The sequence below is a fragment of the Pseudoalteromonas sp. Of7M-16 genome (genome assembly GCF_022347805.1).
Lineage (GTDB): Bacteria > Pseudomonadota > Gammaproteobacteria > Enterobacterales > Alteromonadaceae > Pseudoalteromonas > Pseudoalteromonas luteoviolacea_F.
In genome coordinates, this window is record NZ_JAKRFY010000005.1 from 57672 (window position 1) to 115342 (window position 57671).

A 57671-nucleotide genomic window follows, 5' to 3' on the forward strand; every position below is an offset into this window, starting at 1 on the left:
GTTGCTCGATTGGCTCCTAACAAGCTTTAGCCCTTCAAAGTACTCTGCAACGACGCCATGAATCGATAGCTTGTCATCCGGTATGATGTTCTCTTGTAACATCACCATGGCTTTTTCTGAAATATCAATAGGGTAGAAATTTACTTTACAACCGCTTTGTAAAAAACCATCTATAATCAACTTACTTTTGTGACCATCCCCCACGCCAAGCTCAATAATATCAATTTCTTGTTCATCAACTAATTGTGCGAGCTGCCCGCTTATTCGGGTTAAAATTTCAACCTCTTTGGCAGTCAGGTAATAGTCTTCATGTTGAGTAATTTTCTGAAAAATTTCGCTCCCAATGTCGTCATAAAAGTACTTTGCTGACAAATGTTTTGGTGAAGCACTCAAACCTGTCAATACCTCGATTGCCAACTGGTCATCTTGCGTATTTTCACCGTGCGAGTCTTGCGTGAGTAATCTGAAGTGTGTCATTAAATATCCTTCGCTAATCTAATGCCTGAAAACATCCAGCGTTGATGGGGGGCAAAAAAGTTTCGGTAGCTATGGCGGTAATGATCACTGGGTGTAGCCACGCACCCACCTCTCAAAACAAACTGATTGCACATAAACTTACCATTGTATTCATTAAGCATGCCCTGATAGGGTTTGTAACCTGGGTAGCCCGAGTAGTGGCTTTTGCTCCAACACCAAACTTGCCCAAAAGGCATGTCACTCGATGTAGGATGAAAAATGTCTGCACTTTTTGCGCTTTGCTTTTTAATATTAGATATCCTCTCAAGATCAGAGCTAACTGACAGGTAGATCTCTAGTTCCTGCTCCGTTGGCAGCCTCTTGCCTTTCCAGTTGGCAAACGCGTCCGCTTCAAAATAACTAATATGTGTGACAGGAAGATTGAGCGCTAATGGCATTAATCCGTGCAGTGTGAACTCATACCATTCATTATCTATTTTTTGCCAATAAAGAGGGTGGGCAATTTTATTGTCATTTGACCAATCCCACCCCAAACTCAGCCAAAGCTCAGCCCTGTCATAGCCGCCATCTTGAATAAAATCCAAGTATTCCCCATTTGTGACTAACTGTTCGCTCATGGCAAATGCATAGTTGTAGCTCTTATGCTTCGGTTTTTCATTGTCGTATGCAAAACAGCTCTCGGTTGCACCGATTTCGTACACCCCTTCGTCAAATGAGTGCCAACGTGCTGTTTCACTGAGGGTATTGTCTAGAGAAGACTCACAAAATGTGGGAGATAGAGGGTTGCAACCCAAAATATATTTAATGTCCATGAGCAATAATTCCTGATGCTGTTGCTCATGATGCAGTCCTATTTCTAGTAAAGATAAGATGGCTTCGCTTACTTCAACAGTCGATAAAAAGTTCACCAGCTGTTTATCTACATAATTTCGATAACTCATGATCTCACTGACGGTTGGCCTCGAAAGTTCACCCCGCTGACTTTGCAACCAATGTGCGCCAGCTGACTTGTAATAAGAGTTGAACAGCGTGCGATACCCTTGATGATATCTAGAGTAATCAACCCTGTGTTTTACTAGGATAACCTCTTCAAAAAACCATGTCGTGTGCCCCAAATGCCATTTAGGTGGACTTACATCCGCAATGGGTTGAACTGTATAATCCTCAACCTCAAGTCTTTCACATAGCGCAGTTGAACGCGCTCGGATCCTGAGGTATTCCGCGATTAAATGTGTAATTTTGTTGTTCCTGCTCAGTTGCTGCTTACTCATAAGCTACCTAATTGAAAAGTCTGTTATGTGTCAATCGCCTATGAATTATTCTCTCGAACATACAGGCCTTGCTTCAATTCCTGTGTAAATTATCGTCATCCCTCCGCTTGTGACTGTGTAAACACCCTACAGTGCAGTAAGTTAAGATTGTATAGCGATCGACGGGTGTCAAGTCCATATCAGAAGAGACCACAAAATCACCAAATAAAGTCATTTCATTTTGTAACAACCATATGCATATCGCTTTAAAGGTATTATTCCTTTCTACCCATAAAGCGTGTATGCCTGATGCGACTTAAATTATGTCCAACTGTATTTTTAGATTTATTGCTGAACTTTAAATATACCCAGTCATTAAAATTGGTAGCTTGTAGAGATGCGTATTGCGCGCGGCTCACACTGTCATCGGAGAGATGGCAGGACTGAGCAAAAAGGAAATGGCGCTTAACTTAAAAGGTAAATCGGAAGAGTCAAAAACACAGTGTATATTAGAGTTTGTTAATCATATCCTCGAATCCCGCGGGCAAGTATATGATCTCGAGTTTATCAAGTTAAAAGAACTGAAACTAACAGATGCTGAGATAAGCGAAATTGTGGCGCACACCGCAATGAACATCTTTACAACTTACTACCATATGATTGCCAAAACGGAAATCGATTACCCACTTGTCAAGGCCCAAAATAAACAACTTGATAATTACTAACTACTGCCTGTCAAAGTTTACTTTTGATACTAATTCTAACCTACAGCCTGTGTACTGCTTAAAATTAAATGGGGTTAGGCTATTGGCCTAAAACTAATATGCAAAACAATCTCACAATACATTGCAAAACACAAAATCCAAATTCGCTATTTGGTTCAAATAGTCTTAAGTATTTGCTTCCACTACTGCTTTTAAACGCCTCTTTGGCATGGAGCCAAGTTGAAACATTAAACAAGCCGCCTCACTGGGATAGGCTAAAAGCCGCTCAGTGGCTCGACTACCCAGTTCAACAAACGCCTACTGACCACAACGGTGCAGTGCAATGTAATGCCTGTCACACAACACACACTTACACACTCGTTCGTCCTAAGCTTATGCAAGGAACAGGACTGAATGAGCACATATTTGATAACATACGTCGCCGCCTTGTTGCCGGCCCAGGCGTTGCGCCATGGTTTGTAAATCCTCCCGGCAGATTAACTCAGTCTCGTGGTAGTGAAGCGATTAATACCACTTACTTGCTCGCGATGAAAGAAGCCAGAGAAGGCGCTTTGCAACCTTCCCCTTTGTTAATTACCGCCTTCGAACGGCTTTGGCTTCATCAGCGCGCCGATGGCGGTTGGGATTGGTTTAACTTTACATACGAACCCCTAGCTTCAATAGAAGCACAGCATTTTGCAGCTTGTCAGGTTGCGGTTGCTATCGGCACCGCTCCTGGTTACTTTAATGAGAATGCACCACAAGCGCTTATAAATCGAGTAGATAAACTACGAAACTGGCTTAAAGCTAGTCGCAATCCAAATAATCTATTTGGAGAAGCTTGGTTGCTTTTTGCATCAACGAAATTGGAAGGGTTATTAACACCTCAAGAGCAAAATCAAATAATTGGTAAGTTGTTACAAAAACAAAATCGAGATGAAGTGAATAAAGGAAGTTGGACCCTATATGAGCTCAACGATTGGCGCTATAGTGAAAAAACAGCGCCAACCAAACCGAGAAAGCTGCACCCTGACGCGCGCAAGCCGGAAGCATATTCGACTGGTTTGATTGCCTATATTTTGATGCAAGCCGGTGTTAAAAGTGACGATCCAAATATCATATCCGCCCTTAATTGGCTGCGTAACAATCAACAACCTGACGGCTCTTGGAGAACATACTCTATCAGTGTGAACCGAAGCAAAGACGATCCTGCCTATCTATTTTTATCTGATGAAGCAACCGCTTGGGCGTCACTCGCATTGCTCGAGGGGGAAAGGAGTTGAGATGATAGCTAACATGGTTTAGGCCCATAGATATTCATAGGCCTTGAAGGCGACTGACTGAAGTCGGTCGCCCTGCTAATCTTGCAGAGACACACGCCAGATTTAAATAAACTTTTTAATGATAAAGTCGACTTTAACGCGCTTAGCCTGCCCTAATATTTTTTGCACCGGTGCAGGGTAATCTTGCAAGGTTTCAATGTCATCAGGCCCACTTAACTTTCTGCAATGCGATAAAATCGCGTTTTTCTCATCGTCGATAAATGGCTTTAATACTTGATTTCTATCTTCAATTAAAATGCCATTTTCAATGTCTAGCCCCCATGCTCTTGGGTTTAAATTATGCCCAGTCATCAAATGAACTTGATTGTCTTGGTTGATACCTTTCAAATGAAATGAGTTGTCCCCATCTTTCCAAAGATAAACATTGAGCAACCCCTGCTCTATATACCTTTTTTGTGACTTTAAAAACTTGTGTAAGATTCGCTCATATAAATAAGGCAAAGCCCCAATGCGGCTGAATGGCTTATCTGGCGCAATATAAAAGTCATTTGCCGTCTTATCGCCAACGACAATGGTTATAGACTTACCTTGCTTGAGTAAACGGCGCAACGAACGAAGTAATGGAGCCGGAAAGTTGAAATAAGGCGTGTATAGGATCAACTCTTGTTCTGTTGTATCAAACAAGGTTTTAATCAATCTATTCAGCTTATTTGTTCTGCGTCCAAACCCTAGGAATGCACGAACATTTAAGTCTGTTGATTCGGTTGCCTTGGACATATCGTAATTGGCACGCTTCAGTGAACGCATTAACTTTTTCTGCGCCAATTTAATATCACTAAAAGGTGTTAAAGGCCGAGTGTCGATACGAGGGACCGCTTCTGAGCTTATTAGATGCTTTTCAATAAAGTCGGTAAAACTGTTAGCCAGCATCACATTTTCGATAAGGAAATAGCGATCAAGTCTATATCTGTCTTCTTGATGTAGATATACATCGTTAATACTCGCACCGCTGTACAGTACGGTATCGTCAATCACAAACCCTTTAAGGTGCAACACACCAAAAAGCTCTTTCGCTTTTACAGGCACACCGTAAACTTCTACATTAGAGTTAAACTTTTCCAAGTAATCACAGTACAAACGTGCATTTCCCTCGGACTTAGCTTCACCAATAAGACCTCTTTGTGCTCTGTGAAAGTCTACCAGTATTTTAATTTCTAACTCTGGATTCTGCAGTGACGCATTATGTAGCGCAGCCAATACGCCTTGGCCAGCAGTGTCATCTTGTAAATAAAGTGCTGCGATATAAATTCGCTGCTTTGCTTTACTGATCAGAGACAAAAGTTCACTGTGATAATGCTTAGCGTCTGTTAAGACTTTACAGCTGTCTGCTTGTAAAGCAAAGCCGGAGTTGTCCTGCCAAAATGCCATATACACCTTTTAATCTTGGGCTACTGATAATTTAGTAGCAAAAAAAATTCCTTCAAACATAACAAAAAAAAATAGAAAGGTCATGAAGATCCGACAATTTCAGCTTTGTTGGCTTACTTTTCCATCAAGTACACTATATTTGACAAGTTTAGAATTTCGAAATTTGCTTTATTTGATTTTTATTTTACTTCTGGGTTGATTTACTTAGAATCGGCATCATTGTAATGCTAATACTAAATTTTAGGATAGAAATTCATGAGTGAGAAGCACTGTAAACTATTGATCCTTGGCTCTGGCCCTGCTGGTTACACTGCGGCTGTTTATGCAGCGCGTGCAAACTTAAACCCGGTTTTAATCACGGGTATGCAGCAAGGTGGTCAGCTTACAACAACAACTGAAGTAGAAAACTGGCCTGGTGATGCACACGGTTTAACAGGACCTGCTCTAATGGAGCGTATGAAAGAACATGCGGAGCGCTTTGAAACAGAGATCATTTTTGACCATATTAATAAAGTAGATGTGACAAAGCGTCCATTTACACTAACAGGTGATCAAGGTACTTATACTTGTGATGCTCTAATCATCGCAACTGGCGCATCTGCAAAGTACTTAGGTCTAGAGTCTGAAACAGCTTTCCAAGGCCGCGGTGTTTCTGCTTGTGCAACATGTGATGGCTTTTTCTACAGAGGCCAAAAAGTTGCTGTAGTAGGTGGTGGTAACACTGCCGTTGAAGAAGCACTATACCTTTCAAACATCGCAGATGAAGTACACGTTATTCACCGCAGAGACAGCTTCCGCAGTGAAAAAATCTTATCTGACCGCCTAATGGAAAAAGCGAAAAACGGAAATGTTGTTCTTCACTTCGACCGTACGTTAGACGAAGTACTGGGTGATGACATGGGTGTTACTGGCATCAGAATCAAAGACACTCAATCAGACGCAACTGAAGACTTAGATCTAGCTGGTGTGTTCATTGCAATCGGTCATAAGCCAAACACCGACATGTTTGCGGGCCAGCTTGAAATGAAAGATGGATATTTAGTTGTTGAATCAGGCTTAAACGGCAATGCGACGCAAACAAGTGTTGAAGGTGTATTTGCTGCTGGTGATGTTTCAGATCATATCTACCGCCAAGCAATTACTTCTGCGGGCACAGGTTGTATGGCTGCACTAGATGCTGAGCGTTATTTAGATAACCTAAAATAATGCCACCGCACGCCATAAATCATGGCGTGCTTCACCCCTTAATTTGCTAAACTTGTCTTAGCGAACTTTTGACACAAAACTAAAGTCACTTATGACACAACAGCTGTTTCACCTATCGCCAACTGATTACATCTTTCCACCTTGCCACTTTGCATTAAAAGAACCTGATGGCCTATTGGCTATTGGCGGCTGCCTGAACACATTAAGACTAAAAAAAGCTTACCAGCAAGGTATTTTTCCTTGGTTTAATGAGCGAGAACCCATAATGTGGTGGTCACCTAGCGAGCGGGGTATACTGGCGTTAGAAGATTTTCATATTGGTCGCACCTTAAAAAAGGCTAAAAATAGACTCAACCCCCGAGTGACCATAAACCATGCCTTTGAGCAGGTGATTTCCCAGTGTCGAACCCAAAGGCTCAATGAAGAAGGGACATGGATAAACAAAAGTATGCTTAAAGCATATTGCCAAGCACATAAAGAAGGGTTCGCTCACAGTGTAGAGGTGTGGGTAGATAACCAACTCGTTGGTGGGTTATATGGCATTATGGTCTCTGGTGTATTTTGCGGTGAATCAATGTTTCACAACCTGCCAAACACGTCTAAGTTGGCCATGTGGGCGCTGGTGAATTGGCTTAAAAAGCACAATGCTCACTTTATTGATTGCCAGCTCGATAACCCTTACTTAAGCTCTATGGGCGCAAAAGTCATTCCTAGAGAAGAATTTTTGACTAAACTAAAAGAAGCAAGTGACTATCACCCTGCAAGCACCATGTGGCTACCACAAGACATAGGGGCAATATATGACTGAACACTTTCCTTCTAAAATAGGCCTCAGTCAACAATTTGATTGCAGCTATCTGCCAGACAGAAAAGAGCAACTGCTCGTAATATTGGATAACGAATGCTATACGGCACCTCGGTTTGAGGCGCTATTATCTCTGGGATTTAGGCGTAGCGGAGATCAAATCTATCGCCCCCACTGTCCTATGTGTAGCGCATGCCAGTCCGTCAGGGTACTTGCAAAAGAATATGTGCCTTCCAAATCACAAAAACGTAAATACAAAAAGATAGATAGTAACTTTTCAGTCAAAGTCAGCTATCAAGAGAAGGAAAATTACTTTCCGCTGTATGAAAAGTACATCAACCAAAGGCACAGTGATGGCACAATGTTTCCGCCAAATAGATTACAGTATGAAAGCTTTCTGTTTTGTCGTTGGATGCCGATTTCATTTATTGAACTTTGGCATGAGAAAAAGCTCGTTGCCGTCGCTGTAACCGATACTATGCCTAATGCGTTATCTGCGATCTACACTTTTTTTGACCCGGATTACGAACACTTAAGTTTAGGCACTATCATGATAATGGCGCAGCTTAACCTCGCGCATTCTGAAAATAAGGATTTTGTATATTTAGGTTACCAAATAGACGAATGTAAAAAAATGCGCTACAAAAAGCAGTTTGCGCCAGCTCAACAGCTTAAAGAAGATACTTGGACAAATATTTAAGTTACTAATTTAAGCTCTTACCTTTACTTATTGTGTGCTTTTGGGCAAAATCTCCAACGATAAACTTATATAGAGGTGATACGCTCCAAATGGCGAAAGAAGACGTTATTGAAATGCAAGGCACGGTCCTTGAAACATTACCAAATACAATGTTCCGTGTTGAATTAGAAAATGGTCACGTTGTTGTGGCACATATTTCTGGTAAGATGCGCAAAAACTACATCCGTATTTTAACAGGTGACAAAGTCACTGTAGAGTTAACTCCTTACGACTTAAGTAAGGGACGCATCGTTTTCCGTGCGCGTTAATTCTACCGTCTCGCCAGCATCTATTTGATGCTATAAGACGTATGTAGCAAAAAACCTAGCCAATTGGCTAGGTTTTTTGCTTGTACACTGTCTTTATTGAACCAGCCAGCTACGCCAGCCGATCCTAAGACTTTAAAAGTTAGCGATTGTTATGCAGAAACTAACTCCTGCTCAAAATCAAACTCCAAAGCATTGCCTTTCACAGTCACTTTCACGTTACCGCCGTCAATTAAAGAACCAAACAGGATTTCATTTGCCAACGGTTTTTTAAGGTTGTCTTGAATAACGCGTGCCATCGGACGTGCACCCATTGCTTTGTCATAGCCAATGTCAGCTATCCAACCTCTCGCTTCGTTAGTCAGCTCTAAGTTAACAGACTTTTTGTCTAATTGAGCTTGCAGCTCAACAATGAACTTATCAACAACCTGCAAAATAACTTCTTTTTCGAGGTGATTAAACCAAATGATATTGTCCAACCTGTTTCTAAATTCAGGTGTAAATACCTTGTTGATTTCAATCATCGCGTCATGAGAGTGATCTTGCTGTTGGAATCCAATCGATTTTCTCACTGTCTCTTGAACACCTGCATTTGTTGTCATAACAAAAATCACGTTTCGGAAATCAGCTTTACGACCATTGTTGTCTGTCAGCGTACCATGATCCATCACTTGTAAAAGTATGTTGTAAATATCAGGGTGGGCTTTTTCAATCTCATCTAACAATACAACAGCATGAGGATGTTTAATGACTGAGTCGGTCAACAAACCGCCTTGCTCAAAGCCAACATAGCCAGGAGGCGCGCCAATCAAACGGCTCACAGCATGTCGCTCAGAGTATTCAGACATATCAAAACGTATAAACTCAATGCCCATACATTTAGCGAGCTGCTTAGTCACTTCTGTTTTACCAACTCCAGTCGGGCCAGCAAATAAGAAAGATCCAATTGGCTTTTCTTCATTCGCAAGGCCAGAGCGTGATAAACGAATAGCCGATGTAAGCGCATCAATAGACTCATCTTGACCAAACACAAGCATTTTCAGATTTCTATCAAGATTTTTAAGTACTTCTTTATCGCTTGATGACACATTTTGCTGCGGAATACGTGCAATTTTTGAAACAATTTGCTCGATGTCAGCAACGCCTATGGTCTTTTTACGCCTAGACATAGGTAATAAACGTTGATTTGCACCCGCTTCATCAATTACGTCTATCGCCTTGTCAGGCAAATGGCGCTCATTGATATATTTTGCGCTCAATTCAGCTGCGGCTTTCAGCGCTTTTTGGGTGTAGCGAATACCATGATGTTCTTCGTAACGTTCTTTTAAGCCGTACAGGATCTTGGCCGTGTCAGCAACACTAGGCTCGACCACGTCAATTTTTTGGAAGCGACGAACCAGCGCTCTGTCCTTCTCAAAAATGTTCTTAAATTCAGAATAAGTTGTTGAGCCCAAACAGCGCAGCTTACCACTGGAAAGCAGCGGTTTAATTAAATTCGACGCATCCATTACCCCACCAGATGCAGCACCCGCACCGATAATTGTATGAATTTCGTCAATAAATAAAATGGCGTTCGGTTTGGCTTGCAGTTCTTTTAAAAGTGCTTTAAAACGCTTTTCAAAATCCCCTCGGTATTTAGTACCAGCAAGCAATGCGCCCATATCAAGAGAATAGACTACTGCATCTTCGATGACTTCTGGTACTTGATCATTCACGATACGATACGCCAACCCTTCAGCAATGGCAGTTTTACCTACCCCAGCCTCTCCAACAAGTAATGGGTTATTTTTCTTACGGCGACATAGCACTTGGATGGTTCTTTCAACTTCTTGATCGCGACCAACTAAGGGGTCTATTTGCCCCGCTTTAGCCAGTACATTGAGGTTTGCAGTAAAGTTTTCAAGCTTGGTTTTTTCGTCGCTTTGTACTTCTGCTCCCTCTTCGTTGATATCCTCATGCTCTTCTGGCTCAGGATCATCGTCCGATTTTGAAATACCGTGACTAATAAAATTAACGATGTCTAATCGACTGACATCTGCTTTTTTGAGTAAATATACAGCTTGGCTCTCTTGCTCTGAGAAAATAGCTACCAAAACATTGACGCCAGTTACTTCGTTTCTACCTGAAGACTGCACATGAAACACTGCTCTTTGTAATACACGCTGAAATCCAAGCGTTGGTTGAGTCTCCCGGTCTTCCTCTAACTCAGGAATAATTGGCGTTGTTTCATCAATAAACTCTGACAGTTCCCTTTTAAGGTTGTCAGTATCTACGCTACAGGCATTAAGCGCTTCACTTGCCGAAGGATTATCGATTAGGGCAAGTAATAAATGCTCCACCGTCATAAATTCATGACGACGAGTACGAGCTTCACGAAACGCGGTGTTAAGTGTAATTTCTAAATCTTTATTTAGCATTGGCAACCCCCAACGAGAATAAATAAGGTCATTCTTGCTCACAGCTACACAGGAGCGGATGCTCATGATCGCGAGCGTATCTGTTCACCTGCTCAGCCTTTGTATGGGCTATGTCTGCAGGATACATTCCACATACCGCTTTTCCCTCGTGATGTACTTTCAACATCACTTCAGTTGCTCTTTCGCTATCCATGTTGAAAAAAGTCATTAACACTTCGATGACGAAATCCATCGGCGTGTAATCATCATTGTTTAAAATTACTTTGTACTTTTTCGGTGGTTGAAGTTTTTGCTTCTCTAGGTCTTTGACCTCTTCCAACACACCTGAATCTTTTATCCCACTCATAATTAAATATAGTCTTGTCTTATATACTCAAGCAAACTTGAATTAAAAAATAAATAAAATGTTAAAAAACTGCACTAAAAAACTTGACTGTATGGTTATTTAAACTACATTCTAGTCCTAGTTGTTCATGTTATGGACAGCTTAGCAAATTTCAAAGGTTAGATTAACTTAATTAGTCAACTTATAGAAGGATGTAGAAGTATGGCTTGCGGAAAAGTCAAATGGTTTAACAACGCCAAAGGGTTTGGTTTCATCGTAGAAGACGGCAGTGACGAAGATATCTTTGCACATTACTCGACGATTGTAATGGATGGATACAAGACGCTTAAAGCTGGTCAAGATGTAACATTCGAGCTACAGGAAGGGCCTAAGGGCTTACATGCTACTAATATTGCACCGAAAGTTGGTGAAATGGCATAGCAAATTCTCAAGGCTCTAAAAGCGAGCTACGCAAGTTGCTCGCTTCATCTCTTTTTTCTCACTATAAATCCCCCTTGTAACATATTTTTCTATATCTTAAGTAAATTGCATTAGCAGCATTCCGATTAGATTGGTACAATCCCTGCCGATGTCCAGGTCTGTTAGTTATTTCTATTCCCTAACTTCAGTAGGAATAACTAACAAACTTGCTAATTACAAAGAGATTAAGCTTTTTATTTAAAGCTAATTTTTTTGTCACTCAATCGTCAAAATAACGTTGGGTAACAAAAGTTAGCAAGATCTTGCTTATTGTTGAACGGTCTAATTGACCCAAAACTATCTAGGAATGATGATGACATCAAAAATTATTTATACAAAAACCGATGAAGCACCAGCTTTAGCAACTTATTCTTTGCTGCCTGTGATCCAAGCTTACACAAAAGCAGCTGGTGTTGAAGTAGAAACAAGAGATATCTCTTTAGCTGGTCGTGTGATCGCTAACTTCCCTGAGTTTCTTACTGAAGAACAAAGAATCGCAGACGCCCTGTCTGAGCTAGGCGAACTTGCTAAGACGCCAGAAGCAAATATCATCAAATTACCTAATATCAGTGCTTCAATCCCTCAACTTAAAGCAACGATTAAAGAGCTACAAGAGAAAGGCTACGCACTACCTGATTACCCAGAAGAGCCAAAAGATGACAAAGAAGCTGCTATCAAAGCAACTTACGATAAGATCAAAGGTAGCGCGGTAAACCCTGTACTACGTGAAGGTAACTCAGACCGTCGTGCACCTGGTTCTGTTAAGGCATACGCACAGAAAAACCCACATTCAATGGGCGCTTGGTCTGCTGACTCTCAATCTTATGTAGCAAGCATGAGCGAAGGTGACTTCTTCGGTTCAGAACAATCTACAACAGTAGCAGAAGCAACTGATGTACGTATTGAACACGTTGCAGCTGACGGTACCGTGAACGTATTGAAGCAAAGCACTCCACTACTAGCTGGCGAAATCATTGATGCTTCTCGCATGAGTGTTAGCGCACTTCGCAGCTTCCTTGAAGCTGAGGTAGAGGCTGCTAAAGAAAAAGGCGTACTTTTCTCTCTTCACATGAAAGCAACCATGATGAAGGTTTCTGACCCAATCATCTTTGGCCACGCGGTAAAAGTATTCTACAAAGAAGTTTTCGCAAAGCATGGCGAAACTTTCGAGCAACTAGGTGTTGACGTAAACAACGGTATTGGTGACGTTTACAACAAACTTGCTAAATTAGATGATGCAAAACGCGCAGAAATCGAAGCTGATCTAGCAGCTGTATACGACGTTCGCCCAAGCATCGCAATGGTTGACTCTGATCGTGGTATCACTAACTTACACGTTCCAAGTGACGTTATCATTGATGCATCTATGCCTGCGGCAATCCGTACAAGCGGCCAAATGTGGAACGCTGATGGTAAGCAACAAGACACTAGCTTTGTGATCCCAGATCGTTGTTACTCTGGTGTTTACCAAGCAACAATTGACTTCTGTAAAGAGCATGGCGCATTCGACCCTCGTACTATGGGTACTATCCCTAACGTTGGTCTTATGGCACAAAAAGCAGAAGAATACGGTTCGCACGACAAAACGTTTGAAGCACCTTCAAACGGTGTGATCCGCGTTGTTGACCAAGCTAATAACGTGCTTCTTCAACACAACGTTGAGCAAGGCGATATTTGGCGTATGTGTCAGGTTAAAGATGCACCTATCAAAGACTGGGTGAAGCTAGCAGTTAACCGTTCTCGCGCATCTAACACACCTGCTGTATTCTGGTTAAATGAAGCGCGTGCACACGACGCTGAGCTAATCAAGAAAGTTAATGCATACCTGCCAGAGCACGACACAGATGGCTTAGACATCCGTATTCTTGCACCTGTTGAAGCGACTGAGTTCTCACTTGCGCGTATGAAAGACAGCCAAGACACAATTTCAGTAACTGGTAACGTATTACGTGACTACCTAACTGACTTATTCCCAATCCTTGAGCTTGGCACAAGTGCGAAAATGCTTTCTATCGTTCCACTAATGAACGGCGGTGGCTTATTCGAGACTGGTGCTGGTGGTTCTGCGCCTAAGCACGTTCAACAATTCGAAAAAGAAAACCACTTACGTTGGGACTCTTTAGGTGAATTCCTTGCACTAGCTGCTTCTCTAGAGCACCTAAGCCAAGTAACTAACAACCCTAAAGCGCAAGTACTTGCTGATACACTAGACGCAGCAACAGGTAAATTCCTTGATGAGAACAAATCACCTTCTCGTAAGGTAAATGAGCTAGATAACCGTGGTAGCCACTTCTATCTTTCTCTTTACTGGGCACAAGAGCTTGCTGCTCAAGGTACTGACGCTGAGCTTAAAGCTAAATTCGAAGCAGTTGCAAAACAACTTACCGAGAATGAAGCTGCTATCGTGGCTGAACTGAATGACGTTCAAGGCCAAGCGATGGATGTAGAAGGTTACTTCCAGCCAAACGACGAAAAAGCGTTTGCTGCAATGCGTCCAAGCAAATTATTTAACGATGCATTAAACCTAATCGCATAAGTTAAATAAACTCAATTATAAAGGCAGCAATATGCTGCCTTTTTTCGTATTCATGCTGAAGTAGCTGCTCATATTTGCTAGTATAAGCGCCCAATTATGCTGGTCCTCTGTGAGTTATGACACATAAAAATAGCAAGCGCCCAAACACATCACCTAAAAATAGATCCAATGGCAATACTCGACGACGCCCTTCCAACGGCTCCAAAAAACCGCCAGTCAAGCCTGAGGATGTTAAGATTGTCTTATTCAACAAACCTTTTGACGTTTTATGTCAATTTACTGATGACCAACACCGAAAAACCTTAGCTGACTTTATCGATGTCAAATCAGTCTATGCTGCGGGTCGACTAGATCGCGATAGCGAAGGTTTATTACTTTTGACTAACTGCGGCAAGTTGCAGCACAAACTCACAGAGCCGAAAAAAAACACCGATAAAACCTATTGGGTTCAAGTAGAGGGAGTGCCCGATGAGCAACCACTCGAGATGCTGAGAAAAGGTGTCGAATTAAAAGACGGCATGACCAAACCTGCCAAAGTCGAAGTCATTGACGAGCCTGACATTTGGCCTCGAAATCCGCCAATACGAGAGCGAAAAAATATTCCCACAACGTGGTTAAGTATTACGATTTCTGAAGGGAGAAACCGTCAAGTTCGGCGTATGACTGCACACATTGGCTATCCAACCTTGCGATTGATTAGATACAGCATTGGCAAATATACACTCAGTGGTCTAAATAACGGGCAGTATAAGGTTTTACAGCCAAATAAAGTCTAGGGAGTGTCTTTTGAGGGCGGCCAAATGCGTGCTATACTCACGACCTTTCAAATATTACATATAGATGTACAGCGATATTATGAGCGATAACAGTAACATTAAAGTCATTGTCGGCATGTCTGGCGGCGTGGATTCTTCAGTTTCAGCTTACCTTCTAAAAGAACAGGGCTATCAAGTAGAAGGCTTGTTCATGAAAAACTGGGAAGAAGACGATAACGATGAATACTGTGCCGCAGCTGAAGATCTAAAAGATGCACAAGCCGTGTGTGAAAAACTGGGTATTGAACTGCATACTGTCAACTTTGCAGCTGAATACTGGGACAATGTATTTGAGTATTTCTTAGAGGAATACCGTGCAGGCCGCACACCAAACCCAGATATTATGTGCAACAAAGAAATCAAGTTCAAAGCTTTTTTGGAATTTGCAGCAGAAGCACTAGGTGCTGACTATATAGCGACTGGCCACTACGTTCGCCGTGAAGAGCGTGATGGTAAGTTTGCAATGCTAAGAGGCTTAGACAACAACAAAGATCAAAGCTATTTCTTATATACGTTAAGCCACGAACACGTTGCGCAAACACTATTCCCTGTCGGTGAGATTGAAAAGCCTGAAGTACGCCGCATTGCAGAAGAACAAGGTTTAATCACTCATAACAAAAAAGACAGCACGGGTATCTGTTTTATTGGTGAGCGCAAATTTAAAGATTTCTTGCAAAAATTCCTTCCTGCTCAGCCTGGTATTATTGAAGATGCTGAAGGCAATCAAGTCGGCGAGCATGAAGGCTTAATGTATCACACCCTAGGTCAGAGAAAAGGCCTACTGATTGGTGGTATGAAGGAAGGCTCTGGCGAGCCTTGGTATGTCGTCGATAAAGATGTTGAGCGCAATGTCCTTGTTGTAGGTCAAGGTAAAGACCACCCTCGCCTGTATAGTAACGGGCTCAATGCCAATCAACTGCACTGGGTTGACCGCGAAGGCCCACAAGGAACCACTCGCTGCACAGTAAAAACTCGCTACAGACAAGAAGATATTCCATGTACTCTGCTGGTCGGTAAAGATGGCATGGCGCGCGTACTGTTCGATGAGCCACAAAAAGCAGTTACACCGGGTCAATCAGCGGTATTTTACTTAGATGATGCATGTCTTGGCGGCGGTATCATCGAGTCGGTGATCAAATAATGCAACCAAAAGCCGTTATTCCATTAGCAGCTATATGTCAGATAGCTAAGCTTGTTCAAAAATGCGCACGTTATGGCACTTTTAACGAAAACGAAGTCCATACTTTTTTGCAAAGTATACTAAATACGTCACCTCAAAACCCAGAGGACGTCTATGACGACCACTTCGCTTTAAAAGGTGGCTATCAAGCTTTGGTAGCACAATTATCCAGCGAAGGTGAAAAAGACGTTGAAATCGTAAAATACGTCGGTAGCTTGCTACAGCTTGAACGCGCTTTGTCTGCAAATAGCGCTGTATTTTCAGAGCTGGCCAAACGCATTGAACAAGTCGAAAGACAAACCTTACATTTTAATGTATACGACGAACAAGTATTAGGTGCACTCGCTGATATCTACACCCAAGTTATCAGCCCTGCCGGCCCTAAAATCCAAGTATTTGGTAAACCAGATTTACTTCAGCAAAGCCATATTCAACACAAAATACGTGCATTGCTGTTGGCAGGAATTAGAAGTGCTGTGTTGTGGAGACAACTAGGTGGTAAACGCCGCCATTTCTTTTTTTCTAAAAAGAAAATTATCGCCACTGCACAACAGTTTATATAAATTATCGTTCAAAAAAACCAATTAGTTAGGAGAAATTATGGAGCTTTCAGCGTTAACCGCTATCTCTCCAGTGGATGGTCGCTATGGTAGCAAAACCAAAGAGCTGAGAAGTATCTTTAGTGAGTTCGGTCTTATCAAATACCGTGTCACAGTTGAAGTTCGTTGGTTACAAGCTCTAGCAAAAGCAGACGCAATCAAAGAAGTGCCTGCTTTCAGTGATGAAGCTAATGCGATACTTGACGGCATTGTTGCAAACTTCAGTGAAGAAGATGCACAACGTGTCAAAGATATCGAGCGCACTACAAACCACGATGTTAAAGCAGTTGAATATTTGCTAAAAGAGAAAGTAGCGGATAATGCAGAGCTACAAGCTGTAAATGAATTCATTCACTTCGCTTGTACATCTGAAGACATTAATAACCTATCTCATGGTTTAATGCTAAGTGAAGCGCGCGATCAGGTGTTACTACCATACTGTGATAACCTACTTGCAGCAATCAAAGAAAAAGCAGTTGAGTACAAATCAGTACCAATGATGACTCGTACTCACGGTCAACCTGCTTCACCTTCAACTATGGGTAAAGAGTTTGCTAACGTTTATGTTCGTCTACAACGTCAGCGCGAGCAAATTGCTAACGTCGCTCTTTTAGGCAAAATCAATGGCGCTGTTGGTAACTACAACGCTCACCTAAGTGCTTACCCAGAGTATGATTGGCATGCACATGCAGAATCATTTGTAACTAGCCTAGGACTAACTTGGAATGCATTCACAACGCAAATTGAGCCGCATGATTACATTGCTGAGCTATTTGACGCAATTGCACGTTTCAATACAATCCTACTAGACTTTGATCGTGATGTTTGGGGCTACATTGCTCTTAACCACTTCAAACAAAAGACCATTGCTGGTGAGATTGGCTCTTCTACGATGCCGCACAAAGTTAATCCTATCGACTTTGAAAACTCTGAAGGTAACTTAGGCCTAGCCAATGCTATTTTCGCTCACCTAGCACAAAAACTACCAGTTTCTCGCTGGCAGCGTGACCTAACTGACTCAACGGTTCTACGTAACCTTGGCGTTGGTATGGGCTATGCGCTAATTGCATACCAAGCAACGCTAAAAGGCATCAGCAAGTTAGAAGTAAACGCAGATCGTCTTCTAGCTGAACTGGATGACAACTGGGAGCTGCTTGCTGAACCAATTCAAACAGTGATGCGTAAGTACGGCATCGAAAAACCATATGAGAAGCTAAAAGAGCTAACGCGTGGTAAGCGTGTTAATCAAGAAATCATGGCTGACTTTATCGATGGTTTAGACTTACCAGACTCAGTTAAAGCGGAAATGAAGTTGATGACGCCGGCAAACTATATCGGTCGTGCTGAAGCGTTTATTGACGAATTAAACTAATCTAGTCAAATAGATTTTATTAAGCGAAAGGAGCAGCTTTGTGCTTGTAACTTTCGCTTTTTTTATGGAGAAAATATGTACCAGCTGTCTATTAATAACATGACTCAAGAAGCGTTTTTGAGTCAGTACTGGCAAAAAAAACCCTTGTTAATTAAAGGAGGTTTCAAAGACTTTCAGGACCCCTTGTCTGCAGAAGAACTTGCAGGATTGGCAATGGAAGACAGCATTGAGTCTCGATTAATCACTAATCATGACGAAAATTGGCAAGCGCACCATGGTCCATTTGAAAACTTCGAAAAACTAACTGAAACAAATAGCACGTTATTAGTGCAAGCCGTTGATCACTGGCATCCACCAGCAGCCCAACTACTTGTCCCTTTCAGGTTTATACCCAATTGGCGAATCGATGACTTGATGGTGAGCTTTTCAACACCAAATGGTGGTGTAGGCCCACATTTAGATCAGTATGATGTTTTTATCATTCAGGGTGAAGGCAAAAGACATTGGCGCGTTGGTATGCCAAATGCCAACTTAAAGCAATTCACCAAAGATAAAGCCTTACTACAAGTCGAGCAATTTGAAGCAGTAATAGATCATATTTTAGAACCTGGAGATATTTTGTATATTCCTCCGGGCTGCCCTCATGAAGGGTATGCTGTTGAAAATGCACTAAACTATTCTGTCGGTTTTAGAGCACCAGACCAAAAGGACCTCATCAGTAGTTTTGCTGACCATGTCATTGACGAAGAAGCTGGCATAGAGCGATACAATGATCCAGAGCTGACTATAAGGTCTTCTCTTGGTGAAATAAACACACAAGATAAAACCAAAATACAAGCGATGCTATCGAGTCTGATCCATGATGATGAATTGTTTAGCAAGTGGCTAGGGACGTATCTCAGCCAACCCAAACACGATATGGATTTGGCCCCTCTAGAGGATGCGCTTGTTGCTGAACACTTAGAATCAGAAATTGAACTGGATGACACAATAGTTCGAGCTGGTGGTGTGCGAGCAATATACCAAAGCATCGGCGAAAATATACTATTGAGTATAAACGGTGAATCCTATCAATTGTCACAAACAGACCTAGAACAGGTAAAGTTGTTAACTGATAATACAAATTTTTTGTTTAAACAGGTAAAACCAGCGTTAATGAGCTTGGAATTCAAACAAACGTTAACTACGCTTATAAACGACGGGCTTTATTATGTCGAAGCTTGGTCTTAATGCCTGACTGACAGGGCCAACCATACAAAAAGGTGTCACGATATTTGGCACCTAAAATAATAATAGGGGTTGAAACTTCCCTTATTCGTCAGGGCGTGTTGTATGATTTTCGCTAAGAGGTAATCATGAATTATCACGTCGACAAAGTGAGTTGGAAACAAACTCAGGGACAGCTGCGCCAAATTCGTGAAAGAGTGTTTGTGTGCGAATTACACTTACCAAAACATGTTGAGTTCGATCAACATGATAAAACAGCAGATCATGTCTTAATCCGCGATGAAAATCACCAGGCTGTTGGTACAGGTAGGCTGTGCAGTGATGGGTTAATAAGCCGTATCGCAATTGTTAAAGACCACCGAAATAGACAAGCCTATCAATCTTTGATCGGATACCTAGCAGATCTTGCCCAGCAAAAAGGCCTTAAAGAAGTTTTTGTGCAATGTATTTTGGAAGAAGTGCCCACCTTTGTAAAATCAGGCTTCAGCAAACAAGGTGGTGTTTTTATGGAAGCTGGGATCCCAAGACAACGTCTTAAGTGCCCTGCTTCGATGATAAATTCAGAGCCATTTACGATGCTACACTAGCCCACAATTTGTCGTTGTTATAAATTGCATATATATCATGAGCTTTGTTGACAAGTAAGTTAGCAAAGTCAACTTGTGTTTTCTCTTTAACACCAGCGTTAATAATGCCGTCTGCTTTGAGTTGCCATTGATATGAAAAATATCTCAGCGCTTCTCTTGCATTGCTCGCAGCTTTGTCTCCTGTAGCATCAGTAGGAACTTGCCCTGTAATTGCCCAATACCCTTTTCCCTTTTCGTCTTGCAGCTTCCAAACAGCAATCGCCGGAGGCAAAATGCGGCACTCTTTTTCAATAATTTTATTGGTGATAATTCCTTTTTCTGCCAAATGGCGCTGCGCAGCTTGTAGTTGCTCTCTTTGCCACAATTGTAGTGACTGCTGCTGTTGTGATTTTGACATAATAAACCTTGCTTACTTTTATTCTAACGCGCTTCAACTTGTCTCTAACTCTATTAATTTCATTAACGACTTGCAACATAGAAACGCCAAAGCGCAGACATAAATTAAAATTTGCACAATAATCATACTTTACTAGGCTAAAATTAATCCAACTGAAGATTAAGTAACATGTTTTTGTTTGTATCTTACATAGTGCCAATATTGGTACTCGTTATTGGTTTAATATTTATTGACTCAGTAGCTATTTCAGTGCTAATGGCGGGTTTGTCTGCTGCAAGTTTGTTTATGCAAAAGTTGGCACTCGCACAACAGCAAGCCGAACAGCAAGAGGAACCTCCCCTACCCCACGAAAACATAATGCAAGAGCAACAAGAAGACCTTGCTTGTTTAGAGCAGCTCAGCAGTGTCATCATTCCTCAATTGATAGCCCAAGTTACAAGCGCCAGAGAGCAGACAAAAGGCTCAGTTGTAAACATGTCGGGAGAGTTTTCTAATCTCGTTGGCAATATATCAGCGACGCTAGATAGAACAGCCAATGATAATGGGGCTAGTTTGCAAGACGTTTCAGAGTCTAGCCGAGACAAGTTAAATGGCGTACTCGCCTATATTGAACAAACCAACGACTCACAGGCACAAATGACTACGACCATTAAGGATCTAGTCGACAAAAGCAATGAACTTCAAACCATGTCAATAGATGTGTCAAAAATTGCCGAGCAAACCAACTTACTTGCGCTAAATGCATCAATTGAGGCGGCGCGTGCTGGTGAAAATGGTAGAGGCTTCGCTGTGGTCGCAGATGAAGTTCGCTCCTTGGCTAATTCAAGTGGTGAGACTGGTGTACGTATTGGTCAGCTTATAGAGAGTATTGCTAATGCAATGCGCTCTTCAATGGATTTAATGAACTCAGAACTAGAGAAAAAGCAAGTACTGACCGAAAAGTATCGGACTGAGATAAATACCGTTGTTGACGAATGGCTGGATCTATCACAACACGTCGAATCTCATGCCGCTGAATTACATGCGTCAAACTTAGAAATTCGAGAAAAAATCTCACAGATCCTTGTTGATTTACAGTTTCAAGACCGAGTCGATCAGATCCAAGACAGCGTCACAATCGCTTTAAACATCATGATTGAAGAAATAGACCAATTTATTTTGAGTCGCAGAGAGTGCCAAACAGCCAGATTTAATCATCAGAGGATCAGTAATGAATTGAAAAAAACTGCCGCGACTAATGAGCAACGCAGCATCTTGTCCAAAGGTCGTGACGACGACACTGTTGATGATTTAACTTTCTTATGAGGACGTTATGAGTAAAACCATTCTAGTTGTAGACGATTCTGATTCTCTCAGACAAGTTGTAAACATTGCCCTAACAGGGGCGGGATTTAATGTTATCGAAGCCAGAGATGGTAAAGACGCTTTAACTAAGCTAAATGGCAATAAAATACACTTGATAATCAGCGATGTGAACATGCCCAATATGAACGGCATCGAATTTGTAAAGCAAGCTAAGCAATTACCACAATACAAGTTTACGCCTGTCATTATGCTCACTACAGAAAACCAGCAAAGTATGATGGAAGAAGGGAAAAAAGCAGGTGCCAAAGCTTGGATGGTCAAACCCTTTAAGCCTGCACAAATGTTGCAAGCAGTATCGAAACTTTTAATGATGTAGAGAATAGGTATGTCTGAGTGTTTTAAATTTCCAACAGAGCTGACAATTTACGAAGTTCAACAAACGTTCAATGAAATAAAGTCATATATTTCAGAAAAAGACAGCGTTTCTTTTGACTTCAGTGAGACCACGGAAGTCGATTCAGCAGGCCTGCAACTCATTATTTGGGTTGTTTATCATAGCCAAAAGATTGGTTTAAAAATTGATACAATCTCTACCAATGACATCATCGAAGCGCGCTGTCAAAAACTGGGTGTTGGCATGTCCACGCCCCCAAATGACTAAGGGGTAGTCATGTCTATTGATTTGTCTTCGGCCATAGCAACCTTTGTAACGGAATCAAAAGAACTGTTGCAAGAGATGGAGAATGGCCTTTTAGACTTGGAGTCTGAGACCTCTGATGAGCATGCGAGCGAAATTATCAACGCGCTGTTCAGAGCTATTCATACAATCAAGGGCAGCGCGGGCATTTTTGATTTTGTGCATGTCGTAACACTGACCCATATCGCAGAAACGTTATTGGAAAGTGCCAGAAATGGTGAACTGCAATTGGGCAAGGACTTAATCTCACTTTATCTAGAAACTAGAGATGCAACAGAAACACTCATCACACTCGCCGCAGCAGAGACGGAACCTGACCAAGATTTACTTAATAAAGTAAATCACTTAGTTTCTTGTTTCTCTAAGTATATTGATACAGATGTCGATGATGCCCAAGGTGAGGTGTTGAAAAAAACCACCTCGGGAAACCAACTTGATAACGAGCGCTGGATACTGTTTTTTGTACCTAATGAGAATGTGCTCAGGAATGGATTAGACCCCTACTCGTTCATTCACTATTTGAATTCAGAAACAGATGATCTCAAAGTCAGTACTTGGTTTGACTCGATGTTTGGACCACAACAATTTGATCCTGAGTCTAATTACTTGTCGTTTATAATATCATTCAATACAGACAAAACGGAAAATGACATCATTGACGTTTTTGAATTTATTCACAGTGAAGCATATATCGCCATTTTACCACCTAAAGGCGACGCTGAAATCCTCAAAGCCAGTATTCAGAAATATCAAGACATAGACTTTGTAACTCATTCTCTCAAAGAGGCAGACCCAGCTTTCGCTGACATAATGCAGTTGCTCAATCAAAAAGAAAAAGCACCTCCACCAGAACAATCCACTGCTCAGTCCGGAGCTGCACCAGCGGTAAATACATCAAAGCTCCATAAAAGCAAAACACTTCGGGTTGAAGCACTAAAACTCGACAGGCTCATAGATCAAGTTGGAGAGATGGTCATAACTGGCGCTAGAACTAACCTACTTGCTCATGAAACTGGCAACGAAACCTTAATAGAAGCAATGGCACTGCTTGAACGACTTGTCGAAAACATAAGAGACAGCTCGTTAAAGCTCAGAATGGTGCAAATTGGAGAAACGTTCAATAAGTTTAAACGCGTTGTACGAGATATTGCAGACGAGCTTGGTAAGCAAGTGGAGTTAACCATTGTCGGTGCAGAAACCGAGCTGGATAAAACGTTTGTCGAAAAAGTCAGCGATCCACTGATGCATATTGTAAGGAATGCCATAGATCACGGGATAGAAGACCCTGATACCCGACGCGCACAAGGTAAACCTGAGCAAGGACAGCTAACACTTAAAGCCTACCATGACTCAGGTTCAATAGTGATTGAAGTAAGTGACGATGGTAAAGGGTTAGATCAAGAAAAGATTTTAAAACGAGCAGTCGACAGAGGCCTAATCTCTGCAAATCAAACCTTGCAAGAAAAAGATGTCAACTTGTTGATTTTTGAGCCTGGATTTTCCACTGCAGAGTCTATCACCAATATTTCTGGACGCGGTGTGGGCATGGATGTCGTAAAGCGAAATATAGACAGCTTGCGAGGCAGTGTTGAAGTTGAAAGCACACCGGGACAGGGGTCGACCATTTTAATTCGCTTACCTCTTACTTTGTCTATTATCGATGGCTTTATGTTCGAGGTTCATAAAGAAAACTATGTCATTCCATTGGATACCGTTGTCGAGTGTTTAGAGCTTCATGAAGTTGTATCTGAGCAAGATATTCAGGATAAAAGTTATATCAATTTAAGAACCGAAGTACTGCCATTTATACGGTTAAGAACCTTATTTGGCATAGAAGAGCAAATAGATCATACCAGAGAATCTCTGGTCATTGTTCAGTTCGGCACGCTGCGTGCTGGTTTGGTAGTAGACTCGCTTAAGGGCGAGTTCCAAACAGTTGTAAAACCACTAGGAAGGTTGTTCGAAGGACTCAAATGTATTAGCGGTGCGACCATTTTAGGTAGCGGAAATGTCGCCATTATTTTAGACGTTTCCGCACTAATTAAGTCTGCAATTTCAGTTTATGAGGCGTTAGAGAAAAAGCATTAGGTAATCCCGGAGAGCTAACATGTTTAAGAACTTTACAATTCGCAACAAGATTATTCTTGCGATGTTTACCATGGGGGTATTGTTATTAGTCATAGCAATGTCTGTTCAGCTTAAAAACGGAGAAATTGAAGAGTTTGCGGTAGACGTCGGTAAAGTGGATATACCTGAAACAATCTACGCATTAAACATGTTGGATGAGCTTGGGGATATGAACAGTAATGTACTGGAGTATATTGCCGGGGAGTCTGACGAGAGCGAGGATTTTCGCTCGAATTACAATGAGTTTATTCGTTACTTAGAAGATTTGAAGCAACTTGGGACGGTGAATAATTCTCTGTTGAGACAACTGGAAGAATTAGTAACTCGCTACGCCAATGAAAATCAAGAGTTAATTTTTGACCGCTTCGACCCATTGTTAGAAGCAAAGGCGATTGATAAATACGACTACTTAAACAAAGAGTTTGCTATCCCGCTTGAGCAACTTCTAGATACATTGAAAGAAGAGGAAGTCGCCGATGCAGGCAGCAGCGGTGATTTCAATGAAGTGGTGAACGATGACCTACCTGGCGTTCGCTATTACCTAGAGTTAATTGACGAACAAGGCGATATGATGAGCTCCCTAAATGCTTATATGCGCGGTGCATTAGGTGCAGACTCAGCATTTGAAAAAGATGCTAGAACATTCTCTGGGTTTTTAGCTGATATCAAGCCCCTTGAGAGAAAACCGCCAGAAATAAAAGCACTGAGTGAGGTCGAGCGGATGTACCTCGAGCTATACAATGGTGGTAAAGAGATTTTTGCCATGTATGATCCGCGCAATAAAATCAAGGCATCTAAGGATGTTGACCGTCTAGAACATGAGGTATTCAACAAAATCGAAGACCTCTTGGAAGAGATATCAAATGAAGCCATTCAAGAAGGTGATGAATCTCTCAACGCTTTAGTCACCGCAGCTCGAGAAAGTATATCATTAGTCTGGGCTCTATTAGTTGTGGCCATTGTGCTGGCTACAGCCACAGCTGCGTTTCTGATCCGGGGTATCGTTATCCCCATTAACGCACTCGCTGAAGCAGCAGAAGACTTGCGATCAGGTGAAGGAGATCTAACAAGGCGCATTCCTGATTTTGGCAATGATGAAATAGGAGAAACTGCACGCAGCTTCAATGGCTTTATTGAGCGTCTGCAAAATATCCTGCTAGACATTCAAGAATCTGTTGAATCTATTGCCCACAGCACTAACGAAGTGGGAACAACATCTCGAATGCTCAGCTCTACGTCGAACCAACTCGCAGCAAGCGTAGAGGAAACCTCCGCATCCTTAGAGCAAATGAGCTCCTCTATCTCTATGAATACAGAAAATTCTAAGGTAACCAATGACATTGCCAAGCAATCAAGTAGCGAAGCAAACGATGGTGGCCGCGCTGTAAAAGATACCGTTAAAGCTATGACGCAAATTGCTGAAAAGATAGGAATAATCGAAGACATCGCCTACAAAACTAATTTACTTGCACTCAACGCCGCAATTGAAGCGGCAAGAGCTGGCGAACATGGTAAAGGGTTTGCTGTGGTAGCTGATGAAGTCAGAAAGCTTGCAGAACGCTCACAAGTGGCTGCACAAGATATCAGTACACTGGCAGATAACAGCGTGAAAATAGCGCAACATGCAGGAGGAATGCTTGACAGAATGGTGCCCAATATTGGTAAAACCGCAGATTTGGTACAAGAGATCACCGCAGCGTCAACAGAGCAAAGCACGAGTGTTGCTGAAATCAACCGAACTGTCTCGCAATTAGATGAAATTGCGCAGCAAAATGCGTCAGCATCGGAAGAACTAGCTTCAACCGCCAAAATGGTGCAAGACCAAACCAGTGATATTCGCTCTACAGTGAACTACTTCAAACTCAGTAACGATAGGCAAATGATGAAGTTGAGACGTTCTGTACAAGAAGCAAAGTCATCAAGTTCAATGCCAGAAGAAGGCTATACACCGTTTGATGAGTAAATGTTATGACAGATCATACTAGTCAAAGTAGTTTAGTCGACAAAGATAAGTATTTGGCGTTTGAGCTCAACCATGCCTCTTATTCCATCAACATCTCTTTGGTCAAGGAGATCATGGAATATATTGAAGTTGATCCGATCCCCATGGCACCCGAGTTTATTATTGGCGCGATTAACTTACGCGGAGAGGTTATTCCAGTTTTTGATCTCTCCTTGCGCCTTGGTAAACAATCTCAAGAAATCACCAATCGAACCTGCATAATTATTGCCGAATGTCTGTTCAATAATCAGGAAATTACAATTGGCTTGAAAGTGGATATGGTCACCAAAGTGCTCGACATTTCCGGTGCAGACATCGATGCAGTGCCAAGTATTGGTGGTCAGTTTCACAGTCGATTTGTACTTGGATTGGCCAAGTTGCCCGATAAGCTAATGACAATCTTAGACATATCTAAAATTCTCACGTTAGATGAGCTAAAACTCATTGAGGACCTCAATAACGCAGATCTCAACGAAACATCCCTAGAATCCGAAGACAATATAGAAACACAAGAAAACTTAGATGAAGAAGCACCAAATGAGGTAAACCATGAGTGATGGTCATCAAGAACTGCCCCATATTCAACAAAAAGGTGAACTGAGATACTTGTTTGTCAAGGTAGGCCATGATCACTTTGGGATCCCTATCGACTCTGTAAAAGAAGTCATTGAATTGGTTGAAACAACCATGGTCCCAATGTGTTCTGATGTAATTCGCGGCGTGATCAATGTCCGTGGCAGCGTGATACCCGTGTTAGACCTACAAAGCCGCCTCGGTCTAAAATCAGTAACCCCTTATGACAAATATAGCTGTATCGTCTTGTACGACTTCTTTGATCAATCATTGGAGGAGTCAATGACGCTTGGCATGTTAGTGAACAGTGTCGTGTCTATCGAGTTTATTGACCTGAACAAGCTCGAGTCCTCCCCTTCCTTTGGTTCTAACATCCCTCGCCACTTTGAGTGGAAAATGGCAAAGATTAATAACAAGTTGACCACATTATTGGACATTGCAAAAGTGCTCAATGTGAATGAAATCAACTCTACGTTAAAACATGAACAAGAGCAGTTCTTTATCAATTACTGCCAAAGGTAACTCTAGTAAATGACCATCAGCCAGCTGGAGTTCAATCAATTGAACAGAGTGCTCGATGAACACACGGGTATTCGGTTGAACAATGCTAAGGCCGATATAATGGCTAGCCGCTTGAGCTCCCGGCTTAGAGCGACAAAATGCACCACACATAACCAGTACTACCAGCTAATTACCAGTCCTAACGGACACAAAGAACTTGATATATTTATCGACAAGCTGACCACTCACGAAACTTACTTCTTTCGTGAACAGTCTCAATTCGAGTTTATGTATGAATACTATAGAAACAGGCGTAGTCGCAACGTGCCTATCAGAGCTTGGAGTGCAGCCTCTTCGACCGGGGAAGAAGCATACTCAATAGCCATGGTGTTAGATGACTTATTCTACAATGGACGCTGGTCTGTAACAGGCACTGACATTTCTCCAACTTCTGTAGAAATGGCCAAAGAAGCGTGTTTTGCTATTTCAACCGCACAAAAAATTCCTAAAAAATATCGAAAAGCCTATTGTTTAAAGGGCATAGGACCAAATGAGGGAACGTTTACGCTCAATAAGGCAATTAAAAGCCACTGTACGTTCGATGTAGACAATTTGCTGCACTTACGAAAGGTAGACTATTCTTTTGATATTATCTTTTTACGCAACGTCTTAATTTATTTTGACGAAATTAAACAAAAAGCAATTATTGATAATATTGTGCATCGGCTTAATCATGGTGGTCTTTTGTTTTTAGGGCATTCGGAGTCATTGAGAAAAAAGCGCCCAGGACTGGAATTAATTCAACCCTGTATCTATAAAAAGGTTAGGTTATGATCAGCGTATTCATCGTTGACGATTCTGCGGTAATGCGGCAACTCGTTGGCGAAATCATACAGCATGATAGAGAATTAAAACTTATTGGTTCAGCACCTGACCCGATATTAGCTGAGCGAAAAATGAAAATGAATTGGCCAGACGTCATTTTGCTCGATGTTGAGATGCCAAAAATGGATGGCATCACTTTCTTAAAAAAAATCATGCAAGAAAAGCCGACCCCTATTATCATGTGCTCGGCACTCACGCAAAAACACACTGAAACCGCGATGGAAGCACTTGCCTCTGGTGCTGTCGATGTTATCGCCAAACCAAGTCAAGGCCTGTCAGATTTCCTTAATAATCAAGGTATCACGCAAATTATTGATGCGATCAAAGCGGCGGGTAAGGCGAAAGTCAAACCGCTGCGTTACTTAGCTGAAGAATCAGTACGTCATAATCACACCGTCGACGAAATGCTGCCGCCTACAGCACCAAATGAGCTTAAACCACCAATAACACCAGACAAAGTCATTGCGGTTGGCGCATCAACTGGGGGCACTGAGGCCCTCACGGGGTTTTTGTCTCTTTTGCCACCCAATATTCCCCCAATTGTCATAGTTCAGCATATGCCTAGCAAGTTCACCCATGCGTTTGCACAACGGCTCAACACGGTTACTCGCCATACTGTCGTTGAAGGTGAAAATGCCATGAGATTAAAAGCAGGTCACGTATACATAGCGCCCGGAGGTAAGCATATGTTGGTAAAACGTCAAGGTAGCGACTACTATTTAGAAGTACGAGATGGTCCCTTGGTAAGTAGGCATAGGCCTTCAGTAGATGTGTTGTTCAGATCAGTCGCACAGTCAGTCGGGCGAAACGCAATTGGCGTAATACTAACAGGTATGGGCGATGATGGTGCATCAGGCATGCTAGACATGAAAAGTGCCGGCGCAATAAATTTTGCCGAAAGTGAGGCGAGTTGTGTTGTGTTTGGTATGCCAAAAGAAGCCATCGCGCGAGGCGCCGTTGATAAAGTCTTTTCACTAAGCAATATCCCGTATCAAATTTTAAAAGTGTTAAGGTGCTAGCTATGCAAAAAAGCCTTTTAGAACTGCTAAATATCATCTACGTTGCTTACGAGCAAGACGGTACAATTACAGGCATCTCAGACAAAGCTAGCAATTTAATCGCACTAAAAGTAGGTGACAATATTGTTGACAGCCCTACCTTAAAATTTTTCGACGAAGACTTTAATGATTTAAAAAGCCAAGACGTATTATTTGAAACCTGTTTTGACCAGCTAGAACTCGGAGTGAGTGTAGACAACAGCAATGTGCACTGGGTTCGGTTTAGCTATACCAGAAAAAACTCTCTCACTTTTGTCAAAGTCGATTTAATAGAAGAGCTGGTTGCGATTCGGCGACTTAATAAACAACTGGCAATTCGCGACCCGCACACTGGCCTCTTATACAGAGAAGCTTTTGTAGCAAAAGTACAAGAGTTAGATACCGCTGGTGTAATGTGCTGTATTCGCATTTGCAACTATCAAAGGATCTCTGAGGTTTGGAACATTGGTGTCGCAAATCTTGTATTTATGGAAGTATTGTCACGCTTCCAAGGGGAATATGAACAAGGTGTATTTTCTAAACACTCGTCCGATTGTTTTTGTGTATTTGTTCCCAACTCCTCTTCCCTCAATATCGAAGCCTTATACAACCACCTAAATGAGCCATTTGAATTTAATGACAGTAGCTTTTATAGCAATGTCGCTTTGGGGTATTACAAAGAGACAAGTAAAGACGACCATGAATTAAGCCTCAACAAAGCTGAAATGGCAACTTTTGACGTCTTATCGGAAAAGCTGAGATTAGTTGAATTTCAAGAAGGGTTAGCTCGGCAAATCGAACGGCAAAATAAAATAGAGACTGCGCTAAGAGATGCTTTGCATAACGAAAAATCAAAAAATGCTTTTAATGTTGTGTTGCAGCCTTTGCACGATACCAAAACGGAATGTTTAATTGGCGCCGAATGCTTGATGAGGTGGACACTTGACGGCCAACCTGTCTCACCAGTTGAGTTTATTCCTATTGTGGAAAGCACAGGTGATATCAATAAGCTTACCATGTTTACACTTTCACAAATAAAGGAAGCCAAAGACAAGCTCAGACGAGAAGGCATTGATCCCAAAAATTACATGTTTGCTATCAATATCAGTGTCGTAGAGATATTAGATGTCAACTTTGAAAGTAAATTGCTTACCGCTTTATCAGAGTACAACATAGATCCGCGCTGCATCAAATTAGAACTTACCGAATCAGCCCTGATCGATAACTTTTCTTATGTAAACGAAGTCCTCATATCCTTACAGAGTAAAGGGTTACTTATTTCTATTGACGACTTTGGAACTGGGTTTTCTAGCCTGAGTTACTTGTGTAAGCTTCACTTTGATGAAATCAAAATTGACCGCTCGTTTGTGACCAATGTGGTCAAAGATGGAAAATTGCAATCCGTCTTTAACTCAATTGTATCTTTGGCAAAAAACCTAGATAAACCCCTCGTTGCAGAAGGTGTAGAGGACATGGAGCAAATGATTTACGCAAAAGCCAAAGGCGTCCAATATGTTCAGGGATACTATTATAGTAAACCCCTTCCAATAGACGCCTTTATCGAATATGTACTTGAAGACAAGTCGAGTTACTTACACTTTGAGAGCTAACTGTCGCGTCGCCTAAATTACCCACCGCCAAGCACACGTGCAGGCTGCACCTTAGTAGCCTGCCATGCGGGATATACACTCGAGATGACCGAAATTACGACCGTCGCCAAGAGTACAATTATAATATCCGCGAATTCCAATTTACTCGGTAAGAACTCAATAAAGTAAACCCCTTGCAATGGGTTACTCCCGTCTATTGAGGTCCAAAGAGCAAATAAATCTGACACGTTAAGCGCAATCACGGTGCCGACAATTAACCCAAAAAATGCGCCCACTAATGCATAACTTAGCCCTTGTACTGCAAAGGTCATAAAAATTGTTTTGTCTCTTGTGCCCATCGTTTTTAATATGGCAATGTCAGCTTGTTTTTCTTTAACTTCCATAACCATTGACGAAATAATATTAAAACTGGCTACTGCAATAATTAGAAAAACAACAAGATAGACAATGGTTCGCACCATTTGAATGTCTTGATATAAACTACCTTGTGTTCTAAACCAACTTTGTACATAAACCAAGTCCGGTAAAATTCTGCCTGCGTCTATTGCAATTTGGTGCGCATTGAAGACATCATCAACAGTTAGTCGCAAGCCCGTAACAACCATTGGTTCCAATGAAAGCGCCTGTTGAATCTTCGCAATGTTAACCAGAGCCAAATTTTTATCTACTTCCCCGCCCATTGCAATCAGGCCCGCGACGTTAAAAGACACACGTTTAGGGGCGGCAAGCGCATTTTTTGCATGCTGATTTGCGATCAGTACAGTGACCTTATCCCCTAGGTTTACATCTAAATGAGCTGCAATCCCTTGCCCTAAGACAATTTCATCAGCTGCAAGGTCTTTTAAGTTTAATGGTTGAATGTATTCGTGGATGCTTGAAACTTTGACATGCCGACTAGGATCAATTCCTTTTAACTGAGCTGCTTTTAATTGGCCTTTGAACTGTACCATACCGGTTAAATTTATTTCCGCCGTTGCAGCGACCACACCAGGTTGCGCTTCAAGCAGCTCCACTTTACTCGGCCAATCCGTAATTGGATCATAAGGCGCTTGATAACTCACATGTGGTACAACAGAAAGTAATCTTTCTTTGAGCTGCTGCTCAAACCCATTTATAACGGACAGAGCTACTATCAGTACAGTAACACCAAGAAACACACCTATTGTTGAAGCTTTACTGAGAAAGCCAATAAAGCCGCTTTGATGCTTGGACTCTCGCAGCCGTTTGCTCAAAAACAGACTAAGCATGCACACTCCTATCTGCTTTTTGGTAATCAACCAGCACACCGTCATCCAGCTGAACGACACGTCCTAACTTTTCAGCCAGCTCTAAATCATGAGTAACAATGACAAAGCTGGTATCGAATTCCTTATTGAGTTCATTCAGTAACTCGTAAATTTTAAGGGCATTATGTTTGTCTAAGTTACCAGTCGGTTCATCTGCAAGCACCAATGATGGCTTGGTTACGAGCGCTCTTGCTATTGCAACACGCTGTCTTTCTCCGCCAGAAAGCTCAGATGGCCGATGTTCAGCTCTGTGCCCAAGCCCCACTTTTTCAAGCATTTTTACAGCTTCATTTTTTGCTTCTTGCTTTGATTTACCCGCGATCAAAAGTGGCATAGCCACATTTTCTAGTGCGCTGAAGTCCATTAACAAATGATGAAATTGGTATATAAACCCCATATGACGATTACGAAAATCAGCTTGTTTTGCACGCGAAAGAGACTGAACATCTACACCTTTAATTTTTAGCGTGCCATCTGTCGCTGCATCCAATGTGCCCAGTATATGTAGCAGCGTGCTTTTGCCTGAACCTGAACTACCCACAATCGAAAGCGTTTCGCCTTGCTGCAAAGATAAATTGACCCCTTTTAGAACTGACACTTGATTGCCAGCTTCTTGATAGGACTTGTTGAGCGCTTGGCATTGGATCACTGGATCATTCATATCTTAAAACCTCTGCAGGCATCACTTTGGCTGCTTTTTTCGCAGGGTAAAGCGTTGCTAAAAAACTTAATAATAAACTGGTGAAAATAATAAAGGACAAACTCACAGTATCAAACTTAACAGGAAGAGCCATTCCCCCTAACAGGGATAGACCAATCAAATTCAGAACTTCATTGATGTTCGCAGCAAGTAACAGTCCTAAAATCGAACCTATCAAAGTGCCAACAACACCATTGTATAAACCCTGGATCATAAAGACTTGAGCAATTTTACTAGGTGTAAACCCAAGCGTTTGCAAAATCGCCACTTCCCCTTGCTTTTCACTTACCATCATGGATAACGCAGAAACGATGTTGAATACCGCGACAATGACGATCAATGCCAATAGTAAAGACATGACACGTTTTTCCATGGCGACGGCTGCAAATAATGCTCCTTGTTGGACTTGCCAATCTTGGTAGCTAAACTGAGACAATAATGCCTGGTGATCAGCTTTAAAATCTGACACAGAAAATGCATCATTTAGGGTCAAACTCACATCGTATTCTCCAGGCTTTTTCTTCAGCATCTTCATTAAGCTATTGCCATCAGCAAAGGCTAAACTCGTATCGGCCTCACTACGTGAATTGTATATGGCTGCCACTGTAAATAGTCTTTGCTTGGGGACTCGGCCAAGAGGAGTGTAACTCGTAATATCAGGAAAAATAACCCGCACTTTACTGCCGAGCCTAACGTCCAGCTTATTTGCCAAAAAGCGACTTAACGCAAGCTGATACCTAGCATCATGAAGCGACTTCACACTGCCTGATTCAATGTGAGGGCTTATCGCGGTTGGGTAACCATCAAACGAGCCTTGCAGCCGCACACCGACCAGCTCTTTATTGGTCTGTAAAATCACATCCGAAGTCACATAAGGAGAGACACGTTTAACACCTGAAAGCGATGCAAGTGCATCCAACTTTGTAGCTGGCTGGTTATGTTCTTTTGCCGATAACTGTATGTGCGGAATGAGATCTAACATGGCATTTTTTAGGCTTTGTTCGAAGCCGTTCATAACCGAATTAACAGTTATCAAAGACATTAATCCAAGGGCAATTCCCGCTATAGAGAAAAAAGAGATGAATGAAACAAATGCATTTCCCTTGGATGAGCGACTATATCTAAGCCCAACAAATAGGCTAACCGATTGAAACATATTAAAATTTAATTATTTAATTTCTTCTAATTTGGTAATGCTAACACAGATAAGATCCACTGGTCACACCTAGTTGTGTAAAAAATTTTTAATTATCCGCTACTTAATGTCTCAATTTGGTGTAAAATGCGTGAAATCTTGCGGTATGGAAGTTCTATGTTATCCCTAGACAGATTTAAGCATATGAATTTTAAGGGGGATTTGTTCGGTGGTGTGACCACTGCGATTATTTCTCTTCCCCTAGCCCTCGCCTTCGGGGTTGCTTCTGGTGCCGGTGCAGAAGCTGGAATGTGGGGCGCTATTCTCGTCGGTCTTTTTGCTGCCTTATTTGGTGGTTCTACCTCTTTGATTTCTGAGCCTACAGGTCCGATGACGGTTATTATGACCGCAGTTTTGACCACCATGATGGCACAGTATCCCGAAAACGGATTAGCAATGGGATTTACCGTTGTTATGATGGCCGGGGCGTTTCAAATATTGCTCGGAACTTTAAAGTTAGGTAAATATGTTACCTTGATGCCATATAGTGTGATATCCGGATTTATGTCTGGTATTGGTGTCATACTCATTATATTGCAGTTAGCTCCTCTATTGGGCCATCAGGCGCCAGCCGGTGGTGTTTTGGGTACTCTCAGTGCCTTACCTGAACTCATATTAGACCTGCATTTTGCTGAGTTATTTTTAGGGATCCTTACATTAGGGATCTTGTTTTATCTGCCACAAAAGTACCGCCAATATGTCCCTGCACAATTGGTCGCACTTGTTGCAGTGACTCTAGTATCTATACTGCTATTTGATAAAGATAGCATTAGCCGCATAGGCGAAATTCCAAGTGGTTTACCTTCTATCGTATGGCCAACCTTCACCACCGAGCAGTTTACCTCCATGGTTATTGATGCTCTTGTACTTGGTACGTTAGGTTGTATAGATACGCTTTTAACTGCGGTTATCGGCGACAGTTTGACGCGAACAGAACACGACTCTGATAAAGAGTTACGAGGTCAAGGTATTGCAAATATGATCTCTGGCTTGTTTGGCGCATTACCAGGTGCCGGCGCGACTATGGGAACTGTGGTCAATATTCAAGTTGGAGCTCGCTCGCCACTGGCTGGCATCATTCGTGCCCTGATTTTGATGGCTGTGGTATTTGTCGCAGGCGGTTTGACCGAACCCATCCCGATGGCTGTACTTGCAGGCATTGCAGTATATGTTGGCTACAATATTCTGGATTGGAGTTTCATCCAACGTGCGCATAAACTAAGCCTTAGCCAAATGGTTATCATGTATGGCGTTATGTTATTGACTGTATTTGTCGATTTGATCGTCGCTGTGGGTTTAGGTGTTTTCATCTCTAATATCATGGTTATCGAACGATTGAGCCGTGTTCAAGAGCAGCATGTCAAAGCCATCAGTGACAGTGATACTGATGAAGATGTGCCGCTCAATAGCCATGAAAAGGCGCTACTAGAGCAAGCACAAGGCCAGCTATTATTTTTCTATTTGTCTGGGCCAATGATTTTCAGTGTGTCAAAGGCAATTGCACGCCAGCACAGATATATTAGTGAATACAAAACCATGGTTTTGGATTTAAGTGATGTAGCTATGCTTGATGTAACAGTAAGTTTGGCCATAGAAAATGCCATCACAGATGCAATTGATGCTAATGTTCAAGTATTCATCTATTCTCCTAACCAAGAGACCAGCGAAAAGCTGAATAAGATCAATATTCGCGAAAAACTTGGTAAGGATGCATTTTGTCACAGCCGTGAAGCTGCTTTAAATAAGGCATTAGAAGCAATGTCACTAGGAAATGACAACTAGTCTGACATTAAGCCTTCTGCTAAAAACTCAAGCAGCTCTCTGACCGAGGTAGGCAAGTAACGTCTGGGTGGATACACTGCCCAGACCCCTTCCGCCTCAGGCCTAAAAGTGTTCAATACTTCCACCAACTCACCCTTTTCAATTTCTTCACTTAAGTAATAATGGGGAAGCTGTGCCAAGCCCAAGCCTTGCTTGGCTGCATCGACAAGCGCCCAGCCACTGTTACAACGCAACCGCCCCTTGACGCTTACCTGGCGCTCTTTACCTTCATCAACAAAGCGCCAGACACTCGACTGTCCTACCAAACAAGCGTGGTTATCTAAATCAGTAATGCTTTTGATTGGTTTATTGTTATCTATATACGCCGGAGCACCACAAACTAGAGTTTGTCTATGCGTCAGTAACCGGGCTCTCATTGATGAGTCTTTCAAATTGCCCAAGCGTATCGCAAAATCAAAGCCTTGCTCAATTAAATCAAGCTGATTGTTATTGAGTTCCATATCAATTTGAATATTTGGATATAAAGACATAAATTGATTTACCAAAGGCATAATATACTGCTCGCCATACATCACGGGCGCTGTCATTTTAATTTTTCCAGCAGGTTGACTGTCTCTCTGTCTAAGGGCTGAAGTTGCATCATCTAAGACATGTTGCAGATGCTTGGCATGTGACAGAAAGACATTTCCTTCCGTTGTCAGTGATAACTTTCGCGTTGTGCGATTCAACAACTGGTAGCCCAAAGTACTTTCAAGTGCTTTTACCCTACGACTTACTTGCGCAACAGATGTATCTAATTGCTCTGCAGCTCCTGTGAATGATCCGCATACAGCAACGGCGACAAATTCATCTATACCTACCCATCTATCCATTATTACATATCCGTAAAAGTCTTTTATTATTTTCGAGATTATCAAATTTATAATAAAGGTTATACTTAAGCCTCTCTATAAAACAGGAAAACAAGAACATGACACAATTCATTAAATCCAAAGCCGCCATTGCTTGGGGACCAGGAAAACCACTCAGTATTGAGGAAGTGGACGTCATGATGCCCAAAGCTGGCGAAGTGCTGGTGAAAATTACTGCGACCGGTGTATGCCATACCGATGCCTTCACCCTTTCAGGTGAAGATCCAGAGGGTGTTTTCCCTGCAATTTTAGGCCACGAAGGTGCAGGTATTGTTGAAGCCGTTGGGGAAGGCGTTACAGGTGTTGAAATCGGCGACCATGTGATACCACTTTACACGCCAGAATGCGGTGAATGTAAATTCTGTACTTCAGGTAAAACCAACCTTTGTCAGAAAATCCGAGAAACCCAAGGTAAAGGTTTAATGCCAGACGGCACGACTAGATTCTACAAAGATGGTGAACCTATTTATCATTACATGGGGACATCTACTTTCTCTGAATACACAGTTTTACCAGAAATTTCATTAGCTAAAGTAAATAAAGAAGCACCGCTAGAAGAGATCTGCTTATTAGGTTGTGGTGTGACAACTGGTATGGGTGCGGTACTAAATACTGCTAAAGTTCAAAAAGGCGATACGGTTGCCATATTCGGCTTAGGCGGCATTGGTTTATCTGCGATCATTGGCGCCACCATGGCCGGAGCTAGCCGTATTATCGGGATCGATATAAACACCGACAAATTCGATTTAGCAACTAAGCTTGGCGCGACTGATTTAATCAACCCGAACGACTATGACAAACCAATTCAAGAAGTCATTGTAGAAATGACAGATGGTGGTGTCGACTTTTCTTTTGAGTGTATCGGTAATGTCAATGTAATGCGCAGTGCTCTTGAGTGTTGCCATAAAGGCTGGGGTGAATCGGTGATCATTGGCGTTGCAGGTGCGGGTCAAGAGATCTCAACACGTCCATTCCAACTTGTTACAGGTCGAGTCTGGCGTGGTTCTGCTTTTGGCGGTGTAAAAGGTCGCTCAGAGCTACCGGAAATTGTAGAACGTTACATGGATGGTGAATTTAAGCTAAATGACTTTATTACCCACACGATGGCATTAGATGAAATTAACGAAGCTTTCGATCTGATGCACGAAGGTAAGAGCATTCGCTCGGTCATTCATTACTAATTGTGATTTCGCGCGGCAAGTCTACCACCTGCCGCAGATTTCCACTCGAATCTTTATTTATCTCTAAATAGCGTAAAATATATGGAATTAATCAGCGAAAACAAAGTGTTTGGCGGCGTGCATAAACGCTTCAAGCATCAGAGCTCCACTAACAATTGCGAGATGACCTTTGCTATTTTCTTACCAAAGTCAGTAAGTAACGACACTAAGCTCCCCGTTTTATATTGGCTTTCAGGGCTGACATGCACTGATGAAAACTTTATGCAAAAAGCCGGTGTATTCAAATATGCCAGCGAACATGGGCTTGTTATTGTCGCGCCGGATACTAGCCCTCGTGGTGATGACGTTGTTGACGATGAAAATGGTAGTTACGACTTTGGGCTAGGCGCAGGTTTCTATTTAAATGCGACACAGGCACCTTACTCAACGCATTACAACATGTATGACTATGTGACAAATGAGCTGCCAAAACTCATTGAATCAAACTTCTTTGTCAGCACTAAAAAAGCAATCAGTGGTCACTCTATGGGCGGTCATGGTGCATTGACCATCGGCCTTAGAAATAGTCTCCAGTACGAGAGTATCTCGGCATTTGCTCCCATTTCAAACCCAATCGATTGTCCTTGGGGTGTCAAAGCATTTAGAGGTTATTTGGGAGATGATGAAGCCACTTGGGCACAATACGATGCAACAGCGTTATTGAGACAAAATACCATATCTAGACAAGTCCCAATCAAAATTGACCAAGGCGCTGATGATACTTTTTTAGTAGACCAGCTAAAACCTGAGGCACTGCTCAACGCAGCTAAAAATATCGGCTATGACATTGAGTATCAGTTGCACGGCGGCTACGACCACAGCTACTTTTTCATCAGTTCATTTATCGAACAACACATTGAGTTTCACGCCAAACACTTGCGTTGATCACCAGTACTCAACGCACAAAAAAAGGCGCTATTCCCTAGCGCCTTTGTTGCTTAACATTAATTCTATTTGCTGATATCAGCATACTGATTGTTACCAGTTAGCTTAATCGCTTCTTCAAAACCAGGAATGCGCAGTTCGTTTTGGTCTAAGGTCAGTTGTGATTCATCCACCATGCCGTTGCCAAAGCGATAAATCAGCTCATATTTACCTAAATCTGCGGCTTCTTTATATGCTTGCTGATTCTCAGAAGTTTGCGCTAGTTTTTGCTGATACACATTTAGCGCATCTTCGCCATGACGCTTTGCCAGTAAACTGTGCGTTACTTTTGGCGAAAACACGGTCGCTGTAGCATTGTTTCCACCAAAGCCTTTGGAGTTGATGAACGCAATGTCCATGTCGCCACAATCATAGTGGTAATTACGTATGTCTAAATGCTCATCATGGACATCGTCCGCAACTTTATCAATTGTCGTAATACCCGGCATAATATTATGGCTAAATACCCCCAAAGCCATTGCTAACTGGTCACCTGATGCCGGCGCAATTGTATGCCCAACATAGGCTTTTGGAGCCGCAAGCTTCCAGCCATTAATCGAAAATGCCTCTGCGACTTTATGGTAAATAGCTGACTCTGTAACGCGATTTTGCGGAGTACTTGAACCATGAGCCAAGATAAAGCTACGCTCTTTTAGCGATTCTTCACCTGCAATTTCCTGTGCTAATGCCACAGATTTTGCCATCGTAATATAATTACCTGGCCCTGGCGCTGTAATTGACTTTTTGACGCCATCAGCATTTACAAAAACATCTACGACTGAACCCATTACCTCAGCACCGAGTTCTAAGGCAAGTTTGTCATCCATCAAAATTGCAACCTGTGCACCTTCACCAATAGTGAAACCACAGTTTTCACCAAATGGGCGACTCGTTCTGCGATGATCAACTTGCTCTGTATTGTCCAGCTTTTTCAAACCTTCTTCATTTGCAAGCGCGCCCATATTACCAAAGCCTTCAATCACTTCTGGTGTAAGCGCACATTCAACACTGGCCACAACCGCTACACGTGTACGGCCTGTTTGAATGTCATTAACAGCCGCGCGTAAATTGTAAAGGAAAGTGGCACACGCCCCTGCTGTCGAGAATGTTGTACCTACGCTTCCTGTTACATACGCATTGATAAAGTCAGTTGACATAGTATTTAATCCTAATGCCAACTGCTTAGTACTTACACGCTCACCTTTCAGTCGACTTCTTACCAGCCCGCCAAGACCTTCATTATCCATCTGTCCCGCAACGGACGCTGAGTAAGTGCCAATTTCATCAGGCTTAACACGAGACATAACACTGTCCCAATCAAGGCCTGTTGATTTTATCGCATCAGTTGCGGCAAATATCGTGGCTTGTAATCCACGTGGTTGGTAACGGCTGTTGTACATCTTTGCGGGTTCAAAACCTGTAGGTAACTGGCCAGCAGCTTTAATTGGATTGTCTCTGAAGCTGTCGTGTTTAACTTCTAATTGCTCAGGAACGTGGACGTTAACCGTTTTTGCATCTACCTCTTCGACCAACCAGCTACTTGGCACAGGTGTAGGCAAGTCTTTTTTACGACAGGTAAAGCGGATCCCCTGCTCTGTATTAGCCGTAATCGTTAGCTTCTGCTGCCAATGCGTTGCGTCTACATCAAAGTGGTTCTTTTCTATTCTTCGAATTAAAGTACCAGCTATTACTTGCTCACCAACTTTGGCTTCAACTTCTGACTTACTGATGACATCGCCATTGTGGGTGACAAGACTGTCTCCTTCCACTGACACTAAGTTCATCAAAGTCGCCAGACCTAAAAAAGTATCTGCTCTTGCGTCATTATCTAATTTATCTAGCACAATTCTGCGATACGCTTGGTGAAAAGATGTTCTACCTGCGGCATTAATACCACCCATACCGACAATAATAGGTAATGCTGTCATACTTAACTCTTTAATACATATTTGTTGCAATAATTCTAGAATGAAGTAGATAATATAACTTTACACAATTCGCCACTGAATTGACTTTTTTCGCCAACCTAACCAGATCCGATGAGTTTTATGGAAATAATAAAAATAGCCATCACTTTATATGAGCAATTATTGATCACCAGCGTTACGCTGCCTATTGAAATGCTCAAAGCTGGTGAAGCTTATGCAAAGCGGCATAAGGGTCAAAACTTTAAACCCCTCGCCATAGAATGCTTAAGTGAAGATGGAAATCATATAACAACGAATGTTGGTATCAATATGGCTGTACAATCTGACTTTCAGTCTTTAACTAGCTACGACTATATTATTGTGCCTAGTATTTGGAGAAACCCGAGGCCCGTTGTTCGGCACAACCCCCAACTAGCCACAAATTTGGCCTTTGCGTGGGAGCGAGGCGCAACTGTTATTGGCGTGGGCACAGGGGTGTGCTTTTTGGCCGAGTCAGGTATGTTAAATGGTCACTCAGCAACGACACATTGGCACTATGCTAAGCAATTTATGAAAAGCTACCCTGCTGTTGAACTCAAACCCGACTACTTCATAACCCAGTCTGATAGGTTGTACACTGTAGCCAGTCTCAACGCCTTGGCGGATGTTGTGGTTCATTTGATCGGTCAGTTTTATGGCAAAGACGCTGCAAATCACGTGCAACAAAATTTTTCCCATGAGATCAGAAAGCCCTATGAAGAGCAACGTTACTTAGAGGGTGCTGTCGATCGGCACAGTGACGAACAAATTGCCGCTATCCAGTTTTGGCTAAAGAACAATGCGAGCTCCGCCTTATCACTGGCAGAAGTTGCGCAGCAATTTGGTATAAGTTATCGAAGCTTCAACCGCCGATTTAAAGCTGCCACAGGTAAAACGGCCATTGCATATTTGCAAGAAGTTAGACTCCAACAGGCATGCGAGCTATTGGCCTCGAGTAACTTAAGCATTCAGGAAGTTGCCTTGACGGTTGGCTTTAACTCACAGAGCCAGCTATCTAGGGCTTTTAAAGAGCAAATGAACCAAACACCGAGCGCTTATCGAAAAATTGTCAGAAAAAAGCTATTTTCTTAGCGCAACTCGAGACCAAGTTACATTGTGTTTATTTGGCATCTTGCTGGGCTGATCTTCTACATGGAACACAACTTCGAGCCCACACTCCTTCGCATACTTGAATAGTTCATTGCAACTGGTTGGAAAGATATGGGTGCCTTTTCCTGCCGGACCATTTCTCAAAGAAATAGCGCAAACGCCGCCAGGAGACAACAAATTAGACAATCTATCGATACAGCGCTTTCTTTGCGAATAGTTTAAATGATGCCAAACGCCATCCATCAGAATAAAGTCAAATAGCACATCACGGGGTGTCAGCAGCTTCAAATCAGGTAAACTATCTTGCTGCCAGTTAATTTCTAACTCTGGAAACTGCAACTTAGCTGCTTCTAGAAAGGCGCCTAAGGGCTCTACAGCAACAACATCGTAGCCCATTTTAAATAGTGCCGCAGAGTTCTGTCCTACGCCGCACCCAGCATCGAGTACTCGTGCTGGTGCATCTGGTAAGAAAGGTAAAAACTCTTTGTTTATATACTCAAACTCAAGTGCGAAACTCACCTTTGCAAAGGCCAAAACATCTCTTTCATACCCTATTGTACCTGCAACCATGGTGTTAGCTCCTTATTCATCTATAGTGATGACGTATACAATGATGTGACGATATTACAGCGAAACTCAGTATCCCGTCCCGTTCGGAAAAAGTACTTCTTCAGTCACGGGCGCTTCGACAACCAGCGTCAAAACTAGATTTTTGAACGATAAAATGCCAGTACATGCGTAAAACTCTTCATTATTCAAGTCGTAAATTGCTTATCAACTATTGCAACGACATCTAACAACGATTCAACTTTATTTGCGCTTAGCTTGCCTTTCTTTAATACAAAAATAAAAACTATAAACAATACCCATCAGGCAAAGCGAAGCAATCAAAGCCGCAGGAATGAAAATAAGTAACATACTCGCCTTATAGCCAACAACAGCAAGTACGCAGCAGATAACACCAACTATCAACTCGATTGAAATCAGCTCCCAATCCACTGTATGGGTTCTTTTTATTGTTTTTGCCGCATAGTGATTGACTTTAAAACCCATTGAAAAAACTTCCATTAAAATGCTCATCATGGTGATGATTGTACCATATCAATCGTGAACTTAAGTTCGGCATATTAGAGGTTGCTTAACAATAAATGAAATCTGCTTTGACGTATAAAATCGACTATATAATCTCGTCGATATAAAAAAACTGTTTTGAGCCATTAAAATCGAACTCAACTTCATCGTCTAGCTGCTTACCCTTCAATACTTGCCCTAATGGAGATTGCAAGGTAAGTACTAATATCTGCGTGTTCGAGATTGTGACTTTAAGACCACCTTCGGTCGGCCCGATAAAATACCAATATAAATCGCCTTCCTCGTCACTAAGCTTAACCAGTGCCCCCTCTACCACAGAGCTGATTTTGTCGGTCTTAAACACTGACTCAAATGCATTGATTGCAAAATGTGCCTGCTCAACACGTTCGCTTTGCCCTTCTGCCAAATAACCCGACTCAATGCTCAATGAGTCATACTGTGTTTCAGCAGCACTTTGCTCATGAATCGCATCCATTCGTGCACTATCAGCTGCGGCTTGGGCTTCATACAATTTTTTTTCTAAAGCAAGCCTCAACGTTTCTACAACAACGACTTTTTTCACTCTACAACCACCAAATAAAAAAGGGCCATTGTGGCCCTTTATTTTGTTCATTCAAAACAATCAGAACAAGGATTCAAAGCTCCCATCAGGAAATAAAATCCCAGGGATGCCTCTGATTGTTCGTACATCTCCCACGAGTTTATCACCAAAATAGAACCCTCCGGTATACAATTCCTTCTTTTTCTTGATATCGACCCAGTAACCATCTCGACCACGTACAATTAGGTTGATATTCCCTACCAGGTTTGTAACTGTTACTTCACTCACGTGCCCACCTAAAATAAGTGAAACATCCGCGGATGTGAAATCGGATAACATATCAGGCTCGCCTGAGAGTTGAATCCTTAAATCCTTTCCACCGTTCAATGGAAGCTCCAATTGCGCACCAAAAACGAGATCCATATCAGAACGCATTGCCAACGGCGAGCGCTCGTTAGCATACAGTCTGATTGGCGTCACTTGATTTGGGGTTGTTAAAACACCATCAATTGATAAATATGGGATCACAGCTTTGATAGTGCGGACGCTTAATCGATTTCTCAAATAGTCGATTTCGATATCACCGGACAAAATCGAGCTCCCTTGAGTCAATTTTACATTGCCAGTAGCATCTGACACCCCTACAACTTCTTCTATGTTGTTCGGGTCAAAACGTCCTTCAGTTACAATTTCAAATTGATCAAAAACGAAGTCTAGCGCAATATCAGGTTTAGTTACCGATCCCTTACCAGACCCAACAATTTTATCTCCCAATAATGGGCTGATCCGCCATTGAGGCACGGTAATATCCATATCAACCTCAAATCCACGTCTGACACCCGTTATGATCCACCGAAAACCGTTCTCTGTCTGATATTCGATGTTGAGTCCAGGTAACGAGTACTCACCAGCCACTGAGCCTTCAAAAGGAGACACATGCTTCACTACATCGCCGATGACTTCTAGCGAAGCTAAAAATGCATTTTGCGCATCCGAGTTTGCTAAGTCTTCAACTTCCTCAAGCTTCGATTTTATTTCCTCGCTATATTGCTCGTCTTGAAGACGCAGAACACCCAACGCATTTCTTACTTCAGTAAGTAATTCATTAGTATACGGCTTTATCTCAGTATGTAGTTCTCTAGAAGAGTTTAGTCTAAGTAGCTCATTCACTTCTAAAAGTACCTTAGCTGAGGACACTCGGTACACAGTGTTTGACTCTTCTGACAGTAATGTCTCCGATAAATACTGATTAGCCAATTGTTTGTATACTGATATCGCCTCGCTATTACCACTTACTCCCTCTGCAATTGCGTTTGAAAACAGCGAGGTATCTTTTTGACCGGTAGTATGCTGCTGCATAATATCTGCGTAGGTTAGTGCGTTTGCGACATACTCAGCTTTTTGCTCATTGAGTATGGTACTTTGCGTAATATGATAGTTTGGCGCTGCGGTTAAAGACCAAATAGCACTATCTAACTTAGCTGACACCAATGCACTTGAAAACGTAGAGAATAATAATTGATTGAGACCGGGCACAGGCAGCGCAATTGCCTCATAGCTAATTTCAGCATTAATTGGTTCGCCAAAATCAATTTCGTTATTACCGTTCAGATCATTTGGGTCATTTAACAATGAACGCCCGCAACCTTGTTCTCTAGGGCAGGACACTTGGCTATTATCTGGCTCAAACTTAAAATGATATTGGCCATCAACTGGTAAGGTCAAAGAAAAGCGATTTAGCGATTCAACTTGATGACGTGTTTCAACATTACCTTTGAGGTTTTGTATTATCAGTTCACCTTTTTGGCTAATAAAACTTGGTGCATAAAACCGCATATCAGCTTCAAAGCTCTCAGTTATATCATTGCCAAACCCTGGTTGAATATCAGAAACTTGTGGAACTTCATCGCTACTTCCACCACATCCTGCTAGACCAGTAATGAGTAGGCACAGTACACTTCTTTTTATCATAATTACCTCCTACAACACCAAACGGACAAACCAGTTAATGTTTGCATAGTGCGCATCATCTAAATCCAACTTGTCAGTTTTGACAGAAAAGCCGAAATACTCATTCGCAACGCCCAACTCTACAGCTTTGGAATTCGATTCATACCCTGAAAATACACGCCAACTATCATTAAAGTGATAATTCACGTTGCCTTGTACAAATGTGTCTTTATAAAATCGTCTTGTAAATACATCAAACGATACGCGACCATTTAAACGATAGGATACATCTAGATAATATCTGGCATCGTGTTCAAATGTATAATCGACTTCTCGGTTAAACGCAGATGTACGCAAGCGAATTGAAGGTTCAGTGACAATACTGTCCCCTTCCTCAATAAAAGGCACATCGGTTGTCACACCATTGACAAAGCCCACCCCCTCGTATTTAGTTTCATTGACTAAATCGAGCGCTTTAAATGACACATTCAAATCATCACTAATTTGCCAATCAATCGATAAGTCGAAAGAATAACCTTTGCCTTCAGGGCTTTGGTCAGGTGTGAAAGACTTAAATAAAATGTCTTTAGAAAAGAAGTACTGTGTTTGTAGATCACCTTTTATTTCATCACTAAATATGGTGCCATCAACGGTCGCGTCTTGGAAATGAGCACTCTGATAATAGGTTACTTTGGGCGTGATAGTCAGTGAGTTATCAAATAAAGCCACATCATAGGCAAGAAAAACGCCATGTGTTGTTGACTGTTTACCCTTTAGTAAATAACGATAGTTTCTCTTTTCAAATGGAAGGTCATTTTTCTCTAGGTAGGTAAATAGCGCAGTGTCTGGATCAAACTCAAGTGCATAGTTATACCGACTTTGAGCGCCCAAAGAGACCCCTTTATACTTAACACCAAGTTCAAAAACATTGAAAGTAAAAGCACTGTCGCCAGATTCAAGGGGTTTATTAAACTCATCAAGAAATGATTTGACTGGTTGAGCTTCAGTATATATTTCAGAGTCGAAGTTGTTAATTATTTCGAAATCGTTGGCATACGAAGAAGTAGAAAAAAGTATTGCCAAAAGAAGAGCATTGGGTTTTGTCATAAATATTAAGTTAAAGGCGGTATAAACCGCCTTCCTTTTATTATTGTGAAGAATAAACTAGTTGGTATTTTGTCCTAGGAAGTCGATATCAGTATAATCAATGACAGAGCCATCGTTATAAGTCACTCTAAATCCATTTGTAATTTCAATCACATCACCAACTTTCACAGGCGTTGTATCATTGTATAGTGTTACATCACCAAGCAATGGACCATCTGTATCGACGAGATCTACGTTGAATACATAGCCATTAAACTCATTTAGCATAATTTTCGCTAAACCAAGGTCATCATTGTTGTCTTCGTTCTTAAGCGCGAAGTCCGCAGTGAACAGAAGACCCTCTGTCGTTCCTGATACAACAATGCTTGCGTGTTCAATTGCGTCATTAACAAATAGTGGAATTGAATTACCTGCACTATCAGTTGAAGTGAGTTCTGAATATAGAGTACCGTCAAAACCGTATTGACCATCGACAAATTCAACAATATTGAATGTCTGCGCTTTAGATGCATCAAAGTTTCTAGCATCTTCAATTGTGGTAATACTGCCATCAACAAAAATCACGGAACATGAAGCATTTGGTTGTGCAACTACATCTAGGGCCCAACGCTCACACTCAGCCAAATCAGATGATTTAACTTGAACTGTTTGACCTTCCGTCGATTTCAACGTACCAGTCCACGTTAAAATAATTTTACTCGTTGCGCCCGAATTTACCTGAGCATTAGCAAGAATATGTTCATCTCCTTGCGTATTCGTCAACTCAACTTCATAGGTCTCAGTGTTATAACGATATGTCCACTCAGGGTAGTTAGGCGCTGTGCCATTATGAGAACCAGAATCAAGGTTTTGGTCCCAAATGTCTCTCACAACATCGTATACAACTTCACCTGCATTAAATACCGCATCAGCACCTTCTTTTGTCACAAATGCGATTGAAGTCAGTTTCTCTGTACCTGACTTACCTCTTGCAGTATCAACAGCTGAAGTAACATTTGTTCTCAAAGAACGAATACCCTGTTCACTCGCCTTAAAGTTATTGATGCCATTTGTTACATTGGTTTGGACTAATGTCGCATCTGCGAGTAGTTGCTCAGCACCTTCTTTTAATGCATCAGTTGCTACTGCCACATATTCGTCAGCACGAGTTTTAGCTGTATTTACATCAGTTAAAAACCCATCTGTTAGTGCATTCAATGCATTGAATTTTTCAACGGCGTTTTCAGCTGTCGCCAATGCTGTTTCAAGCGCAGCTAAATTACTACCTGCGGCGGCAAACTGACTAGTTGCTTCTGCAAATAGTGCTGACACCTCAGCATTGCTTGTATTGAAAGTCTGCTCACTTGCTTTAGCCCTTTCTAGAGCAGCTTCAGCAAGTACTTTTGCCGCATTCGCAGCATCGTCAATGGCTGCAATCGCTTTTTCGCGCTCACCATTAGCGGCCGTTATTAGTGCTGCTACGTTTGTGTTAAGTGTGTCTGAGTTTGTCACAAGCGCTTGTGAATTCGTAACCGCACCTTGAGCATCTTGCGTCAATGTTAGTAGGCCTTGTGCACTGGTCAAAAGCTGGCCAGCCTGAGAAACCAACGCAGTGACATTTTGTTGTAGGTTCAGATTTGCAAGAGCCGCAACAAGGTCATCAGCCGCTTTTAGATAAGCCTCTTTTTGCTCTTGAGATTCTGCCGCTCCACCTAGTGAAACAACAGTGCCTAGAACTGTATTTTGCTCTGTATAAGACTGATTAAGCGCTGTAAATTGCTCTTGTGCCTGAGTAAGCGTGGTCTGTAACTCTGCTAAACTGTCATTGATCAAGGTTGTATCATCAGTGTTACACTCATCCCCTTGACAGCCAAGGTCTTCAACGGCTTTCTTCGAATCTTCCGCCGCATCTTCAAGTGCGTCTTCATCGGTAGCACCTGATTCAATCGCTTGGTCGCGCGCATCTTTTGCTTTCTCAGCCAATTCATTTAATGCGTCATCACTGAGATCCGGCGCGACTTCTTTCAGTGCTGCTTTAATTGCTTCAACATCACCGCTGGCGATAGCAACAAATACCGTCGCTGTTTTATTAACTTCTTCTTGGAGTGTTGTAGCAAGCGCTGCAACCGCTTCATTATTACTGTCTTTAAGGCTTCCATCACTGACACCTTGCTTTAGAGTTGTCAGTACAGACTCTAAAGAAGAACCGTCATTTGAGCTAGAAGCGATATTTTGAATTGTTGATGCAACATTAATCAGTGCCAATGTACCAGCATCAATTGTGTCTTCAGCAGTTACATTTGTAAAATCAACGGCACCGCCAAGAGAAATATCACCTGTCAGTAAAACCGCATCTTTTGTCGCTTCTGGACCCATCAGCAATAACAAAGTGCTCAAACTTGCATTTGAGACACTATCAGAATCGATCGCGCCACCATCTTCAGATACTTTTTGTAAAAGTTCAGAAGCAAGCGTTGTAAATATGGTTGCGTTGGCCGTGTATGCCTTAGTTGTGCCTTCTGCACCCCTTGCCTGACGACTAGCTTGAGCAGTGATCTCTTTTACCACATTTAGTGTCAAATCGTCTTGATACCACTCATTAAAGTCAACTTTTGAGTTTGAGTTAACATCATTTTCGTTTGCTGCAGTAAAGTCACCACACCCTAACAGCGCGTCACATTTTATAAATCCACTAGACTTGGTCGTTTTAATCGTAATATAAAGAGCACCACTAAACTGTTGGTCAATGTAAAAACCATACGTACCGTCGTCTGCTGTAACCAAAGATGCCGGGCTTTCACTGACTATTTGGCTTTTTGCTTGCGCAACTGCTTCAGCTTCAGACGCTGCTGTTGCTTTCTTTTCTACAGTTTCTAGGTTGCTTCTATAAGCAACATCTACCAGCTCGCCACCTTTTAACTCTTTAACTACAAGCTCTGCGCCTCTTAATGTACCTTTTACAGCTTTACCAGAAACAAAAACATTGAAGTCAACCGACGCAGTACCTTCAACGTCAGCTGGTTGTACGGGATCAACTGGTACTACCGTGGTCGAGTCTTCGCTCTCAAACAGGCTACAACCAGACAGGCCAAGTGAAAACGCAATTGAAGCGGAGATAGGGGTAAGGTAAATTTTTTTATTCACCACAGGAGGCCTCCTTAAATGCCTATAGATTTTTCTTTTATTTGTTTTAAGCGTAGTTGTTATAGAGTAATTCTCTAGTGCTCGGGCTAATTTTTTCAAAATTTCTTGTTAATTCATTTGTACTTAGCAAAAAAAGCGCATGTTTATTTTTGCATTTCTTTGGCTAATGACCTCCAAAAAAAACAACAATTCAGAAACCACGAATATACACAAACTCCACATTGTTACGCATATGAAAACAAACTAACCAATAAAAATCAACAAAACAATACAGAGATCGTTACTACTAAATCAGAAAAACACCTGAAAATTAACCCAAACGCCCTATATTTCGTATGTTTAGAGTAACAAACCCAGAATAATATCCACCTTATGTTTCAATAACACTGCAATATAAGTTACAGTAAAATTACAATATTAAAGAAAGGGGGCGATTTGTAAAATTGCAATTTTAAGAAAAGTTGGGGAAAGTGTAGTATCAATTATTGACGATAAGAGAATAGGTAAGCTGGTCCGCTTGATGACAGTTTGCTATTATCAGCGAACACGATCCGCCACTTCATTTCCGTTAAATTACACGACCCGAGCATTGCATCTGCTTTCCATCTCCCAGTTTTCACTTCATGGAAAAAAATGGGGATTTTTCCCATGTACATAGACACGCCTTCAATATGTGCACCTTGAATTTGCATATCATGGGGCGCTTCAATAAAGATCTCGAAAGGCTCCTCAGCCTTAAGTTGAGCATTTGACATCCAATATCTCACACCATTCCCCAATTGACACGGTTCAGACTGAACGCAATTTTTAGTTTTGACTGAACGTTCACTTTTTTCTGAACTTTCATGTATACTTATATATAGGTCTGAACAAGACGCAAGTAAATAAATTAAAAATACCAAAGCGAATGTTGAAAAATAGCGCATAATTTAAGCTGATAATTCGTCTTATACATATGCCTATGATACTACGCTTATCAAGATTTAGGAGCCAGCTGAGGTTGAAATTAATCTCGGTTGGCTTGACCGTGGTCATGAAAACTCAGCGGTTTTTAACTACCTGCTGAAAACTTGATTGATGTCATGCTTTGGGGTGTTTTAGGTATCTTTTGTTTTGCAAAAAAATTATTATTTCCTTGCAAAAATAAGGGTTTCTCAGGCTTGCTTTGTCTTATTTAGCGTACGCAAAGCGGGACTGTTGAAATATAAAATATAGGGCCTGTTTTACAGGTTAATCATTTCTAAACGCATTAACTGCAGCGGAATCCAGAAAATGAGCCAAACAGTAGCATCACAAACTGAGTACAATTATAAAGTTGTACGCCAATTCGCTATAATGACAGTGATTTGGGGCATCGTTGGCATGGGTGTAGGTGTCTTTATCGCAGCGCAACTTGCTTGGCCTGCTTTAAACTTCGACATTCCATGGTTGACTTACTCTCGACTTCGTCCGTTACATACGAACGCTGTTATTTTCGCATTTGGCACAAGTGCATTATTCGCAACGTCTTACTACGTTGTGCAACGTACTTGCCAAACGCGTCTATTCTCTGACAAATTAGCTTCTTTTACATTTTGGGGCTGGCAGGCAATTATCGTTGCAGCCGCAATTACCCTGCCTTTGGGCATTACAAGCTCAAAAGAATACGCTGAGCTAGAGTGGCCAATTGATATCGCAATCGCGGTTGTTTGGGTAACCTATGCTGTTGTCTTTTTTGGCACATTGATTAACCGTAAGGTCTCTCACATATATGTTGCCAACTGGTTCTATGCAGGATTTATCATAACTGTTGCTGTTCTTCACATAGTTAACAGCATGGCTGTACCGGTGTCGCTTACAAAATCGTATTCAATCTATGCAGGTGCTGTAGATGCCATGGTTCAATGGTGGTACGGGCACAACGCAGTAGGCTTCTTACTCACCGCGGGCTTCTTGGGTATGATGTACTACTTCGTTCCAAAACAAGCAGGTCGCCCGGTTTACTCGTACAGATTGTCAGTTGTACACTTTTGGGCACTTGTTTCTCTCTATATTTGGGCCGGTCCTCACCACCTTCATTATACTGCCCTACCTGATTGGACTCAGTCTTTAGGTATGGTGATGTCAGTCATTCTATTTGTCCCTTCATGGGGTGGTATGATCAACGGCATCATGACGCTATCAGGGGCATGGCACAAGCTTCGTACAGACCCTGTTTTACGCTTCCTTGTTGTATCTTTGTCTTTCTACGGGATGTCAACATTTGAAGGCCCAATGATGGCAATCAAGTCTGTAAATGCGCTGTCACATTACACCGATTGGACTGTAGGTCACGTACATTCAGGTGCATTAGGTTGGGTTGCAATGATATCAATCGGCGCTATCTACCACTTAATCCCTGCTCTTTTTGGCCATGCAAATATGTATAGCGTCAAGCTAGTCAACACACACTTCTGGTTACACACTGTAGGCGTTGTTCTATACATTGTCGCAATGTGGATTTCAGGTGTAATGCAAGGCTTGATGTGGCGAGCAGTGAACTCTGACGGCACACTTATGTATAGTTTTGTGCAGTCTTTAGAAGCATCATACCCATTCTATATCATGCGCTTCTTAGGTGGTGTGTTCATCGTAGTCGGCATGCTAGTAATGGCTTATAACGTATACCGTACTGTTACAGCAAAAAGTGGCTCTTTGGCTACTGATGCAAACACACAAATGGCTTAAGAGGTATCGAATATGAGCAACAATAATTCGACAAACAAACATGAGATTGTAGAAAAAAATGTCGGCTTGATGGCGATTCTAACTGTGTTTGCAATTAGCTTTGGTGCATTGGTAGAGATAACGCCGCTAATGTTCCAAAAGGACACAACAAAGCCAGTAGATGGTTTGCGTCCGCTCACGGCACTCGAAATGGAAGGCAGAGATATTTATGTACGTGAAGGTTGTTACAATTGCCACTCACAAATGATCCGCCCATTTCGTGACGAAGTTGAGCGATATGGACACTACTCTGTTGCCGGTGAATCTGTTTGGGATCACCCTTTCCAATGGGGCTCCAAACGAACTGGCCCTGATTTAGCTCGCGTAGGTGGTCGCTACTCTGACGACTGGCACTACGCGCACTTAATCGACCCTCGCTCCGTAGTTCCTGAATCTAATATGCCAGGTTACCCTTGGTTAGAAGAGAACATACTGGATGGTAAATTAACCGCTAAGAAACTTGAAGTCTTCAAAAACTTCGGTGTGCCATATACCGATGAAGATATTCAAGGTGCAAAAGCAGCTGTGGAAGGCAAGACAGAAATGGAAGCGCTCATAGCTTATTTGCAACAACTTGGCACGCATTTGAAGTAATTTATTATGGATTACGGCACATACAGAGGCATTTTAACTCTGGTAATTTTAGTACTGTTCATTGTGATTGTTGTGTGGGCATACAGTAAGCGAACGAAAAGTCGTTTTGACGACGCTGCGAAAGCCATTTTCGACGACGAAATAGAACACGACAACACAGTCTCAAAAGAGGAAAAGGAGTCTGAAAAATGACTAGCTTTTGGAGTATTTGGGTCATTGTATTGACCTTAGCATGTCTGGCTCTAATCTTTGGCCTACTGATTTGGAACCTGAAAAACTACACAGGGGTCGAAGAAGGTGCCAGTTGTGGTCACGAGTTTGACGGCATTGAAGAGCTTAACAATCCATTGCCAAAGTGGTGGACTTACATGTTCTTCGCAACGTTCGTTTGGTCTGTGTATTACCTTGCGATGTACCCAGGTTTGGGCAATTTCGTAGGTTTGTTAGGCTGGACAAGTTCTAACCAAGGGGTCACTTCCCTTGAAGAATCTAAACAAGCGATTTTAGAAGCCAAAGACAAAGGCCTATGGGTTCAGCTCGACAAAGAGTTCGAAGCGGCAGATGAACGCTTTGGCCCTATCTTTAAAGCATTTGCAGAGCAAGATGTATTAACGCTTGCAAACGACTCAGAAGCGCTTGAAATTGGCCAAAGACTCTACGCACAAAACTGCGCTCAGTGTCATGGTTCGGATGCGCGCGGTGGGTTGGGCTTTCCAAACCTAACGGATAAAGATTGGCTTTATGGTGGCAACCCTGAGCAAATTAAAGAGACTCTTTTACAAGGTCGCGTTGCAGCTATGCCTGGCTGGGAAGCTGCATTAGGAGAGCAAGGCGTAAAAGAGATGACCGCTTATGTTTTGAGCTTATCAGGTCGAAAGGTTAACCAAAAAGACGCCGATGCAGGTCAAAGTAAGTTTGCAATGTGTGCTGCCTGTCATGGTATGGATGGCAAAGGTTCAGTTGCCCACAACTTACCATTTGGCGCGCCGGACTTAACGGACAATATTTGGCTATATGGTGGCTCCCAAAGAGCCGTTGAAGAGTCAGTTCGTCATGGCCGTGCAGGTGTAATGCCAGCTTGGAAAGACATTTTAGGTGAAGATAAGGTTCACCTGCTAACAGCCTATGTTTACAGTTTGTCGCAAGACAAATAAACAGTTAGATGAAATAAGCAAGCTTCCGAATTTGGAGGCTTGCTCTTTAAAATAAAAATAGAGCTTAGATATATAAATCTTGCGATAAAGTAGATACAACAACATTGTAAAGTAGTGAACAATTATGAATCCAACCCCCTGGTATAAGAATTTTTGGCCTTGGTTTTTGATGTTTTTCCCGCTCGTTACCATCATCGCGTGCGTTATTCTAGTCACTGTTGCAGTGGGCAATGGACCTGATATGGTGGTGGATGATTATTATAAAAAAGGTAAAGCGATTAACCTTGAATTGAGCAAATTCGACAAAGCTAAAGCACTATATTTACACGGTGACCTCGTTGTTGAAAATGAGCGCGTGAGTTTTAATTTTACCAAGGGAGATCACAGCAAAGTTAACGCACTTAAAGTCTCCTTCTATCACCGAACAATAAAAGAATATGATTTTTCACTCACTTTGCTGGCAAATGCCAGTGGAGCATTTACGGCACTACTAGATGAGGCACATCACGGTGCATTCACCGTGTTTATCGAACCTATGGATAGCAGTTGGAAAATGAAGGAAAACCTACAGTTACCGACTGACAAACCGATTTCAATTACACCTCAATACAAGTAAGTCTTATGGCAAAAAGTTGTTTTCATTGCCTCGAAGCCGTACCTCATGGATTTCAAGGCGAAGTAATGTTTGAAGGTGTTGCCAATCCTGTGTGCTGCACAGGTTGTCAGGCCGTTGCTGAGACAATTCTCGCTCAAGGCATGAGTGATTATTATAAGTTTCGTACTGAGTCTAGTGGCAAAGTACAAGAACTTGTCCCAGAACAATTAAAAGAACTGCTCAGTTACGACAATCAAGATATTCAAAAAGACTTTGTTGCCGACCAAGGCAGCAACAAAGAGGTATTGCTTAGCGTCGAAGGGATCAGTTGTGCTGCATGTGCTTGGCTGATAGAAAAACAACTACTTGCGCTTGCTGGCGTACAGCGTGTAGATGTAAACACTTCCACCCACCGAGCTATGGTTTTATGGCAAGACTCAAGCACAAAACTGAGCGAAATAATTGGCGCTTTATTGCAGATAGGATACAAAGCCTATCCATTTCAAGCTGATGAAGAAGCAGCACAAAAGCAGGCCGCAGCAAAGGCATATTTGCGCCGACTAGGTGTAGCTGGGTTAATGACGATGCAAGTCATGATGTTTGCATTCGCCATGTATTTTGGCATGTTCTCCGGGATGGATGAAGGATTTGAGCAATACTTCAGGTGGATAAGCCTAATTTTAGCGTCACCCGTTATCCTCTACTCTGCCCTGCCATTTCTTGCCAATGCGATTAAAGGTCTTAAAAGCCGTCAACTGAATATGGACTTACCTGTCTCTTTGGCTATTTTTGGAGCCTATGGCGCAAGCTGTTACGCCACTGTTATGTCTGTAGGTGAAGTCTACTTCGAGTCAATTTGTATGTTTACCTTCTTACTATTACTTGGGAAATACCTCGAGTTTAGAGCCAGAATGAAGGCCAGTGAGTTTACCGCAAACTTACAAAAACTTATGCCACTCACTGCAAGAAAGATAACCGGCGCCATTGAAGAGGTCATTGCTGCAAAAAGCTTAGCTCTTAATGATCTAATTCTGGTCAAACCTGGAGAAACCATTCCGGCCGATGGTATTGTTGTTGAAGGCACCAGTACCGTCGATGAGTCGATGATGACAGGTGAACATTTACCAATTAAAAAATTTGTAAACCATCAAGTTTATGCAGGAACTCTCAATCACGACGGCGCTATCACTCTAAAAATTAATAAAGTAGGACAAAATACCCTACTAAACCAGATCATTAAACTGCAACATAATGCACTCATGAAACGACCAAAAATTGTTGAAGTAACTGACAAGGTCGCTCAGTGGTTTGTGGCGTGTTTGCTCATTTTTGCCTCAATCACCGCAATTGGCTGGTATCACGTTGAGCCTGAACATGCGTTTTGGGTCACTATTGCTGTTTTGGTTGCTACCTGTCCTTGTGCACTCAGCCTTGCTATACCCACAGCGCTAACCTGTGCTGTTGCCACCTTAACCAAAAAAGGGATCCTTATTAAAGAAGCGCATGTGCTAGAAACGGCACCAAAAGTAACTCGTTACGCGTTTGATAAAACCGGTACTCTTACTGAAGGACGATTTACGATTTTGAAAGTAGCCGTTTTGGACGAACAGTATACTGAACCAATGATAATGGCCCTTGCTTGTGCATTGGAACGTTACTCTGAACACCCTATTGCAAAAGCGTTTATAGACAAAAGCGAACATTTCATTGAAATTAAAGATGCAGTAGTCGCCACAGGACTCGGTGTTAGCGGTAATTACGACGGCAAAGACGTTGCTATCGGCAAGGCAAACTGGTTTGGCAGCCATGCCTCATTTTCTCAAGCAACGTTATTCATAGATAAACACCCCGTTGCTGATTTTTATCTTCAAGATAAGGTTAGGAGCAGTGCACCTGAGGTCATTGAGTTTTTACAAGCACAACAGCTTACCTGCCATATGCTAACGGGCGATAGCTCCAATGCGGCAAGTAATCTTGCCAATGAGTTGGGATTAGATTCCTACAAACAAGCTTGCTCGCCAAAAGATAAACAAAACGTGGTCGCACAGTGGGCTGATAAAGCGCATATTGTTGCAATGGTTGGAGATGGTGTGAATGATAGCCCGGTTTTCAATACCGCTCATTTATCAATTGCGATGGAAACAGGTGCTGATATTTCAAAAAATACAGCCGATGTAGTACTGTTAAATAGTGATCTAAATTCACTAAAAACACTACAAAGTGTTGCCATTAAAACAAAGCAAATAATCAGACAAAACTTGACTATTTCTTTGCTTTACAACGGATCCATCCTACCTATGGCAGCACTTGGGCTGGTGCCGCCTTGGCTTGCTGTGATTGGCATGTCTGCAAGTTCAATCGTGGTAATAACTAACTCATTAAGGTTACTAAAGCTATGAGTATAATTTACATATTGATCCCCATCGCCATCTTATTTGTCGTCATCGCAATTGGTGTGTTTTTCTGGGCTGTCAGAAGTGAACAGTTCTCTGATCTAAACAAGCAAGCTCACAGTATTTTATTTGAAGATGACAAAGAGCAGCACAAAAAGAGTAATGATGGAAATTAGTTTTGCCAGTGCATTTTTTATGGGCTTGATGGGTAGCGGACACTGCTTGGCGATGTGCGGTGGAATTGCGTCAAGCTTGCAGTTAGCACAAACAAAGCAAAAACCACTAGTTGTCGCCTTTTTATACAACCTGGGGCGACTAGTGAGCTACGCTGTAGCGGGGTTACTTGTCGCTTCGCTGGGTGTTTCATTGGCCAAACAACACACTTCTTTTGCGCTGGCTTTGTCTTACTTAAGCGGCTTTTTTATGTTGTTAGTCGGTTTATACATCATGCGAATTGCAGGTACTTTAAACTG

54 protein-coding genes (2 of these 54 cut by a window edge) are annotated in these 57671 nt (G+C 42.0%); 36 read left to right on the forward strand and 18 right to left on the reverse strand.

The features are described from left to right. Positions 1–477: the beginning of an L-histidine N(alpha)-methyltransferase gene (locus MHN81_RS06710; protein WP_239425356.1), read on the reverse strand. The gene continues 522 nt to the left of window position 1, outside the view; 477 of the gene's 999 nt are visible here — the first part of the coding sequence; it begins with the start codon at positions 475–477; its stop codon lies beyond the left edge, outside the window. Continuing rightward, positions 477–1748, reverse strand: a complete 1272-nt coding sequence (gene egtB, locus MHN81_RS06715; protein ID WP_239425357.1) for an ergothioneine biosynthesis protein EgtB — start codon at positions 1746–1748, stop codon at positions 477–479. Before egtB ends, MHN81_RS06710 begins: the two co-directional genes overlap by 1 nt. A 413-nt stretch (positions 1749–2161) precedes the next feature. Here egtB and MHN81_RS06720 point away from each other — a divergent pair, with 413 nt between their 5' ends. Next, positions 2162–2452 (forward strand): hypothetical protein, encoded by a 291-nt coding sequence (locus tag MHN81_RS06720; RefSeq protein WP_052027446.1) that lies wholly within the window; start codon positions 2162–2164, stop codon positions 2450–2452. Positions 2453–2550: 98 nt separating this feature from the next. Next, complete coding sequence (locus MHN81_RS06725; RefSeq protein ID WP_239425358.1) at positions 2551–3714, forward strand: hypothetical protein; 1164 nt, start codon at positions 2551–2553, stop codon at positions 3712–3714. Positions 3715–3816: 102 nt separating this feature from the next. Here MHN81_RS06725 and pssA read toward each other — a convergent pair whose 3' ends face one another. Then, entirely contained in the window at positions 3817–5142 is a 1326-nt protein-coding gene (gene pssA / locus MHN81_RS06730) for a CDP-diacylglycerol--serine O-phosphatidyltransferase (protein WP_023401685.1), read from the reverse strand. Positions 5143–5397: 255 nt separating this feature from the next. On the opposite strand from pssA, the gene trxB reads away from it, so the two are divergent. From trxB to infA, 4 genes are all read left to right on the forward strand, one after another. Beyond that, positions 5398–6348 (forward strand): thioredoxin-disulfide reductase, encoded by a 951-nt coding sequence (gene trxB, locus MHN81_RS06735; protein ID WP_023401684.1) that lies wholly within the window; start codon positions 5398–5400, stop codon positions 6346–6348. 91 nt (positions 6349–6439) lie between these two features. After that, a complete protein-coding gene (aat, locus tag MHN81_RS06740) occupies positions 6440–7156 on the forward strand; it encodes a leucyl/phenylalanyl-tRNA--protein transferase (RefSeq protein ID WP_023401683.1) in 717 nt (238 codons plus the stop codon). Further along, positions 7149–7853 carry an arginyltransferase gene (locus MHN81_RS06745; protein WP_023401682.1) on the forward strand — a complete coding sequence of 235 codons (705 nt, stop codon included), beginning with the start codon at positions 7149–7151 and terminating at the stop codon, positions 7851–7853. The genes aat and MHN81_RS06745 overlap by 8 nt, the downstream gene beginning before the upstream one ends. Positions 7854–7942: 89 nt before the next feature. Continuing rightward, entirely contained in the window at positions 7943–8161 is a 219-nt protein-coding gene (gene infA, locus MHN81_RS06750; RefSeq protein WP_023401681.1) for a translation initiation factor IF-1, read from the forward strand. Positions 8162–8310: 149 nt separating this feature from the next. On the opposite strand, the gene clpA is transcribed toward infA, so the two are convergent. Further along, the gene (gene clpA, locus MHN81_RS06755; RefSeq protein ID WP_239425359.1) at positions 8311–10575 is read right to left on the reverse strand and encodes an ATP-dependent Clp protease ATP-binding subunit ClpA; all 2265 of its coding nucleotides are present in this window, start codon (positions 10573–10575) and stop codon (positions 8311–8313) included. A 28-nt stretch (positions 10576–10603) separates the two neighbouring features. Further along, positions 10604–10921, reverse strand: coding sequence for an ATP-dependent Clp protease adapter ClpS (gene clpS / locus MHN81_RS06760; protein ID WP_023401679.1), 318 nt, complete (start codon positions 10919–10921; stop codon positions 10604–10606). Positions 10922–11122: 201 nt separating this feature from the next. Here clpS and cspD point away from each other — a divergent pair, with 201 nt between their 5' ends. The 8 genes from cspD to MHN81_RS06800 all read left to right on the forward strand — a co-directional run bounded on the left by cspD (position 11123) and on the right by MHN81_RS06800 (position 19696). Continuing rightward, positions 11123–11341, forward strand: coding sequence for a cold shock domain-containing protein CspD (gene cspD, locus MHN81_RS06765; RefSeq protein WP_023401678.1), 219 nt, complete (start codon positions 11123–11125; stop codon positions 11339–11341). Positions 11342–11693: 352 nt separating this feature from the next. Beyond that, positions 11694–13916: an NADP-dependent isocitrate dehydrogenase gene (locus MHN81_RS06770; RefSeq protein WP_023401677.1), complete on the forward strand. Its 2223-nt coding sequence runs from the start codon at positions 11694–11696 to the stop codon at positions 13914–13916. A gap of 116 nt (positions 13917–14032) precedes the next feature. Further along, complete coding sequence (locus tag MHN81_RS06775) at positions 14033–14692, forward strand: rRNA large subunit pseudouridine synthase E (protein WP_239425360.1); 660 nt, start codon at positions 14033–14035, stop codon at positions 14690–14692. Between the two features lie 79 nt (positions 14693–14771). Beyond that, positions 14772–15872: a tRNA 2-thiouridine(34) synthase MnmA gene (mnmA, locus tag MHN81_RS06780; RefSeq protein ID WP_023401675.1), complete on the forward strand. Its 1101-nt coding sequence runs from the start codon at positions 14772–14774 to the stop codon at positions 15870–15872. Further along, complete coding sequence (hflD, locus tag MHN81_RS06785) at positions 15872–16474, forward strand: high frequency lysogenization protein HflD (RefSeq protein ID WP_023401674.1); 603 nt, start codon at positions 15872–15874, stop codon at positions 16472–16474. Before mnmA ends, hflD begins: the two co-directional genes overlap by 1 nt. Positions 16475–16511: 37 nt before the next feature. Beyond that, entirely contained in the window at positions 16512–17882 is a 1371-nt protein-coding gene (gene purB / locus MHN81_RS06790; RefSeq protein WP_023401673.1) for an adenylosuccinate lyase, read from the forward strand. Between the two features lie 75 nt (positions 17883–17957). Then, positions 17958–19112 carry a cupin domain-containing protein gene (locus MHN81_RS06795; protein ID WP_023401672.1) on the forward strand — a complete coding sequence of 385 codons (1155 nt, stop codon included), beginning with the start codon at positions 17958–17960 and terminating at the stop codon, positions 19110–19112. Positions 19113–19237: 125 nt separating this feature from the next. Beyond that, positions 19238–19696: a GNAT family N-acetyltransferase gene (locus MHN81_RS06800; protein WP_023401671.1), complete on the forward strand. Its 459-nt coding sequence runs from the start codon at positions 19238–19240 to the stop codon at positions 19694–19696. Here the strand turns inward: MHN81_RS06800 and MHN81_RS06805 are convergent. Further along, entirely contained in the window at positions 19680–20093 is a 414-nt protein-coding gene (locus MHN81_RS06805) for a DUF4826 family protein (RefSeq protein ID WP_023401670.1), read from the reverse strand. The two genes, MHN81_RS06800 and MHN81_RS06805, sit on opposite strands and share 17 nt — an antisense overlap. Positions 20094–20261: 168 nt before the next feature. Between MHN81_RS06805 and MHN81_RS06810 the strand changes: the two genes are divergently transcribed. From MHN81_RS06810 to MHN81_RS06855, 10 genes are read left to right on the forward strand one after another with little or no spacing between them, the layout of a single operon-like run. Further along, positions 20262–21398: a methyl-accepting chemotaxis protein gene (locus MHN81_RS06810; RefSeq protein ID WP_239425361.1), complete on the forward strand. Its 1137-nt coding sequence runs from the start codon at positions 20262–20264 to the stop codon at positions 21396–21398. Between the two features lie 7 nt (positions 21399–21405). After that, entirely contained in the window at positions 21406–21774 is a 369-nt protein-coding gene (locus tag MHN81_RS06815) for a response regulator (protein WP_023401668.1), read from the forward strand. A gap of 9 nt (positions 21775–21783) precedes the next feature. Then, positions 21784–22059 (forward strand): STAS domain protein, encoded by a 276-nt coding sequence (locus MHN81_RS06820; RefSeq protein ID WP_023401667.1) that lies wholly within the window; start codon positions 21784–21786, stop codon positions 22057–22059. Positions 22060–22068: 9 nt separating this feature from the next. After that, positions 22069–24183 (forward strand): chemotaxis protein CheA, encoded by a 2115-nt coding sequence (locus MHN81_RS06825; RefSeq protein ID WP_023401666.1) that lies wholly within the window; start codon positions 22069–22071, stop codon positions 24181–24183. 19 nt (positions 24184–24202) lie between these two features. Further along, a complete protein-coding gene (locus tag MHN81_RS06830; RefSeq protein WP_023401665.1) occupies positions 24203–26185 on the forward strand; it encodes a methyl-accepting chemotaxis protein in 1983 nt (660 codons plus the stop codon). Positions 26186–26190: 5 nt separating this feature from the next. Continuing rightward, complete coding sequence (locus MHN81_RS06835) at positions 26191–26781, forward strand: chemotaxis protein CheW (protein WP_023401664.1); 591 nt, start codon at positions 26191–26193, stop codon at positions 26779–26781. After that, positions 26774–27319 (forward strand): chemotaxis protein CheW, encoded by a 546-nt coding sequence (locus tag MHN81_RS06840; RefSeq protein ID WP_023401663.1) that lies wholly within the window; start codon positions 26774–26776, stop codon positions 27317–27319. The genes MHN81_RS06835 and MHN81_RS06840 overlap by 8 nt, the downstream gene beginning before the upstream one ends. A 9-nt stretch (positions 27320–27328) precedes the next feature. Continuing rightward, on the forward strand, positions 27329–28132 hold the full coding sequence (locus tag MHN81_RS06845; protein WP_023401662.1) for a CheR family methyltransferase: 804 nt from the start codon (positions 27329–27331) through the stop codon (positions 28130–28132). Further along, complete coding sequence (locus MHN81_RS06850; RefSeq protein WP_239425362.1) at positions 28129–29202, forward strand: chemotaxis response regulator protein-glutamate methylesterase; 1074 nt, start codon at positions 28129–28131, stop codon at positions 29200–29202. Before MHN81_RS06845 ends, MHN81_RS06850 begins: the two co-directional genes overlap by 4 nt. A 2-nt stretch (positions 29203–29204) precedes the next feature. Further along, positions 29205–30830 (forward strand): bifunctional diguanylate cyclase/phosphodiesterase, encoded by a 1626-nt coding sequence (locus MHN81_RS06855; RefSeq protein WP_023401660.1) that lies wholly within the window; start codon positions 29205–29207, stop codon positions 30828–30830. 17 nt (positions 30831–30847) lie between these two features. Here the strand turns inward: MHN81_RS06855 and MHN81_RS06860 are convergent, their stop codons facing one another. From MHN81_RS06860 to MHN81_RS06870, 3 genes are read right to left on the reverse strand one after another with little or no spacing between them, the layout of a single operon-like run. After that, the gene (locus MHN81_RS06860) at positions 30848–32077 is read right to left on the reverse strand and encodes a lipoprotein-releasing ABC transporter permease subunit (RefSeq protein ID WP_239425363.1); all 1230 of its coding nucleotides are present in this window, start codon (positions 32075–32077) and stop codon (positions 30848–30850) included. Beyond that, positions 32070–32777 (reverse strand): lipoprotein-releasing ABC transporter ATP-binding protein LolD, encoded by a 708-nt coding sequence (gene lolD, locus MHN81_RS06865; protein ID WP_023401658.1) that lies wholly within the window; start codon positions 32775–32777, stop codon positions 32070–32072. The genes MHN81_RS06860 and lolD overlap by 8 nt, the downstream gene beginning before the upstream one ends. Then, complete coding sequence (locus tag MHN81_RS06870) at positions 32770–33972, reverse strand: lipoprotein-releasing ABC transporter permease subunit (RefSeq protein WP_023401657.1); 1203 nt, start codon at positions 33970–33972, stop codon at positions 32770–32772. The genes lolD and MHN81_RS06870 overlap by 8 nt, the downstream gene beginning before the upstream one ends. 156 nt (positions 33973–34128) lie before the next feature. Here MHN81_RS06870 and MHN81_RS06875 point away from each other — a divergent pair, with 156 nt between their 5' ends. Then, positions 34129–35793, forward strand: coding sequence for a SulP family inorganic anion transporter (locus MHN81_RS06875; protein ID WP_023401656.1), 1665 nt, complete (start codon positions 34129–34131; stop codon positions 35791–35793). On the opposite strand, the gene MHN81_RS06880 is transcribed toward MHN81_RS06875, so the two are convergent. After that, positions 35790–36665, reverse strand: a complete 876-nt coding sequence (locus MHN81_RS06880; RefSeq protein WP_023401655.1) for a LysR family transcriptional regulator — start codon at positions 36663–36665, stop codon at positions 35790–35792. The two genes, MHN81_RS06875 and MHN81_RS06880, sit on opposite strands and share 4 nt — an antisense overlap. A gap of 98 nt (positions 36666–36763) precedes the next feature. On the opposite strand from MHN81_RS06880, the gene MHN81_RS06885 reads away from it, so the two are divergent. Next, positions 36764–37885 (forward strand): S-(hydroxymethyl)glutathione dehydrogenase/class III alcohol dehydrogenase, encoded by a 1122-nt coding sequence (locus MHN81_RS06885; protein ID WP_023401654.1) that lies wholly within the window; start codon positions 36764–36766, stop codon positions 37883–37885. Positions 37886–37966: 81 nt separating this feature from the next. Then, entirely contained in the window at positions 37967–38809 is an 843-nt protein-coding gene (gene fghA, locus MHN81_RS06890; protein WP_239425364.1) for an S-formylglutathione hydrolase, read from the forward strand. Between the two features lie 65 nt (positions 38810–38874). Here the strand turns inward: fghA and MHN81_RS06895 are convergent, their stop codons facing one another. Beyond that, a complete protein-coding gene (locus tag MHN81_RS06895; RefSeq protein WP_239425365.1) occupies positions 38875–40776 on the reverse strand; it encodes a beta-ketoacyl synthase in 1902 nt (633 codons plus the stop codon). A 120-nt stretch (positions 40777–40896) separates the two neighbouring features. Here MHN81_RS06895 and MHN81_RS06900 point away from each other — a divergent pair, with 120 nt between their 5' ends. Continuing rightward, positions 40897–41886 (forward strand): helix-turn-helix domain-containing protein, encoded by a 990-nt coding sequence (locus MHN81_RS06900; RefSeq protein WP_239425366.1) that lies wholly within the window; start codon positions 40897–40899, stop codon positions 41884–41886. Here the strand turns inward: MHN81_RS06900 and MHN81_RS06905 are convergent. The 7 genes from MHN81_RS06905 to MHN81_RS06935 all read right to left on the reverse strand — a co-directional run bounded on the left by MHN81_RS06905 (position 41875) and on the right by MHN81_RS06935 (position 50484). Next, entirely contained in the window at positions 41875–42474 is a 600-nt protein-coding gene (locus MHN81_RS06905; RefSeq protein ID WP_239425367.1) for a class I SAM-dependent methyltransferase, read from the reverse strand. The two genes, MHN81_RS06900 and MHN81_RS06905, sit on opposite strands and share 12 nt — an antisense overlap. Before the next feature lie 240 nt (positions 42475–42714). Then, entirely contained in the window at positions 42715–42972 is a 258-nt protein-coding gene (locus MHN81_RS06910) for a hypothetical protein (RefSeq protein WP_239425368.1), read from the reverse strand. A gap of 109 nt (positions 42973–43081) precedes the next feature. Further along, on the reverse strand, positions 43082–43609 hold the full coding sequence (locus MHN81_RS06915; RefSeq protein ID WP_231105448.1) for a GreA/GreB family elongation factor: 528 nt from the start codon (positions 43607–43609) through the stop codon (positions 43082–43084). 9 nt (positions 43610–43618) lie between these two features. Beyond that, positions 43619–45508: a hypothetical protein gene (locus MHN81_RS06920; RefSeq protein WP_239425369.1), complete on the reverse strand. Its 1890-nt coding sequence runs from the start codon at positions 45506–45508 to the stop codon at positions 43619–43621. Positions 45509–45517: 9 nt separating this feature from the next. After that, complete coding sequence (locus tag MHN81_RS06925) at positions 45518–46570, reverse strand: hypothetical protein (RefSeq protein WP_231105449.1); 1053 nt, start codon at positions 46568–46570, stop codon at positions 45518–45520. Between the two features lie 81 nt (positions 46571–46651). Then, on the reverse strand, positions 46652–49717 hold the full coding sequence (locus MHN81_RS06930) for a hypothetical protein (protein ID WP_155735412.1): 3066 nt from the start codon (positions 49715–49717) through the stop codon (positions 46652–46654). Between the two features lie 482 nt (positions 49718–50199). Further along, on the reverse strand, positions 50200–50484 hold the full coding sequence (locus MHN81_RS06935; RefSeq protein WP_155250821.1) for a hypothetical protein: 285 nt from the start codon (positions 50482–50484) through the stop codon (positions 50200–50202). A 505-nt stretch (positions 50485–50989) separates the two neighbouring features. Between MHN81_RS06935 and ccoN the strand changes: the two genes are divergently transcribed. The 8 genes from ccoN to MHN81_RS06975 all read left to right on the forward strand — a co-directional run. After that, a complete protein-coding gene (gene ccoN, locus MHN81_RS06940) occupies positions 50990–52423 on the forward strand; it encodes a cytochrome-c oxidase, cbb3-type subunit I (protein ID WP_023401643.1) in 1434 nt (477 codons plus the stop codon). Positions 52424–52435: 12 nt separating this feature from the next. Further along, positions 52436–53056 (forward strand): cytochrome-c oxidase, cbb3-type subunit II, encoded by a 621-nt coding sequence (gene ccoO / locus MHN81_RS06945; protein WP_239425370.1) that lies wholly within the window; start codon positions 52436–52438, stop codon positions 53054–53056. Positions 53057–53062: 6 nt separating this feature from the next. After that, entirely contained in the window at positions 53063–53248 is a 186-nt protein-coding gene (locus tag MHN81_RS06950) for a cbb3-type cytochrome c oxidase subunit 3 (protein WP_023401641.1), read from the forward strand. Then, on the forward strand, positions 53245–54210 hold the full coding sequence (gene ccoP / locus MHN81_RS06955; protein WP_023401640.1) for a cytochrome-c oxidase, cbb3-type subunit III: 966 nt from the start codon (positions 53245–53247) through the stop codon (positions 54208–54210). Before MHN81_RS06950 ends, ccoP begins: the two co-directional genes overlap by 4 nt. A 124-nt stretch (positions 54211–54334) precedes the next feature. After that, positions 54335–54826: a FixH family protein gene (locus MHN81_RS06960; RefSeq protein ID WP_023401639.1), complete on the forward strand. Its 492-nt coding sequence runs from the start codon at positions 54335–54337 to the stop codon at positions 54824–54826. A gap of 5 nt (positions 54827–54831) precedes the next feature. Further along, positions 54832–57204: a heavy metal translocating P-type ATPase gene (locus tag MHN81_RS06965; protein ID WP_023401638.1), complete on the forward strand. Its 2373-nt coding sequence runs from the start codon at positions 54832–54834 to the stop codon at positions 57202–57204. Further along, positions 57201–57374, forward strand: coding sequence for a cbb3-type cytochrome oxidase assembly protein CcoS (ccoS, locus tag MHN81_RS06970; RefSeq protein WP_023401637.1), 174 nt, complete (start codon positions 57201–57203; stop codon positions 57372–57374). The genes MHN81_RS06965 and ccoS overlap by 4 nt, the downstream gene beginning before the upstream one ends. Further along, on the forward strand, positions 57361–57671 hold the start of the coding sequence (locus MHN81_RS06975; protein WP_239425371.1) for a sulfite exporter TauE/SafE family protein. It continues 361 nt past the right edge of the window; 311 of the gene's 672 nt are visible here — the first part of the coding sequence; the start codon lies at positions 57361–57363; its stop codon lies off the right edge, out of view. The genes ccoS and MHN81_RS06975 overlap by 14 nt, the downstream gene beginning before the upstream one ends.

Bases quoted from the DNA above. Each gene is read 5' to 3' on its own strand.
- MHN81_RS06815 (WP_023401668.1), top strand. From the start codon at position 21,406: ATGAGTAAAACCATTCTAGTTGTAGACGATTCTGATTCTCTCAGACAA.
- MHN81_RS06775 (WP_239425360.1), top strand. From the start codon at position 14,033: ATGACACATAAAAATAGCAAGCGCCCAAACACATCACCTAAAAATAGA.
- MHN81_RS06870 (WP_023401657.1), bottom strand. From the start codon at position 33,972: ATGTTTCAATCGGTTAGCCTATTTGTTGGGCTTAGATATAGTCGCTCA.
- trxB (WP_023401684.1), top strand. From the start codon at position 5,398: ATGAGTGAGAAGCACTGTAAACTATTGATCCTTGGCTCTGGCCCTGCT.
- MHN81_RS06835 (WP_023401664.1), top strand. From the start codon at position 26,191: ATGACAGATCATACTAGTCAAAGTAGTTTAGTCGACAAAGATAAGTAT.
- MHN81_RS06920 (WP_239425369.1), bottom strand. From the start codon at position 45,508: ATGATAAAAAGAAGTGTACTGTGCCTACTCATTACTGGTCTAGCAGGA.
- cspD (WP_023401678.1), top strand. From the start codon at position 11,123: ATGGCTTGCGGAAAAGTCAAATGGTTTAACAACGCCAAAGGGTTTGGT.
- aat (WP_023401683.1), top strand. From the start codon at position 6,440: ATGACACAACAGCTGTTTCACCTATCGCCAACTGATTACATCTTTCCA.
- MHN81_RS06840 (WP_023401663.1), top strand. From the start codon at position 26,774: ATGAGTGATGGTCATCAAGAACTGCCCCATATTCAACAAAAAGGTGAA.
- ccoO (WP_239425370.1), top strand. From the start codon at position 52,436: ATGAGCAACAATAATTCGACAAACAAACATGAGATTGTAGAAAAAAAT.
- MHN81_RS06820 (WP_023401667.1), top strand. From the start codon at position 21,784: ATGTCTGAGTGTTTTAAATTTCCAACAGAGCTGACAATTTACGAAGTT.
- MHN81_RS06770 (WP_023401677.1), top strand. From the start codon at position 11,694: ATGACATCAAAAATTATTTATACAAAAACCGATGAAGCACCAGCTTTA.
- MHN81_RS06885 (WP_023401654.1), top strand. From the start codon at position 36,764: ATGACACAATTCATTAAATCCAAAGCCGCCATTGCTTGGGGACCAGGA.
- MHN81_RS06720 (WP_052027446.1), top strand. From the start codon at position 2,162: ATGGCAGGACTGAGCAAAAAGGAAATGGCGCTTAACTTAAAAGGTAAA.
- purB (WP_023401673.1), top strand. From the start codon at position 16,512: ATGGAGCTTTCAGCGTTAACCGCTATCTCTCCAGTGGATGGTCGCTAT.
- MHN81_RS06800 (WP_023401671.1), top strand. From the start codon at position 19,238: ATGAATTATCACGTCGACAAAGTGAGTTGGAAACAAACTCAGGGACAG.
- MHN81_RS06850 (WP_239425362.1), top strand. From the start codon at position 28,129: ATGATCAGCGTATTCATCGTTGACGATTCTGCGGTAATGCGGCAACTC.
- MHN81_RS06810 (WP_239425361.1), top strand. From the start codon at position 20,262: ATGTTTTTGTTTGTATCTTACATAGTGCCAATATTGGTACTCGTTATT.
- MHN81_RS06795 (WP_023401672.1), top strand. From the start codon at position 17,958: ATGTACCAGCTGTCTATTAATAACATGACTCAAGAAGCGTTTTTGAGT.
- egtB (WP_239425357.1), bottom strand. From the start codon at position 1,748: ATGAGTAAGCAGCAACTGAGCAGGAACAACAAAATTACACATTTAATC.
- clpA (WP_239425359.1), bottom strand. From the start codon at position 10,575: ATGCTAAATAAAGATTTAGAAATTACACTTAACACCGCGTTTCGTGAA.
- MHN81_RS06830 (WP_023401665.1), top strand. From the start codon at position 24,203: ATGTTTAAGAACTTTACAATTCGCAACAAGATTATTCTTGCGATGTTT.
- mnmA (WP_023401675.1), top strand. From the start codon at position 14,772: ATGAGCGATAACAGTAACATTAAAGTCATTGTCGGCATGTCTGGCGGC.
- MHN81_RS06965 (WP_023401638.1), top strand. From the start codon at position 54,832: ATGGCAAAAAGTTGTTTTCATTGCCTCGAAGCCGTACCTCATGGATTT.
- fghA (WP_239425364.1), top strand. From the start codon at position 37,967: ATGGAATTAATCAGCGAAAACAAAGTGTTTGGCGGCGTGCATAAACGC.
- MHN81_RS06910 (WP_239425368.1), bottom strand. From the start codon at position 42,972: ATGGAAGTTTTTTCAATGGGTTTTAAAGTCAATCACTATGCGGCAAAA.
- MHN81_RS06725 (WP_239425358.1), top strand. From the start codon at position 2,551: ATGCAAAACAATCTCACAATACATTGCAAAACACAAAATCCAAATTCG.
- MHN81_RS06745 (WP_023401682.1), top strand. From the start codon at position 7,149: ATGACTGAACACTTTCCTTCTAAAATAGGCCTCAGTCAACAATTTGAT.
- ccoS (WP_023401637.1), top strand. From the start codon at position 57,201: ATGAGTATAATTTACATATTGATCCCCATCGCCATCTTATTTGTCGTC.
- infA (WP_023401681.1), top strand. From the start codon at position 7,943: ATGGCGAAAGAAGACGTTATTGAAATGCAAGGCACGGTCCTTGAAACA.
- ccoN (WP_023401643.1), top strand. From the start codon at position 50,990: ATGAGCCAAACAGTAGCATCACAAACTGAGTACAATTATAAAGTTGTA.
- MHN81_RS06900 (WP_239425366.1), top strand. From the start codon at position 40,897: ATGGAAATAATAAAAATAGCCATCACTTTATATGAGCAATTATTGATC.
- MHN81_RS06875 (WP_023401656.1), top strand. From the start codon at position 34,129: ATGTTATCCCTAGACAGATTTAAGCATATGAATTTTAAGGGGGATTTG.
- MHN81_RS06905 (WP_239425367.1), bottom strand. From the start codon at position 42,474: ATGGTTGCAGGTACAATAGGGTATGAAAGAGATGTTTTGGCCTTTGCA.
- MHN81_RS06895 (WP_239425365.1), bottom strand. From the start codon at position 40,776: ATGACAGCATTACCTATTATTGTCGGTATGGGTGGTATTAATGCCGCA.
- lolD (WP_023401658.1), bottom strand. From the start codon at position 32,777: ATGAATGATCCAGTGATCCAATGCCAAGCGCTCAACAAGTCCTATCAA.
- pssA (WP_023401685.1), bottom strand. From the start codon at position 5,142: ATGGCATTTTGGCAGGACAACTCCGGCTTTGCTTTACAAGCAGACAGC.
- clpS (WP_023401679.1), bottom strand. From the start codon at position 10,921: ATGAGTGGGATAAAAGATTCAGGTGTGTTGGAAGAGGTCAAAGACCTA.
- MHN81_RS06860 (WP_239425363.1), bottom strand. From the start codon at position 32,077: ATGCTTAGTCTGTTTTTGAGCAAACGGCTGCGAGAGTCCAAGCATCAA.
- MHN81_RS06855 (WP_023401660.1), top strand. From the start codon at position 29,205: ATGCAAAAAAGCCTTTTAGAACTGCTAAATATCATCTACGTTGCTTAC.
- MHN81_RS06845 (WP_023401662.1), top strand. From the start codon at position 27,329: ATGACCATCAGCCAGCTGGAGTTCAATCAATTGAACAGAGTGCTCGAT.
- ccoP (WP_023401640.1), top strand. From the start codon at position 53,245: ATGACTAGCTTTTGGAGTATTTGGGTCATTGTATTGACCTTAGCATGT.
- MHN81_RS06825 (WP_023401666.1), top strand. From the start codon at position 22,069: ATGTCTATTGATTTGTCTTCGGCCATAGCAACCTTTGTAACGGAATCA.
- MHN81_RS06950 (WP_023401641.1), top strand. From the start codon at position 53,063: ATGGATTACGGCACATACAGAGGCATTTTAACTCTGGTAATTTTAGTA.
- MHN81_RS06915 (WP_231105448.1), bottom strand. From the start codon at position 43,609: ATGAACAAAATAAAGGGCCACAATGGCCCTTTTTTATTTGGTGGTTGT.
- MHN81_RS06960 (WP_023401639.1), top strand. From the start codon at position 54,335: ATGAATCCAACCCCCTGGTATAAGAATTTTTGGCCTTGGTTTTTGATG.
- MHN81_RS06805 (WP_023401670.1), bottom strand. From the start codon at position 20,093: ATGTCAAAATCACAACAGCAGCAGTCACTACAATTGTGGCAAAGAGAG.
- MHN81_RS06880 (WP_023401655.1), bottom strand. From the start codon at position 36,665: ATGGATAGATGGGTAGGTATAGATGAATTTGTCGCCGTTGCTGTATGC.
- hflD (WP_023401674.1), top strand. From the start codon at position 15,872: ATGCAACCAAAAGCCGTTATTCCATTAGCAGCTATATGTCAGATAGCT.